The organism is Streptococcus sp. cx1 (assembly GCF_052384325.1).
Lineage (GTDB): Bacteria > Bacillota > Bacilli > Lactobacillales > Streptococcaceae > Streptococcus > Streptococcus salivarius_G.
The window spans coordinates 72,029-129,699 of record NZ_JBQSUN010000006.1 but is presented as its reverse complement, the minus strand read 5'-3'; the positions used below and the strand labels follow the sequence as shown (position 1 = coordinate 129,699).

The 57,671-nt window shown below is 41.3% G+C and carries 50 protein-coding genes and 2 tRNA genes (1 of these 52 cut by a window edge); 43 read left to right on the top strand and 9 right to left on the bottom strand.

The window, feature by feature from the left end; genetic code table 11:
• The 5 genes in view from ACT170_RS08960 to radC are tightly spaced (at most 49 nt apart) and all read left to right on the top strand, a layout consistent with a single transcriptional unit that may run on beyond the window.
• On the top strand, positions 1 to 505 hold the 3' portion of the coding sequence (locus ACT170_RS08960; protein ID WP_037611841.1) for an ABC transporter permease. It extends 305 nt beyond the left edge of the window; 505 of the gene's 810 nt are visible here — the last part of the coding sequence; its start codon lies beyond the left edge, outside the window; it ends in the stop codon at positions 503 to 505.
• A complete protein-coding gene (locus ACT170_RS08955) occupies positions 505 to 1,710 on the top strand; it encodes an ABC transporter ATP-binding protein (RefSeq protein WP_037611840.1) in 1,206 nt (401 codons plus the stop codon). The genes ACT170_RS08960 and ACT170_RS08955 overlap by 1 nt, the downstream gene beginning before the upstream one ends.
• Before the next feature lie 20 nt (positions 1,711 to 1,730).
• Positions 1,731 to 2,765, top strand: a complete 1,035-nt coding sequence (locus ACT170_RS08950) for a glycosyltransferase family 2 protein (RefSeq protein ID WP_037611839.1) — start codon at positions 1,731 to 1,733, stop codon at positions 2,763 to 2,765.
• Complete coding sequence (locus tag ACT170_RS08945) at positions 2,762 to 4,546, top strand: rhamnan synthesis F family protein (protein WP_037611837.1); 1,785 nt, start codon at positions 2,762 to 2,764, stop codon at positions 4,544 to 4,546. Before ACT170_RS08950 ends, ACT170_RS08945 begins: the two co-directional genes overlap by 4 nt.
• A gap of 49 nt (positions 4,547 to 4,595) precedes the next feature.
• Positions 4,596 to 5,282 (top strand): RadC family protein, encoded by a 687-nt coding sequence (radC, locus tag ACT170_RS08940; RefSeq protein WP_049545259.1) that lies wholly within the window; start codon positions 4,596 to 4,598, stop codon positions 5,280 to 5,282.
• A 57-nt stretch (positions 5,283 to 5,339) separates the two neighbouring features.
• On the opposite strand, the gene ACT170_RS08935 is transcribed toward radC, so the two are convergent.
• The 6 genes from ACT170_RS08935 to ACT170_RS08910 form a co-directional block, all read right to left on the bottom strand.
• A complete protein-coding gene (locus ACT170_RS08935) occupies positions 5,340 to 6,035 on the bottom strand; it encodes a gamma-glutamyl-gamma-aminobutyrate hydrolase family protein (protein ID WP_038676526.1) in 696 nt (231 codons plus the stop codon).
• A complete protein-coding gene (locus ACT170_RS08930) occupies positions 6,028 to 6,687 on the bottom strand; it encodes a redox-sensing transcriptional repressor Rex (protein WP_444818229.1) in 660 nt (219 codons plus the stop codon). The genes ACT170_RS08935 and ACT170_RS08930 overlap by 8 nt, the downstream gene beginning before the upstream one ends.
• Positions 6,688 to 6,828: 141 nt before the next feature.
• Positions 6,829 to 7,176, bottom strand: coding sequence for a DUF1831 domain-containing protein (locus tag ACT170_RS08925; RefSeq protein ID WP_002884733.1), 348 nt, complete (start codon positions 7,174 to 7,176; stop codon positions 6,829 to 6,831).
• A gap of 1 nt (position 7,177) precedes the next feature.
• Complete coding sequence (locus tag ACT170_RS08920) at positions 7,178 to 8,290, bottom strand: cysteine desulfurase family protein (RefSeq protein ID WP_211180694.1); 1,113 nt, start codon at positions 8,288 to 8,290, stop codon at positions 7,178 to 7,180.
• Between the two features lie 3 nt (positions 8,291 to 8,293).
• Entirely contained in the window at positions 8,294 to 9,265 is a 972-nt protein-coding gene (locus tag ACT170_RS08915; protein WP_444818228.1) for a ribose-phosphate diphosphokinase, read from the bottom strand.
• 274 nt (positions 9,266 to 9,539) lie between these two features.
• On the bottom strand, positions 9,540 to 10,115 hold the full coding sequence (locus tag ACT170_RS08910; RefSeq protein WP_002886838.1) for a CYTH domain-containing protein: 576 nt from the start codon (positions 10,113 to 10,115) through the stop codon (positions 9,540 to 9,542).
• Positions 10,116 to 10,210: 95 nt separating this feature from the next.
• Between ACT170_RS08910 and ACT170_RS08905 the strand changes: the two genes are divergently transcribed.
• The 10 genes from ACT170_RS08905 (at position 10,211) to ACT170_RS08860 (ending at position 22,438) form a co-directional block, all read left to right on the top strand.
• Positions 10,211 to 10,885 (top strand): GTP pyrophosphokinase, encoded by a 675-nt coding sequence (locus ACT170_RS08905; protein ID WP_049554140.1) that lies wholly within the window; start codon positions 10,211 to 10,213, stop codon positions 10,883 to 10,885.
• Positions 10,857 to 11,693: an NAD kinase gene (locus ACT170_RS08900; RefSeq protein ID WP_002884507.1), complete on the top strand. Its 837-nt coding sequence runs from the start codon at positions 10,857 to 10,859 to the stop codon at positions 11,691 to 11,693. Before ACT170_RS08905 ends, ACT170_RS08900 begins: the two co-directional genes overlap by 29 nt.
• Positions 11,690 to 12,586 (top strand): RluA family pseudouridine synthase, encoded by an 897-nt coding sequence (locus ACT170_RS08895; RefSeq protein WP_049554141.1) that lies wholly within the window; start codon positions 11,690 to 11,692, stop codon positions 12,584 to 12,586. The genes ACT170_RS08900 and ACT170_RS08895 overlap by 4 nt, the downstream gene beginning before the upstream one ends.
• A gap of 13 nt (positions 12,587 to 12,599) precedes the next feature.
• Positions 12,600 to 13,583 (top strand): phosphate acetyltransferase, encoded by a 984-nt coding sequence (gene pta, locus ACT170_RS08890; protein ID WP_070839647.1) that lies wholly within the window; start codon positions 12,600 to 12,602, stop codon positions 13,581 to 13,583.
• A gap of 236 nt (positions 13,584 to 13,819) precedes the next feature.
• Positions 13,820 to 15,790, top strand: a complete 1,971-nt coding sequence (locus ACT170_RS08885; RefSeq protein WP_444818227.1) for a peptide ABC transporter substrate-binding protein — start codon at positions 13,820 to 13,822, stop codon at positions 15,788 to 15,790.
• A gap of 180 nt (positions 15,791 to 15,970) precedes the next feature.
• A complete protein-coding gene (locus ACT170_RS08880; RefSeq protein WP_444818226.1) occupies positions 15,971 to 17,941 on the top strand; it encodes a peptide ABC transporter substrate-binding protein in 1,971 nt (656 codons plus the stop codon).
• A 60-nt stretch (positions 17,942 to 18,001) separates the two neighbouring features.
• Positions 18,002 to 19,495 carry an ABC transporter permease gene (locus ACT170_RS08875; RefSeq protein WP_444818225.1) on the top strand — a complete coding sequence of 498 codons (1,494 nt, stop codon included), beginning with the start codon at positions 18,002 to 18,004 and terminating at the stop codon, positions 19,493 to 19,495.
• Positions 19,495 to 20,421, top strand: coding sequence for an oligopeptide ABC transporter permease OppC (gene oppC, locus ACT170_RS08870; RefSeq protein WP_022496729.1), 927 nt, complete (start codon positions 19,495 to 19,497; stop codon positions 20,419 to 20,421). The genes ACT170_RS08875 and oppC overlap by 1 nt, the downstream gene beginning before the upstream one ends.
• 9 nt (positions 20,422 to 20,430) lie before the next feature.
• The gene (locus ACT170_RS08865) at positions 20,431 to 21,516 is read left to right on the top strand and encodes an ABC transporter ATP-binding protein (RefSeq protein ID WP_151404470.1); all 1,086 of its coding nucleotides are present in this window, start codon (positions 20,431 to 20,433) and stop codon (positions 21,514 to 21,516) included.
• Positions 21,509 to 22,438: an ATP-binding cassette domain-containing protein gene (locus tag ACT170_RS08860; protein WP_002886847.1), complete on the top strand. Its 930-nt coding sequence runs from the start codon at positions 21,509 to 21,511 to the stop codon at positions 22,436 to 22,438. The genes ACT170_RS08865 and ACT170_RS08860 overlap by 8 nt, the downstream gene beginning before the upstream one ends.
• A gap of 49 nt (positions 22,439 to 22,487) precedes the next feature.
• Here the strand turns inward: ACT170_RS08860 and ACT170_RS08855 are convergent, their stop codons facing one another.
• Genes ACT170_RS08855 through ACT170_RS08845 form a run of 3 tightly spaced genes read right to left on the bottom strand, consistent with a single transcriptional unit; the run spans position 22,488 to position 24,365 of the window.
• A complete protein-coding gene (locus tag ACT170_RS08855; RefSeq protein ID WP_444818224.1) occupies positions 22,488 to 23,273 on the bottom strand; it encodes an ABC transporter permease in 786 nt (261 codons plus the stop codon).
• Positions 23,274 to 23,284: 11 nt separating this feature from the next.
• Positions 23,285 to 23,983, bottom strand: coding sequence for an ABC transporter ATP-binding protein (locus ACT170_RS08850; protein WP_444818223.1), 699 nt, complete (start codon positions 23,981 to 23,983; stop codon positions 23,285 to 23,287).
• A gap of 4 nt (positions 23,984 to 23,987) precedes the next feature.
• Positions 23,988 to 24,365, bottom strand: a complete 378-nt coding sequence (locus ACT170_RS08845) for a GntR family transcriptional regulator (RefSeq protein ID WP_087010062.1) — start codon at positions 24,363 to 24,365, stop codon at positions 23,988 to 23,990.
• A gap of 180 nt (positions 24,366 to 24,545) precedes the next feature.
• On the opposite strand from ACT170_RS08845, the gene ACT170_RS08840 reads away from it, so the two are divergent.
• The 28 genes from ACT170_RS08840 to tnpA all read left to right on the top strand — a co-directional run bounded on the left by ACT170_RS08840 (position 24,546) and on the right by tnpA (position 57,547).
• Entirely contained in the window at positions 24,546 to 25,340 is a 795-nt protein-coding gene (locus tag ACT170_RS08840) for an HAD-IIB family hydrolase (protein WP_417164700.1), read from the top strand.
• The gene (locus tag ACT170_RS08835) at positions 25,333 to 26,151 is read left to right on the top strand and encodes a Cof-type HAD-IIB family hydrolase (protein WP_410532294.1); all 819 of its coding nucleotides are present in this window, start codon (positions 25,333 to 25,335) and stop codon (positions 26,149 to 26,151) included. The genes ACT170_RS08840 and ACT170_RS08835 overlap by 8 nt, the downstream gene beginning before the upstream one ends.
• 10 nt (positions 26,152 to 26,161) lie before the next feature.
• On the top strand, positions 26,162 to 27,535 hold the full coding sequence (gene ftsY, locus ACT170_RS08830; protein ID WP_371490409.1) for a signal recognition particle-docking protein FtsY: 1,374 nt from the start codon (positions 26,162 to 26,164) through the stop codon (positions 27,533 to 27,535).
• A gap of 233 nt (positions 27,536 to 27,768) precedes the next feature.
• Positions 27,769 to 28,398 carry a guanylate kinase gene (gmk, locus tag ACT170_RS08825; RefSeq protein ID WP_002884259.1) on the top strand — a complete coding sequence of 210 codons (630 nt, stop codon included), beginning with the start codon at positions 27,769 to 27,771 and terminating at the stop codon, positions 28,396 to 28,398.
• 21 nt (positions 28,399 to 28,419) lie between these two features.
• Complete coding sequence (gene rpoZ, locus ACT170_RS08820; protein WP_002886855.1) at positions 28,420 to 28,734, top strand: DNA-directed RNA polymerase subunit omega; 315 nt, start codon at positions 28,420 to 28,422, stop codon at positions 28,732 to 28,734.
• A 142-nt stretch (positions 28,735 to 28,876) separates the two neighbouring features.
• Positions 28,877 to 31,273: a primosomal protein N' gene (locus tag ACT170_RS08815; protein WP_444818222.1), complete on the top strand. Its 2,397-nt coding sequence runs from the start codon at positions 28,877 to 28,879 to the stop codon at positions 31,271 to 31,273.
• 17 nt (positions 31,274 to 31,290) lie between these two features.
• Positions 31,291 to 32,226, top strand: coding sequence for a methionyl-tRNA formyltransferase (gene fmt / locus ACT170_RS08810; protein ID WP_444818221.1), 936 nt, complete (start codon positions 31,291 to 31,293; stop codon positions 32,224 to 32,226).
• Positions 32,216 to 33,538 (top strand): 16S rRNA (cytosine(967)-C(5))-methyltransferase RsmB, encoded by a 1,323-nt coding sequence (gene rsmB, locus ACT170_RS08805; RefSeq protein WP_444818220.1) that lies wholly within the window; start codon positions 32,216 to 32,218, stop codon positions 33,536 to 33,538. The genes fmt and rsmB overlap by 11 nt, the downstream gene beginning before the upstream one ends.
• Positions 33,539 to 33,581: 43 nt before the next feature.
• Positions 33,582 to 34,319 (top strand): Stp1/IreP family PP2C-type Ser/Thr phosphatase, encoded by a 738-nt coding sequence (locus tag ACT170_RS08800; RefSeq protein WP_037604753.1) that lies wholly within the window; start codon positions 33,582 to 33,584, stop codon positions 34,317 to 34,319.
• A complete protein-coding gene (pknB, locus tag ACT170_RS08795; RefSeq protein ID WP_022496268.1) occupies positions 34,319 to 36,190 on the top strand; it encodes a Stk1 family PASTA domain-containing Ser/Thr kinase in 1,872 nt (623 codons plus the stop codon). Before ACT170_RS08800 ends, pknB begins: the two co-directional genes overlap by 1 nt.
• A 144-nt stretch (positions 36,191 to 36,334) precedes the next feature.
• A complete protein-coding gene (locus ACT170_RS08790) occupies positions 36,335 to 37,093 on the top strand; it encodes a potassium channel family protein (protein WP_049545271.1) in 759 nt (252 codons plus the stop codon).
• A 161-nt stretch (positions 37,094 to 37,254) separates the two neighbouring features.
• On the top strand, positions 37,255 to 37,953 hold the full coding sequence (liaF, locus tag ACT170_RS08785; protein WP_049545272.1) for a cell wall-active antibiotics response protein LiaF: 699 nt from the start codon (positions 37,255 to 37,257) through the stop codon (positions 37,951 to 37,953).
• On the top strand, positions 37,950 to 38,960 hold the full coding sequence (locus ACT170_RS08780; protein ID WP_013990239.1) for a sensor histidine kinase: 1,011 nt from the start codon (positions 37,950 to 37,952) through the stop codon (positions 38,958 to 38,960). The genes liaF and ACT170_RS08780 overlap by 4 nt, the downstream gene beginning before the upstream one ends.
• Positions 38,950 to 39,594, top strand: a complete 645-nt coding sequence (locus ACT170_RS08775) for a response regulator transcription factor (protein WP_002884791.1) — start codon at positions 38,950 to 38,952, stop codon at positions 39,592 to 39,594. Before ACT170_RS08780 ends, ACT170_RS08775 begins: the two co-directional genes overlap by 11 nt.
• Positions 39,595 to 39,896: 302 nt before the next feature.
• Positions 39,897 to 39,968: transfer RNA gene (locus ACT170_RS08770), tRNA-Gln, on the top strand.
• Positions 39,969 to 39,997: 29 nt separating this feature from the next.
• Positions 39,998 to 40,069, top strand: a tRNA-Glu gene (locus ACT170_RS08765).
• Between the two features lie 220 nt (positions 40,070 to 40,289).
• A complete protein-coding gene (rimM, locus tag ACT170_RS08760) occupies positions 40,290 to 40,808 on the top strand; it encodes a ribosome maturation factor RimM (protein ID WP_002884411.1) in 519 nt (172 codons plus the stop codon).
• A complete protein-coding gene (trmD, locus tag ACT170_RS08755) occupies positions 40,798 to 41,517 on the top strand; it encodes a tRNA (guanosine(37)-N1)-methyltransferase TrmD (RefSeq protein ID WP_002886864.1) in 720 nt (239 codons plus the stop codon). The genes rimM and trmD overlap by 11 nt, the downstream gene beginning before the upstream one ends.
• Before the next feature lies 1 nt (position 41,518).
• Entirely contained in the window at positions 41,519 to 42,517 is a 999-nt protein-coding gene (locus tag ACT170_RS08750) for an NAD(P)/FAD-dependent oxidoreductase (protein ID WP_444818219.1), read from the top strand.
• A gap of 82 nt (positions 42,518 to 42,599) precedes the next feature.
• Entirely contained in the window at positions 42,600 to 45,014 is a 2,415-nt protein-coding gene (locus ACT170_RS08745) for a DNA translocase FtsK (protein WP_444818218.1), read from the top strand.
• A 213-nt stretch (positions 45,015 to 45,227) separates the two neighbouring features.
• Complete coding sequence (gene pulA / locus ACT170_RS08740) at positions 45,228 to 47,423, top strand: type I pullulanase (protein WP_410536958.1); 2,196 nt, start codon at positions 45,228 to 45,230, stop codon at positions 47,421 to 47,423.
• 169 nt (positions 47,424 to 47,592) lie between these two features.
• The gene (gene glgB / locus ACT170_RS08735) at positions 47,593 to 49,473 is read left to right on the top strand and encodes a 1,4-alpha-glucan branching protein GlgB (protein WP_444818217.1); all 1,881 of its coding nucleotides are present in this window, start codon (positions 47,593 to 47,595) and stop codon (positions 49,471 to 49,473) included.
• 190 nt (positions 49,474 to 49,663) lie between these two features.
• Positions 49,664 to 50,806: a glucose-1-phosphate adenylyltransferase gene (locus ACT170_RS08730; RefSeq protein ID WP_414327663.1), complete on the top strand. Its 1,143-nt coding sequence runs from the start codon at positions 49,664 to 49,666 to the stop codon at positions 50,804 to 50,806.
• Positions 50,796 to 51,932: a glucose-1-phosphate adenylyltransferase subunit GlgD gene (gene glgD, locus ACT170_RS08725; protein WP_414327664.1), complete on the top strand. Its 1,137-nt coding sequence runs from the start codon at positions 50,796 to 50,798 to the stop codon at positions 51,930 to 51,932. The genes ACT170_RS08730 and glgD overlap by 11 nt, the downstream gene beginning before the upstream one ends.
• The gene (gene glgA, locus ACT170_RS08720; RefSeq protein WP_414327665.1) at positions 51,929 to 53,359 is read left to right on the top strand and encodes a glycogen synthase GlgA; all 1,431 of its coding nucleotides are present in this window, start codon (positions 51,929 to 51,931) and stop codon (positions 53,357 to 53,359) included. The genes glgD and glgA overlap by 4 nt, the downstream gene beginning before the upstream one ends.
• A gap of 344 nt (positions 53,360 to 53,703) precedes the next feature.
• Positions 53,704 to 56,109, top strand: a complete 2,406-nt coding sequence (locus ACT170_RS08715; RefSeq protein WP_444818216.1) for a glycogen/starch/alpha-glucan phosphorylase — start codon at positions 53,704 to 53,706, stop codon at positions 56,107 to 56,109.
• Between the two features lie 214 nt (positions 56,110 to 56,323).
• On the top strand, positions 56,324 to 56,884 hold the full coding sequence (locus ACT170_RS08710) for a GNAT family N-acetyltransferase (protein ID WP_444818215.1): 561 nt from the start codon (positions 56,324 to 56,326) through the stop codon (positions 56,882 to 56,884).
• 198 nt (positions 56,885 to 57,082) lie between these two features.
• Positions 57,083 to 57,547, top strand: coding sequence for an IS200/IS605 family transposase (gene tnpA / locus ACT170_RS08705; RefSeq protein ID WP_002883780.1), 465 nt, complete (start codon positions 57,083 to 57,085; stop codon positions 57,545 to 57,547).
• The last annotated feature ends 124 nt before the right edge of the window (positions 57,548 to 57,671 follow it).

The following is a 57,671-nucleotide window of genomic DNA, read 5'->3' as shown; positions in this document are numbered from 1 at the left end:
AGAGATTATCGTCATTTCATCTGTTGTTGGGGCTTCAATTAACTATATTATCAACCTACTTGTTGTCTTTGTTTTTGCCTTGGTAAACGGTGTTAATTTTTCAGTTGGATGGTTGACAGTTATTCCATTATTTGCGGAACTTTTCCTTTTCTCAGCTGGTATTGCCTTTGTCTTAGCAACGCTCTTTGTTAAGTACCGTGACATTGGTCCGATTTGGGAAGTAGTTATGCAAGCTGGTATGTATGCGACACCCATTATCTATTCATTGACATTTATTTTGCAACGTGGACAAGTTAAGATTGCAAAACTGATGATGTTGAATCCTTTAGCACAAATTATTCAGGACTTGCGACATTTTATTGTCTTCTCAGGTAGCTTACGTGGTTGGGATTTAATTGGACATAAGGCTATTGCTATCATTCCGTATTTCCTACCACTTGTTATCTTTGCTATTGGTTACTACATTTTCCATCATCAAGCTAAAAAATTCGCGGAGATTCTCTAATGACAGAAAAGAAAATTGCAGTTAAAGTGGACCATGTAAGTAAGTTTTTCAAATTACCGGTTGAGTCTACTCAAAGTCTTAGAACTGCCCTAGTAAATAGGTTTAAAGGAATCAAAGGCTATAAAGAACAACATGTCTTGAAAGACATTGACTTCGAAGTTGAGGAAGGTGATTTCTTCGGAATCGTGGGACGAAATGGTTCAGGGAAATCAACATTATTGAAGATTATTTCTCAAATTTATGTTCCTGAACAAGGGACGGTTACCGTAAATGGCAAAATGGTTTCATTTATTGAACTTGGTGTCGGTTTCAACCCTGAATTAACTGGACGTGAGAATGTTTATATGAACGGAGCCATGCTTGGCTTTACGACGGCAGAAGTTGATGCCATGTATGATGAGATTGTTGAGTTCGCAGAGCTTGAAGATTTCATGAACCAAAAACTCAAGAACTACTCGTCTGGTATGCAGGTCCGTTTGGCTTTCTCTGTGGCTATCAAGGCACAGGGTGATGTTCTTATCCTTGACGAGGTTCTTGCAGTAGGTGATGAAGCCTTCCAACGTAAGTGTAATGACTACTTTATGGAACGTAAGAAATCAGGGAAAACAACAATTCTTGTAACCCATGATATGGGAGCTGTTAAGAAGTACTGTAACAAGGCTATTTTGATTGAGGACGGATACATTAAAGCCAAAGGCGAGCCTAGAGACGTTGCCAATCAATATAGTTTTGACAATACAGAACAAGTAATCACTTCAGAACAATCAGGAATTGAAAGAAGTGGTTCAGTTGTGGAAAATCTGAAGTTATCACTATTGTCTTCTAAGAGAGCGACACCAAATGAACCAATTTCATTTGATTTGATGTATACTCTGCTAGAAGATGTGCCTACTTATATTGCTATCTCATTTACAGATATTGATCGTAATATTTGGATTTACAATGATAATACGATGGATAATTTAACAAGTGGCAAGGGTGATGTTAAAGTAAACTATCAGTGTTCACTGGCAGGGCTAAACGATATTAAGTTAAAACTCGAAATTACTGTAAGGGATGCGAATAACCAAGTTCTAGCCTTTCTTCCAGCTGATGAGATTCCAGTTATTGTTCTAAATAGGGATGATATTGATGAAGATGACGAGTCAGCTAAAGATTCTGCAACTGGTATTATTCAAAGAAATGGGAAGTGGAGTTTTTCTTAAGAGAAAAAAGGGAAGTTTGAATGAAAGTATCGATTATTTGTACCAATTATAATAAGGGGGATTGGGTACGAGAGGCTATAGATAGCTTTCTCAATCAGAAAACTAATTTTGATTTTGAGATTATTATCATTGATGATGCTTCAACAGATCATTCGTATGAGATTATTCAAGAGTATCAAAAAAAGTTTCCTGAAAAAGTTAGAACTTTTCGTAATGAAGTGAATCTTGGCATTACTAGAACATGGAAAAAAGTTTGCCAAGAAGCTAAGGGTCAATACATCGCGAGATGTGATAGTGATGATTTTTGGACGGACCCATTAAAACTTCAAAAGCAAGTTGATTTGCTAGATGCTTCAACGGATTCACTATGGTCAAATACCGAATTTGACATGGTAGACCTAGACGGAAATCTTATCCAAAAAGATGCCTTTGCTAATAAGGCACTTCCTTTGATTGATTCTTACGAAGAGATGCTTGTCATGAAAGGAATGACAATGGCTTCAACCTGGGTGGTTGATACCGCTCTTATGCAAGATGTATCTGCTCAAATTAGCGATACAGCTGCAGACGATACATTTGAGTTGCAACTTGAATTATTCAAACGCACTAAAATTTCTTTTTTGAGTGATTCCACTACTGTATATCGTATGAATTTGGGATCTGATTCAAAACCTATGACATTGGAGACTGCTGAAAGGCGGTTCACTGGTATCTTAGATTCTCAAATTAAATATCTCAACAAGTATCCAGATCAGGATATTCAAAGAATTTCACACTTGGCCCTCGTTAAGGATCGTGATTTGGATATCTTAGTTTTTAAAAAAGACCGTCAGATAGAAGACTTGAATTTGAAACTAAATCAGGTATCACAGATTTCTCATGACCAAAATGAGTATATTGAAGTCTTGAAGAAAGAAAATCAAGATTTTCAAAGTGAGTTGAATCGTATACAGAGTTTATATGATGACTTACAAATCCAATATAACAGTGTTGTTACTTCGAGAAGATGGACAATACCAACTAAAATTATTAATTTCTTTAGGAGAAGTAAATGAAACGTCTATTGCTTTATGTTCATTTCAATAAATATGATCATATTAGTCGACATGTATTTTATCAACTTGAACATATGAGACCCTTGTTTGATAAATTGGTTTTTATTTCAAATAGTCGTCTTAGTGAAAGTGAAGTACAAAAGCTTCGTGATAAACACTTGATTGATGATTTTATCCAACGTGAGAATAAGGGTTACGATTTTGCTGCTTGGCATGATGGTATGGAATTTGTTGGATTTGATAACTTGAAACAGTATGATTCTGTCACTGTTATGAATGATACCTGTTTTGGTCCTCTATGGGATATGGCACCAATCTATGATAAATATGAATCAAACCCAAATGTAGATTTTTGGGGTATGACTAATCATCAAGGAATCAAGGCTGGTGATATTTATATTCATGAACATTTGCAATCTTACTTTATTTCATTTAAAAAACGTTTAGTTGAATCTAGTGTTTTCCAAAAGTTCTGGAAGTCAGTTGAGAGTTTCGAAGATGTTCAAAAGGTAATCGATAATTATGAAACTCTTTATACCAAGAAGTTTATGGATGCTGGATTTAAGTATGAATCGATTCTTAATACGATTCCACTAAATGATAAGTTTTTCCATAGTAATTTTACAATTCATTATCCTCATGTTTTGCTTGATGCAGGGGTTCCATTTATTAAGGTTAAGACATTTGATTTAACCCAGCACCTTGCACCTTATTTGCTTAAGGAAATTGAGAATAGAACGGACTATCCGGTAGAATTCATTTTGTCACACATGTCGGATATGAGTTTACCGACTCCACCTTATTTACTTGATCGCAAAGTCATTGAGGAAAGCTCAGAGACATATTCAGACACTAAAAAAATTGCTGTACATCTTCACACCTACTATGTCGACTTACTCGAAGACTTTTTGAAGCAATTTGAGAATTTTCACTTTACTTATGACCTCTTCTTAACAACGGATTCTGAAGAGAAGAAGGAAGAGATTCAGTCTATCCTTGATAAGAATGGAAAAGTAGCTCGAATCTTTATTACTGGGAATCGTGGACGTGATGTTATTCCAATGCTTAAGTTGAAAGATGAACTTTCTGCTTATGATTATATTGGACATTTCCATACGAAAAAATCACCAGAATACCCTTATTGGGTTGGAGATTCATGGCGAAATGAACTTTTCTCAATGTTAATTCAACCTGCTGATAATATTATTGCAAATCTAGAACGTGATGATAGGTTAGGGCTTGTAATTGCTGATATTCCAACTTTCTTCCGTTATACTAAAATTGTGGATCCTTGGAATGAGAATCGTTTTGCCGAAGGAATGAATGATTTATGGGAGCGTATGAATCTTGGTCGAGAAATTGACTTTGATAAGATGAATACTTTTATCATGAGTTATGGAACATTTATTTGGTTTAAATATGATGCTTTGAAACCGTTGTTTGACCTTGATTTGCAAGATGAAGAAATCCCAGCAGAACCAATTCCTCAACATACCATTTTGCATTCAATTGAGCGTATTCTAGTTTACCTCGCATGGGCAAGACGTTATGATTATGCGATTGCAAAAAACGATATCTATATTACGCCTTTTGTAGATAATGTTGTGTTAAATATCCGACCTGATACTTTACCAAATACCTATATTAATTTTGATAATATCGGTGGTATAAAAGGTGCTCTCAAATATATTATTGTAGGTCCAGGAACTGCTGTGAAGTATATTTTGAGAAGAATAAAACGTAGATTTACATCCAAGAGTAGTAAAAATACTATGAAATAGTAATTATCCCCCTCCCACTTACGAATAGGTAAGTAGGAGGTTTTTTCTTATGTATAGTATTGTATCTGAGGAGTCGGGACTTTTGCCTCGTGAGCGACTCTTACAGAAGGGTGCAGAGGTTTTATCGGACCAGGAGTTGTTGGCGATAGTGCTGCGAACAGGGACCAAGTCTGAGTCGGTCTTATCTATGGCTAATCGTATTTTGAAAGGGATGACGAGTTTGGCGGATTTGTCTCGCTTGTCCCTGAATGAGCTTCAGGAGATTCCTGGTATTGGGCGTGTGAAGTCTATTGAGCTGAAGGCTATGGTGGAGTTGGCTAAGCGGATTGAGAAGGCTGAGTTGGCTCGTTCCGAGCAGATTATGTCCAGTCAGCAGGTGGCCCGTCGTATGATGTTGGATATTGGGGACAAGCCTCAGGAGCATCTGGTGGCTATCTATTTGGATACGCAGAATCGTATTATTCAGCAAAAGACGGTCTTTATTGGTGGTGTTCGACGTTCGATTGCCGAGCCACGTGAGATTTTGCATTATGCTTGTCATCTGATGGCAACGTCCTTGATTGTGGTTCACAATCATCCGTCAGGTGAGGCCTATCCGAGTCGCAATGATATTGATTTTACGCAAAAGATTAAGCGGTCTTGTGATGATTTGGGGATTTGTTTGCTTGATCATCTGATTGTTGGCAAATCGACCTATTATTCCTTTCGAGAGGAGAGGGAGGATTTTGAGCTTTAGATGGAGCCTATGTGATAAAGACAAGAGAAAAGCAACTGAGTGCAGTCTCAGTTGCTTTTAAAGTTCGTTAACGACGTATTCAAAGAGTTTGAGGTCTTCTTCACGTTTATCTAGGAGAAGCTCTGGGTGCCACTGTACACCAAGGAAGCGAAGGTCTGGTGTATTTGACTCAACGGCTTCGACAGTGTTGTCCTCAGGGTCACGCGCTATGACACGAAGGTCAGAGGCCAAGTGTTTGATACTTTGGTGGTGGAAGGAGTTGATAGAGGTTTCACGCCCGTAAATTTCTGCCAACTTACTGTCCTCTTCAACAATCATCTCATGGTAGAGGTAATCAGAAGGCTTGTCCTGCCAGTGATTCTCGATGTCTTGGTGGAGACTACCACCTAGTGCGACATTCATGAGTTGGGTACCACGACAGATTGAAAAGATAGGTTTCTTCTGCTTAGTGGCTTCCTCGATGAGCGCCATTTCAAAGATATCACGCTCAAGGAAGAAATCGTCTTCACTGGCATGGTTTTCTTCATTGTAGAATTTAGGGTCAACGTTTTGCCCACCGATAAGGATGAGCTTGTCAATCATGGAGATATAGGTCTTAGCTTCCGAAGGATCGGATACGGGTAGTAGGATTGCTAGGCCTCCGGCTCGTTGAACTCCTTCTACAAAGCCAGTTGGGGCGTAGGACCAGTTAATATCTTCATGGGCTGGATTAGGCCTTACATTGGCTGTGATTCCGATAATTGGTTTAGTCATTCTTTCTCCTTGATTTTTCTTCTTCTTTCATGAAATAGAGTAGGGTTTGTAGTTCGCTAGTCAGGTCTACGTACTGGACTACCACGTGGCGTGGGAGATTGAGATTGACCGGAGAGAAGCAGAGAATGCCTTCAATTCCGGCATCAACCAAAAGATCAGCCACCTCCTGGGCCTTAACTGATGGCACTGTCAGGATGGCTGTTTTGATATCTTCTTGAGCGATTTTCTCCTTGATTTGAGAGATACCATAGATAGGGATCTTATCTTCGGTTTGTGTCCCTACTAATTCATTATCATCTGTATCAAAAGCCATGACCAGCTGCATGCGGTTACGCTCTTGAAAACGGTAGTGGAGGAGGGCACGCCCGACATTACCAACACCTACGAGGAGTACCTTGGTAGTCGCATTGTCATTTAGGAGTTCAGCGAAAAATGTCATCAGCTTGTTTACGTCATAACCAAAACCACGGCGACCTAGCTCACCAAAATAGGAGAAGTCACGACGAACAGTAGCAGGGTCAATCCCAATCGCTTCAGCAATTTGTTTAGAGCTTGCTTTGTCGATATTTTCACGATGGAATCGTTTGAAAATACGATAGTAGAGAGAGAGACGTTTGGCAGTGGCGTTTGGGATGTTTTTCTCAAATGTCATTGATCGCTTTCCTTTCTTTAATTAGTATGATTCTCCTATATTTTAAGAAAAGTTTGTGAAGATTGCAACAAAATAGTGTAGATGAGGCGATATAAAAAACCTATCACATGGATAGGCTATTTCTATGTAGTAAGAAAAAATTTAGACTTCTTCTTGCTCGAAAACGTTACGATCAACCAAACTCTGCATCAAGAAGTAGAATTTCTCTTGCAAGATGTGGTGATCTTCATTTTTAAAGATATTAACGTTACGAAGGCCAGATTTGTCTGTGATAGACAATTTGAAGCCGGTCAAGTCTTTGTTAATAGTGATTTTGAGTGGGAAACCTTCGCCTGAGTTAGGCACTTTTTCGAGAAGGCGGTGCAACTCGTAGTTTCCGATTTTATTTTGCACAAAAGTCGTATCACGTAGAGTGAATTTTTTGACATTAGGACTGATGGTGTAACGGTACTTACAGTCAGTCAAATGAATGCTTTTTTCAAATGCCATGTTAGTCTCCTATGATTTGATTAAGTTTTTCTGCTAGGGCCTGGAGTTCTTCAGCGGTATTTTCCTCTGATAAACTAATGCGAATGGCTGTTTTTAGCTTGTCAGAATCCTTGCCATAGAGGGCCTGGATGACATGACTTGGATCAACAGTTCCAGCAGTACAAGCAGAACCTGTTGAGACAGCAAAGCCTGCTAGGTCTAACAAGGTTAAGAGAGGGCCGTTTTCCTTATCAGGAAAACTGATGTTGATGACGTGAGGTAGGCTAGGTCCTCCACCATTGATTTCATAAGGAATGGTAAGGGAATCTAGAAAGGCCTGACGAATCTTTTTAACATGCTGATAATTGTCTTGGTAGTGGTCGCTAGCTTGTTTGTAAGCAGCGGTCATACCTGCAATCCCGACCAAGTTTTCAGTACTAGCACGGCGTTTTTCTTCTTGCTCGCCACCATGGAGTAGGTTGTCAAAATGCAAATCGTTATGATAGAGCAAGCCGACACCTTTAGGTCCGTGGAATTTATGGGCACTAATAGAGAGAAAATCGGCTCCAAGTTCCTCTGGGTGAATAGGAAGCTTTCCTGCTACCTGAACGGCATCGACGTGGAAGGCAGCTTGGTGATTGGCAAGCAAGTCACCAATTTCCTTAATAGGAAGTAATTGGCCAGTCTCATTATTAGCATACATAACAGAAACCAGAATGGTATCGTCACGTAAGGCATCAGCGATTTGTTGGGCAGTAATGACTTGATTTTCTGGCTGAATATAGGTTACTTCAAAACCAAAACGCTCTTCCAAGTAGGCCATAGTGTGAAGGACAGAGTGGTGTTCAATAGCAGTTGTAATCAGGTGCTTACCTTTAGATTGATTGGCTAGGGCGTAACCTTTGATAGCTGTATTGTTTCCTTCAGTCCCTCCAGAAGTGAAAATAAGCTTACGAGCAGGGACTTCAAAGTGTTTGGCCATTTCTTCACGGGCTTCACGAAGTTCCTTAGAAGCCTGTCGACCGTAAGCATGGAGGCTGGATGGATTCCCAAAGGTTTCAGTCATGACATGTGTCATAGCTGAAATAGCAGCAGTATTTAAAGGAGTTGTTGCTGCGTTGTCCAAATAAACCATAGCTTAGTCCTCGTTTGCAGTGTAAGCAAAGAGTGGGCTAAGTGGTTGACGTTCGAAAATACGAGTAGTAGCGTTAGCGATTAGCTTACTTGCTGAAATGTATTTAACGTTTGTAGGAACTTTTTCTTTAGTTGCAACTGAATCTGTCACCAAGATTTCTTTAATTGGGGCAGCGTTGAGGACTTCAGCAGCACCTCCTGCAAAGAGACCGTGACTAGCTACTGCATAGATGTCTTTAACGCCACCACGTTCAAGGATTTTAGCAGCTTCAGCAAACGTTTTACCAGTGTTAAGGATATCATCAACCAAGATTGCTGTTTTTCCTTCAACCTCACCGATGATGTAGCCTTCTTCACGTTCTGAATCATCTTGGGCGTAGTCAATGATAGCGATTGGTGCATCAAGGTAGTCCGCCAAGCTACGAGCACGTTTAACACCCGAATTTTTAGGGCTAACAACGACAACATCACTTCCTGTGAATCTTTTTTTGTTGTAGTATTCAGCAAACAAAGGCATTGTGAAGAGGTTATCTACTGGGATATCGAAGAATCCTTGAACTTGGACAGCGTGAAGGTCAAGCGTCAAGAGACGATTGACACCAGCTTTAACTAGCATATTGGCAATCAATTTAGCAGTGATGGGTTCACGTGACGCAGCGATACGGTCTTGACGTGCATAACCAAAGTAAGGCATAACAACGTTGACAGAGTTAGCACTGGCACGTTTGCAGGCATCAATCATGATGAGCAATTCCCAAAGGTGGTCGTTAACAGGGTTGCTAGTAGATTGGATGATATAGATATCGTCCCCACGAACAGACTCTTCAATGTTGATCATGATTTCACCGTCAGAAAATTGACGTGAAGATACTTTACCAAGTGGCAATCCAGTAGCCTCAGCAATTTTTTCAGCAATTTCTGGGTTTGAGCTGAGCGAGAACAATTTCAATTGTGGGTTTGCTTTTTGATGTACCATGACGATGGTGACTCCTTTAAAAAAATAAGATGCTAAGCCCAGTTAGGGCTATTGTAATAAAACTACAGATAGTTCTATTTTAGCAAAAAGAAGCAGAAATTTCAGCCTTCAAAGTATTATATTAGTGAAAAATACCGAACCTTTGTTAGATAAAACGCCTTTGTATGCGTTTTTAGAGAAATCTATTACCCTCTGAAGTTCTAAATACTTGTGGCATTTGAAGCTACATGTGTTTAAAATAAAAAAAACAAGGAGCCAACTCCTTGTCTAAATTTTAGTCTTTGTCTCGTTTGAGGGTAGCTACAAAGCGTGCAACCTTACTCTTAGCATACTTAAAGTCAATATTATTTTCTTTAAGAAAGGCATCAAAGTCGTCTTTACCTTTCTCAGCATCCGAAACTTCTAGTTCAAGCTCGTAGTCTTTCTTGTCAGCATAGACATTGACATCAAGAGCCATGAGGCCGATGTTGGTCTGGTACTCGCGACGAGTTGTGGTCAAATGTCCGAGGATGGTTAGGTCCTCTAGTTTAACCCCACGTTCTAAAAGAATGGATTTGATTTGACAATCAGGAAAGTCCAGCGACTTAGTCAAAGCCTTAGCATCCGCACAATCCATGGTAACGTTGTACTCCATGTTCCCGACTTTTTCAGGGATTTTCAAGGTCAGCTCACCATGAGTGGGAAGTGTCCTAATACGCAAAGACAACTTTTTATTTCTCATGTCACTCTGAGGAGTGTCGATGTAGTAGTTTGTTTGCGTAACAGGTGTCACATGGGAGAAAAGCATCGCTAAACGATTGTACTCGTCTTTGGTGAGTAGAGTCTTGTACTCTATCTCTAAATGGTTCATGTGTGTCCTCCCTTGTGCTTTCAAATGTGGTATAATATAACAGATTGTATTTATTTTATAAAAAACTAAAGCTTTTGACAAGGAGGAGTCCTATCTTGACCATGGATTGGGAACAATTTCTAGACCCCTATATTCAGGCCGTAGGTGAGCTCAAAATCAAGCTCCGAGGCATTCGTAAACAATTTCGTAAGCAAAATCGTCACTCGCCCATTGAGTTTGTGACGGGACGTGTGAAGTCAGTGGCTTCCATTGAAGAGAAGATCGCCCTTCGTGGCCTTTCGATTGAAAATTTGGCTCAAGATATGCAGGATATCGCTGGTCTCCGAGTCATGGTCCAATTTGTCGATGATGTGGATGAGGTTTTGGCTTTGCTTCGTCATCGTAGTGATATGACTATTGTTTCAGAGCGAGACTATATCAGAAACCGTAAAAATTCGGGTTATCGCTCTTATCATGTTATTATCTCTTATCCCGTTGATACCATTGATGGTCGTAAGGAGATTCTTGCAGAGATTCAGATTAGGACTTTGGCCATGAACTTTTGGGCCACCATTGAACATTCCCTTAATTACAAGTATCAGGGAAACTTTCCAGAGGAAATTAAGCTTCGCTTGGAAACTACGGCCCGCATGGCTTATGAACTTGATGAAGAAATGCGTAAGATACGTGATGATATTAGAGAAGCCCAGTTGCTCTTTGATCCAATTAACAGAACTTTGAAGGATAGTGTAGGAAATAGTGATGACACAGATGAAGACCTCTTCGGATGAGATGAAGGTAGCTATTATTGCCAATGGCAAACCCCAAAGTAGGCGTGTGGCCTCAAAACTTTTTAATGCCTTTCGAGATGATCCAGATTTTTATTTGACCAAGAAAAATCCAGATGTGGTCATCTCAATTGGTGGTGATGGTATGTTGCTATCGGCCTTTCATATGTATGAAAAAGAGCTTGCGCGTGTGCGTTTTGTAGGGATTCACACGGGTCACTTAGGCTTTTATACGGATTATTTGGACAGTGAAGTGGATCAATTAATCGAGACGCTTCGAAAAGATAGTGGTGCTAAGATCTCTTACCCTCTTTTGAATGTCAAATTGACCCTGGCTGATGGGCGTTCTTTTACGTCGATTGCCCTCAATGAAGCAGCCATCAAGCGTAATGAGAAAACTATGGCGGCAGATGTTTGCCTTAATGATGTCTTGTTTGAGAGCTTCCGTGGTGATGGACTGTCGGTGTCAACGCCTACAGGATCAACGGCCTACAATAAATCTTTGGGTGGTGCGGTCCTTCATCCTACCATTGAAGCCTTGCAACTGACAGAGATTGCTAGTCTTAATAATCGTGTGTATCGTACCTTAGGTAGTCCCCTTATTGTGCCTAAGCATGAGAAGATTACGGTTTATCCTACCCGAATGGGAAGCTACACTCTATCCGTTGATAATAAAACCTATACCAACCGTAATGTGAAAAAGGTAGAATTCTCAATTGACCAACGTAAGATTTCCTTTGTGGCTAGTGCCAGTCATACAAGTTTCTGGGAACGTGTACGTGATTCCTTTATTGGAGACATGGAAGAATGAGATATGAGTTTACAGTAGGGCGTTCTTGTCGGGTCAAGACCTTTTTGAAGGAGCACGATATTTCTAAAGGGCTACTGGCCAAGATTAAGTTTGAAGGCGGTCATATCTGGGTTAATGGTGAGGAGCAGTTTGCGACTTATCCTGTCCATGAAGGAGATGTGGTTACTATTGAAATTCCTGATGAGGCGCCGCATGAGACCTTGAAACCCATTCCTTTTGACCTGGATATCGTCTATGAAGATGATAACTTCTTGGTCGTTAATAAACCTTATGGTTATGCCAGTATTCCAAGTGTTAACCATGACAATACCATGGCTAACTTTGTTAAATATCATTTTGTTAGCAATAATTATCCTAACCAGCGCGTGCATATCGTGACACGTCTGGATAAGGACACGTCTGGTCTCATGCTCTTTGCTAAGCATGGCTATGCCCACGCGCGTATGGATAAACAGTTGCAGCAGAAGTCTATTAAGAAGCATTACTATGCCTTGGTTGAAGGTGATACCAAACTTGAGGAGCAGGGCGAAATCATTGCACCGATTGCGCGTGATGTGGATTCAATTATTACACGTCGGGTTCATAAATCAGGGAAATATGCCCATACGAGCTATCGCTTGGTAGCTGATTATGGTCGAGTGAAGTTGGTGGATATCAATCTTCATACTGGACGTACGCACCAGATTCGTGTGCACTTTGCCCATCTAGGTTTGCCTCTTCTGGGAGATGACCTTTATGGTGGTTCTCTAGATTATGGTATTAAGCGCCAGGCCTTGCATTGTCATCGCCTTGCCTTTATCGATCCGTTTACCAAAAAAGAGATGGTCCATGCATCTTCCTTGACAGATGATTTTGAAACCGTTATCATGAACTTACAAACTAAAAAAGATTGATTGAGGATTTTTTATGCGTAGTCTATTTGGTGAACTTCGTGAACGTATTGCAGGGAAAGGTGTTAAAATTGTCTTCCCTGAGGGTAACGACGACCGTGTGGTTCGTGCTGCTGCCCGTTTGAAATTTGAAGGATTGGTGGATCCTATTATTTTGGGAGACCCAGCTGAGGTTCACAAAATCTTGAACGATCTTGGCTTTGCAGACTTTAACTATACGATTATTAATCCTGAAACCTATGAAGGTTTTGAGGAAATGAAGGAAAAATTTCTTGAAATCCGTAAAGGAAAAGCAACAGTCGAAGATGCAGAGAAATTGCTTCGTGATGTCAACTATTTCGGTGTTATGCTAGTTAAACTCGGTCTTGCTGATGGAATGGTTTCAGGTGCTATCCACTCAACAGCGGATACGGTACGTCCTGCCCTTCAAATTATCAAAACAAAACCAGGCATTTCACGTACATCAGGTGTTTTCCTTATGAACCGTGAAAATACCGATCATCGTTTGGTGTTTGCTGATTGTGCGATCAATATTGAGCCAAATTCTCAAGAATTGGCAGAAATTGCAATTAATACTGCTGAAACAGCTAAAGTTTTTGGTATTGATCCTAAAGTGGCCATGCTTAGCTTCTCAACAAAAGGTTCTGCTAAATCGCCAAAAGTTGACAGGGTAGTAGAGGCAACAAATATTGCTAAAGAAATGCGTCCTGACTTGGCTATTGATGGTGAGTTGCAGTTTGATGCAGCCTTTGTTCCAGCAACAGCTGCCATTAAGGCTCCAGATAGTAACGTAGCGGGACATGCTAATGTCTTTGTCTTCCCAGGTTTGCAAGCAGGTAACATTGGATATAAGATTGCCCAACGTTTGGGAATGTTCGAAGCCATCGGACCAATCTTGCAAGGTCTTAATAAACCTGTTAATGATCTTTCTCGTGGGGCTAGTGCTGAAGATATTTACAATTTGGCGATTATCACAGCTGCTCAAGCTCTTAATGGCTAATTTTCATTTAAAAACAGAGGTTTAACCAAGGTGTTAGACCTTTTTGTTTTATGCATGACGAGTGATTAAAAATAAATTGAATGAGGTGGCTAGAAACCTAGGGAATACAAGGGGCTATTGAGTTTATCGTGTTTTATCATGTGCAATACTTGTTCAAAATAGTCTGACAACGACTGTTATTCTTGATTATTTATGCTATAATGAAAAGGTAAAATTTTATTTTTTGGAGAAATCTTATGAAAAAAAGCAAATGGTTAGCCCTTGCGGGTGTAGCACTCCTCAGTGTAGGTGCCTTAGCGGCTTGTTCTTCTAAGTCAAGTACTAGTGGAACGACTTATGGTTATGTTTATAATTCAGATCCAGAATCATTGGATTACATCACTTCAAATACAGGACCTACTAAGACAGCTGTGACAAACGGTGTAGATGGTCTTATGGAAGCAGATAAATATGGAAATCTTGTCCCTTCAGTAGCTGAAGATTGGTCTGTCTCTCAAGATGGTCTGACTTATACTTATAAAATCCGTAAGGGAATTAAATGGTATACTTCTGATGGTGAAGAGTATGCTGATGTGACTGCTAAGGACTTTGTGACTGGTCTTAAGCATGCGGCTGATGGCAAGTCTGGAGCTCTTTACTTGGTGCAAGATTCTATTGCTGGCTTGTCTGACTACCTCTCTGGTGCCAATAAAGATTTCTCAAATGTAGGCGTTAAAGCAATCGACGATTATACATTGCAATACACCCTTAAAAAACCTGAGCCATACTGGAATTCTAAAACAACTTATGGCTTGCTCTTCCCAGTTAACGAAGACTTTCTTAAGAACAAAGGAAAAGATTTTGGTAAGTCAACAGACCCAACCTCTATCCTCTATAATGGTCCTTTCCTTCTCAAATCTTTGACAGCTAAATCATCTATTGAGTTGACTAAGAATGAAAATTATTGGGACAAGAAAAATGTACACTTTGATGCCATCAAATTGTCATATTATGACGGTTCGGATCAAGAGGCTCTAGAACGTGGTTTCACGGATGGTGCCTATAGTTTGGCTCGTGTCTACCCAACGAGTTCTAACTATGCTTCTGTAGAGAAGAAATATAAAGATAACATTTATTACACTGCAGCAGGTGCGTCTACATCAGCCATTGGTGTTAATATCGACCGCCAAAGCTATAAATTCTCAGCCAAGAAGACGGATGCTGAAAAGACATCAACTAAGAAGGCTCTTCTAAACAAAGACTTCCGTCAATCAATCAACTTCGCAATTGATCGTACGGCTTATCAATCACAAATGAATGGTAAAGATGGTGCAGCTCTAGCTCTACGTAACCTCTTTGTTCCTTCTGATTTTGTCAGTGCAGGTGATAAGACCTTTGGAGATCTTGTAACAGAGAAAATGTCCTCTTATGGTAATGAATGGTCAGGTGTAAACTTTACTGATGGTCAAGATGGCCTCTACAATGCTGAAAAAGCTAAGACTGAGTTTGCCAAAGCTAAGGAAGCTCTCCGAGCAGATGGTGTTCAATTCCCAATTCACTTGGACCTTCCAGTTGACCAAAGTTCTAAAATCCATGTTGCTCAGGCCCAATCTTTGAAACAAACCATTGAACAATCATTGGGTAGCGATAATGTGGTTATCGATGTTAACCAATTGTCATCTGATGATATGCAAAATGCGACTCTTAATGCAGCAAATGCAGCAGCAGAAGACTGGGATATTTCTAACGGTGTGGTTTGGGGTCCAGACTATCAAGATCCATCAACTTATCTTGATATCTTCAAAACAACATCAAGTGAAAATACCAAGTTTTTCATGGGTTATGATGATCCAAACAATGCTGCCGCAGCCCAAGTAGGTCTTAAAGACTATGATGCCTTGCTTGATTCAGCAGCTTCAGAAACAACAGACCTCAACGCTCGTTACGACCGTTATGCTCAAGCCCAAGCTTGGTTGGAAGATAGCTCTCTTGTCATTCCATTGACTGTTGGTAACGGTGCAGCACCAGTTATCTCACGCTTGACACCATTTACGGGTGCTAGCATGCAGGTGGGTGATAAGAACTCATCAGACTACTTCAAATACGTGAAACCACAAGAAAAAGTAGTTACTAAGAAAGAATACGAACAAAGTCGTGAAAAATGGCTTAAAGAAAAGAAAGCATCTAACGAAAAAGCTCAAAAAGATCTTGAGAAACACGTTAAATAATAATCTTGAGGAAAAGGCAGTTTGCCTTTTTCTTTTGTCAAAAAAGGGCTAATTCCTAGTGTTCATGAGGGGTATAATTGTGAGAAAGTCAGCATAAGACAAAATATTCTGAAAATTGCACTCATCTTATTTTTTATGGTATAATGTAGGCATATCAAAAAAGATTTTTGGAGAATGCTTATGAAAAAAAGTAAATGGTTGGCCCTTGCGGGTGTTTCCCTCCTAAGTGTTGGGGTTTTAGTGGCTTGTTCATCAAAATCAAACACTTCAAGCAATACTTATAACTATATTTATACTGCTGATCCTGAAACATTGGACTATCTTATTTCCAATAAAGGTTCAACGACTGATGCTGTGACAAATGGTGTCGATGGCCTTTTGGAAAACGATAAATATGGTAACTTGGTACCTTCTATTGCCAAGGACTGGACTGTTTCAGCTGATGGTTTGACTTATACTTACAAACTTCGTAAGGGAGTTAAATGGTACACTTCAGATGGTGAAGAGTATGCAGAAGTAACAGCTAAAGACTTCGTAACAGGTCTTAAGCATGCTGCTGATAAAAAGACAGAGTCAATTTACTTGGCAAAAGATTCTGTAGTAGGTCTTGCTGATTATTTCAATGGTACTGATAAAGACTTCTCTAAAGTTGGCGTTAAAGCTCTTGATGATTATACTCTTCAGTACACACTTAAACAACCAGAACCTTACTGGAATTCTAAGATGACTTATTCTCTCTTCTGGCCTGTAAATGAAGAGTTTCTTAAGTCAAAAGGGGATAGCTTTGGTAAATCAACAGATCCATCATCTATCCTTTATAATGGTCCATATATCCTTAAGTCATTGACAGCTAAATCATCTATCGAGTTGGCTAAAAATGAAAACTATTGGGATAAGAAAAATGTTCACTTTGACGGCGTTAAACTATCTTTCTACGATGCTTCAGACCAAGAATCGCTTGTCCGTAATTTCACTGACGGAGCTTATAGTCAAGCACGTCTATACCCAACAAGCTCAAACTTTGATTCAGTAGAAAAACAATATAAAGATAATATCTTCTATACACAACCTTCTGCAGATGTTCTTGGTGCTGGTGTTAATATTGACCGTCAGTCTTACAACCATACATCTAAGAAGACAGATGCTGAGAAGGACTCAACTAAGAAGGCTCTTCTTAACAAGGACTTCCGTCAATCAGTTAACTTCGCTATTGACCGTACAGCTTATTCAGCACAACTTAATGGTGAAAAAGGTGCAGCTCTTGCGATTCGTAACCTACTCGTAAAACCTGACTTCGTTTATGCTGGTGACAAGTCATTTGGCGATTTGGTAACTGAAAAGATGGCTTCATATGGTGACGAGTGGTCAGGTGTTAACTTTAAAGACAGTCAAGACGGTATCTTCAATGCTGATAAGGCTAAGGCTGAATTTAACAAAGCTAAGGAAGCTCTTCAAGGAGAAGGTGTTCAATTCCCAATTCACTTGGACCTTCCTGTTGACCAAGCAGCTAAACCAACGGTTGCACGTGCACAATCTTTGAAACAATCTGTTGAAAAGACACTCGGTAAAGAAAATGTCGTGGTAGATGTTCATCAAATGTCTCAAGATGATCTTCTTAACAGTACTTTGTATGCTTCTAACGCAGCAGCAGAAGACTGGGATATCAATATTTCAGTTGCTTGGGCGCCTGACTACGAAGACCCATCAACATTCCTTGATATCTTCAAGACAACAGCTAGTGAGAACACAAAAACTTACATGGGATTTGACGATCCTAATAATGCAGCAGCAGCTCAAGTAGGTCTTAAAGACTTTGATGCTTTGGTTGATAATGCAGCTAAGGAAACAAGCGACCTCAATGTACGTTATGAACGTTATGCTGAGGCACAAGCTTGGTTGGAAGATAGCTCACTCTTTATGCCACTTATGGTCAATAAGGGTGCTGCTCCAATGGTAGCTCGTTTGACACCATTCTCAGGTGCCTACTCTCAAGTAGGACCTAAGGGTTCTGACCGATACTTCAAGTATCTTGAACCTCAAAAAGATGTTGTCACTAAGAAAAACTATGATAAAGCTCGCGAAAGCTGGCTTAAAGAAAAGTCTAAGTCCAACGAAAAAGCTCAAAAAGACCTTGAGAAACACGTTAAATAAAAGGACGATGGAACTTTCTCATTAGATTGGGAAAGTTCTTTTGGAATTAAAGGAAGAGACATGAAAAAATATATTTTATTGAGAACCCTCCGTTCTCTATTGTCAATATTTGTCGTGACGGCCTTGACCTACACGATTATCTATACCATGGTGCCGAGGCGTCTGATTTTCAGACAGGACCCTAACTACAACAAGATTGCTAAGACAGCTGATTCTAAGGCTAACTATGAAAATACAATCTATGAACGTATGGGTTACATTGATTACTATGACACCAAGGAGTTGCAGGAGAAAGCTAGCTCCCTTGATAAGTCAGTAACCACTAAGCCAACAAAAGAAAATAAGGCTATCTACCAAAAATATGTGGATAGTTTAGGACGTGGCTGGCGTTTACATCAGTTCAAGCAAAGTAAACAATTCTATGCGACACGTGATGTGCCAGTACTTGAACGTGTGTTTGGCTTCTATACGCACCTCTTTGAATTTGACAATACTGGATGGGTTAAAGATAAAACAAATCCAAACTTAAAGCGTTATATCCGTATTGAAAATGACCCAGCTATCGGTTGGTCAGTTGTTGGTTCAGGGACTAAGCATAAATACTTGCTTTACTTTAACGGTCAGTTCCCATTTGTTCACCAAAACTTTGTTAAGATGAACCTTGGTACATCTTACCCAACTTATGCTGAGCAAGGTGTCCTTGATGTTATTACACAAGGTCAAGGACAAACACAAAGTTCTGAGGTCAACTTCCCTACTGGTAAGAAAGTATCTTCAGTAGATATCTACTCTCGTACTTATAAATCACCAAGTCAGGCTGATGCTAGGGATCGTTCTTACTATGGTGACGACCCTTACACAGCTACTAAGAGTCGCTACCAGTACCCATCAATGGTGACAAGTTCTGCCATTGCTGGTTTGATTGGTTTGGTCTTGTCTTATGCTTTGGCAATTCCATTGGGATCATACATGGCACGCTTTAAAAACACACTCTTTGATAGTGTGTCAACTGGTATCTTGACTTTCTTGCTTTCACTACCAACCATCGCCTTGGTTTATATCATTCGTTTGATTGGTTCTGAGATTGGTCTTCCAGATTCTTTCCCTATCTTGGGTGCGGGTGACTGGCGTTCATACGTCTTGCCATCTGTTATTCTCGGTCTTTTGTCTACACCAGGTCTTGCCATTTGGATTCGTCGTTACATGATTGACTTGCAGTCACAAGACTTCGTTCGTTTTGCACGTGCCAAAGGGTTGTCAGAACAAGAAATTTCGAATAAACACATTTTCAAAAATGCTATGGTTTCCTTGGTTTCAGGGATCCCAGCATCTATCGTTAGTGTTATCACAGGGGCAACCTTGACAGAAACAATCTTCGCCTATCCTGGTATGGGTAAAATGTTGATTGACTCAGTTCGTGCTTCAAATAACGCTATGGTTGTGGGTCTTGTATTTATTTTCACAGCCCTTACCATCTTCTCATTGCTTGTGGGTGATATCCTTATGACTATGATTGACCCACGTATCAAATTGACATCTAAAGGAGGTAAATAATGGCTTCAATTGATAAAAGTAAGTTCCAATTTGTAAAGCGCGATGATTTTGCCTCTGAAACAATTGATGCGCCGGCCTATTCATACTGGAAATCGGTGATGCGTCAGTTCTTCAAGAAAAAGTCAACAACTGTCATGTTGGGAATCTTGATTGCTATCATTTTGATGAGCTTTATCTACCCAATGTTTTCAAAATTTGACTTTAATGACGTGTCTAAGGTTAATGACTTTAGTGTACGTTATGTGCATCCAAATGCTCAATACTGGTTCGGTACGGACAGTAATGGTAAGTCTCTCTTTGACAGTGTTTGGTTTGGAGCTCGTAATTCTATCCTTATTGCTGTTATCGCTACCTTCATTAACGTTGTTATTGGTTTAGTCGTTGGTGCTGTTTGGGGGATTTCTAAGACCTTCGATATGATTATGATGGAAATCTACAACATCATCTCAAACATTCCTGCCCTCCTTGTCGTTATCGTCTTGACTTACTCATTGGGTGCTGGTTTCTGGAACATGATCTTTGCCATGACTGTCACAGGTTGGATTGGTATTGCCTATACTATCCGTATTCAAATCATGCGTTACCGTGATTTGGAGTACAACTTGGCTTCTCGTACTTTGGGAACACCAACTCCTAAGATTGTGGTTAAAAATATCATGCCACAACTTGTATCGGTTATCGTGACTATGGCTAGTCAGCTCTTGCCAGGATTTATCTCTTACGAAGCTTTCCTTTCTTACTTTGGTTTGGGGCTTCCCGTTACGACGCCTAGTCTTGGTCGTTTGATTTCAGACTATGCACAGAACGTTACAGTCAATGCTTATCTCTTCTGGATTCCATTGACTACCTTGATCCTCGTTTCCCTCTCTCTCTTTATTGTCGGTCAAAACTTGGCGGATGCCAGTGACCCACGTACGCATAGATAGGAGTCCAATATGACAGAAAATAAAAATGTAATATTATCGGCTCGCGATATCGTCGTGGAATTTGACGTTCGTGACCGTGTTTTGACAGCTATTCGAGGGGTTTCCCTTGATTTGGTTGAAGGTGAAGTTTTAGCCTTGGTTGGTGAGTCTGGTTCAGGTAAATCAGTTTTGACCAAGACTTTCACAGGGATGCTTGAAGAAAATGGTCGTGTTGCTAGCGGTTCTATTGATTATCGTGGCCAAGATTTGACCAAGCTTAAGAGCCACCAAGATTGGGCAGCAATTCGTGGAGCTAAGATTGCGACTATCTTCCAAGATCCTATGACCAGTCTTGACCCAATTAAGACTATCGGAAGCCAAATTGTTGAAGTCATTGTCAAACACCAAGGAAAATCAGCCAAAGAAGCTAAAAAAATGGCCATTGATTACATGGACAAGGTTGGTATTCCTGATGCTGAAAAACGTTTCAACGAATATCCTTTCCAATACTCTGGTGGAATGCGTCAACGTATCGTCATTGCCATAGCCTTGGCTTGTCGTCCCGATATCCTTATCTGTGACGAACCAACAACTGCTCTTGATGTGACCATTCAAGCTCAAATCATTGACCTCTTGAAATCACTCAAAGAGGAGTATGGTTTCTCAGTGATTTTCATTACCCATGACCTTGGTGTGGTAGCAAGTATCGCAGACAAGGTTGCTGTTATGTATGCTGGTGAAATCATTGAGTATGCAACTGTTGAGGAGATTTTCTATGAGCCTTGTCATCCATACACGTGGAGCTTGCTTTCAAGCTTGCCACAGTTGGCTGATGATAAGGGTGAGCTCTTCTCAATTCCAGGGACACCACCATCACTTTATACTCCGGTTGTTGGAGATGCCTTTGCCTTGCGTTCAGATTATGCCATGCAAATTGACTTCGAGGAAAAAGCACCGCAATTCCAAGTTTCAGATACTCACTGGGCTAAGACCTGGCTCTTACATGAGGATGCACCAAAAGTTGAAAAACCTGAGGTTATCCAAAATCTACATGAAAAAATCCGTGCTAATATGGGATTTGCACATTTAGGAGATGAGGAGGAAGGCAATGCCTGAGAAGTTAGTTGAAGTAAAAGATGTGGAGATTTCCTTCGGTGAAGGAAGCAAGAAATTTGTTGCTGTCCACAATGCTAATTTTTTCATCAACAAGGGTGAAACCTTTTCCCTCGTTGGTGAGTCTGGTAGTGGTAAAACGACTATCGGTCGCGCCATTATTGGTCTAAATGATACTAGTAATGGTGAGATTATTTTTGACGGTAAGAAAATCAATGGTCACCTATCTCATTCTGAGAAAAACGACCTTATCCGTCGAATCCAGATGATTTTCCAAGACCCTGCAGCGAGTTTGAATGAACGTGCAACGGTTGATTACATCTTGTCAGAAGGTTTGTATAACTTCCATCTCTATAAAGATGAGGAAGATCGTAAAGCTAAAATCAAGGAAATCATCAAAGAAGTGGGACTTCTTGAGGAACACTTGACACGTTACCCTCACGAATTTTCTGGGGGACAACGTCAACGTATTGGGATTGCGCGTTCCTTGGTTATGCAACCTGACTTGGTTATCGCTGATGAACCAATCTCAGCCCTTGACGTGTCAGTCCGTGCCCAAGTTTTGAACTTGCTTAAGAAATTCCAAAAAGAGTTGGGATTGACCTACCTCTTTATCGCTCACGACTTGTCAGTGGTCCGTTTCATTTCTGACCGTATCGCTGTTATTTACAAGGGGACTATCGTGGAAGTTGCTGAGACAGAAGAACTCTACAACAATCCTATCCACCCTTACACCAAGTCACTCTTGTCTGCTGTTCCTATTCCAGACCCAATCTTGGAACGTAAGAAAGTCTTGAAGGTTTATGATCCAAACCAACACGACTATTCTGTTGATAAACCAGAGATGGTTGAAGTACGTCCAGGACACTTCGTTTGGGGTAACAAAGCTGAAATTGAGACTTATCGTAAAGAACAAAGTAAATAAGTCTTTTCAATGCAAAAAAATCGTGTTCCACAAGGAACACGGTTTTTCTTTAGTCCAAGTTTAAGCGTTTGGTCATGATATAGTAGGTACCAAAGTAACTTGATGCGATAAGAATGAGAGACTGAACTAGACTAAAGATATATGACGAGTTATTAATTGCAGTATTTGTTGCATCTCCGGTCAAGGCTGCACCGAGTCCAAAGAAGAAACCAATAAAGAATAGGATAGCCTGAATGGCGAAATAGGCGACAAATCCCATAAGAACTTTGTTAGTGTTGAAGAGGTTTCCGATACTAATACAGAGGTAATAGAAAAGGATACCAGCAATCATTGACAAGATTGTAGAAGGGATGAAAAGGTAGAAAGCGCCTATTTCTTTTAGGATCTGGCCAAAGTAGCTGGTAGCTAGGAGGATATCTTTCATATCAAGGCAGAAAGCAGCTATAATTCCAATCGAAAGGAGTATAACGAGTGATGAAATGATATCTAAAATAAAGGCTACCAAGAGTTTAGACAAGATTAATTGGTGGGCAGAAACTGGGAGCGTATTGGTTAGGTAACCTTCTCTCCCAAAGACAGTCTTTGCAAAGCGTCTGACAATGAGGACTATTGTTGCTATATAAATGGCTCCCCATACAATAATGGTAGCAAAAACCATCAGTGTGAAGAAAGCAAAAAAGAGTAGACTAGGTTCTTGGTGGCTCTGTTCAGTTACAAAAATAAATTTTTGAAGCATTAAACCCAAGGGGATTGAGAGTAGGATGGCAATACCATAGATGCCGAGATACCATTTACGGACCGATTGTAATTCATACTTAACTAATTTCCAAAACATGCTCATACCTCCTAGTTGTGGAACATCTCTCTAAAGAGTTTGTCGATAGATTTGCCATGGGCTTGACGGATATTATCAGCATCCCCTTGAAGTTCAATCTGACCGTATTTTAAGAAGATAACTTCGTCTAGGACGGATTCAATATCTGCAATCAAATGGGTTGAAATGATAACAGAAGCATCTTCAGAGTATTGGTTGATGATGGTTTTAAGAATGTAGTCTCGTGACGCGGGATCGACTCCACCGATAGGTTCATCGAGGAGATAGAGTTTAGCTTCACGACTCATAACCAAAATCAACTGAACTTTTTCTTTGTTACCTTTTGAGAGGTCTTTAAGGCGCAAATCAGGCTGAAGCTTTAAATCCTGCAAGAGTTGCAAGGCAAGAGGATAACGGAAATCAGCATAGAAATCTTGGAAGAAGTCCAAGTAGTACTGTATTGTCTTACTTTCATCTAAATAGGTTGTGTCAGGCAAATAAGCCACTTGCGCCTTAGTGATAGGTGACGGCTGAAATCCATTAATGGTCACTAAACCTGAAGTCGGTTGGAGGATGCCATTCAAAATTTTGATTAGGGTTGTTTTACCACTACCGTTTGGTCCTAAGAGACCAATGATTTTACCAGAAGGGATGGACATGGTCACATCTCTAAGGGCTGGAATACCATTATAGGTCTTGGTGAGATTTGTTAGAGTTACAATATCAGTCATCGGTCTACAAGTCCTTTCCTGTTTGTTCGATGTAGTCAGTGATGATAGTCTTGATTTCAGGTGAGCTAAAACCAATGGCTGTCATCTCAGTGACAAAGTTTTTCATGAGACTTTGGGCAATCTCGTGTCGTTTTTGATCAATTAGTTTTTCATCTTCGGTAACAAAGCGGCCAGAGGTACGGGCAGAGTAGACCAACCCCTCTTTTTCAAGTTCTTGGAAGGCTCTTTGTACAGTGTTGGGATTGACCCCAGCTTCCTGAGCAAATTCTCTAACGGGTAGGAGTTGTTGTCCCATACTCAATTCCTTGGAAGCTATCTTCAGTTTGACGCGATAGGCGATTTGGAGATAAATTGGCGATTTTTCATCAAATGTCCAAGCCATAAGAGACTCCTTTCTAAAAGTATAATATATTATTTTTGTACTACCGTAATGATACAACTAAAATACTGAATTTGCAAGTAAAATGCCATATTTTCTCTAATTTCTTTGGCTTTTCCCAAACTTATATTCCTATTTTTGGTACAATAGGGGCAAGTATATTCGACCTGAAGGGAGATTATTTTGAAAATTTTAGCAACAGATATGGATGGTACTTTTCTAGACCATCTTGGTGCCTATGATAAGGCGCGTTTGGAAAACCTTTTGGATGCGTGTGAAGTTAAAGATTACGTTTTTACAGTAGCTTCTGGCCGAGCTCTCTTGGCCTTGGAGGAGCTTTTTGATGGGTTTGTGGACCGCATTGCGATTATTGCGGAGAATGGGGCCTTGGTTCAGTACAAGGGTGAAGTCCTGTTTGAGTCCAAGCTAGAACCTAAAGATTATTTAGAAATTGCAGACACAACTTTAGCCTTGCCAACTTGCGAGGGAATTCTCTTGTCGGGACGTCGCGGTGCCTATGCTCCAAACGATGCAGATCCAGCCTATCTTAAGGCCATGGAACGTTACTATGAAAATGTTATGGCAACGAACCTTGAAGCGGTTACAGATGATATTTTCAAGGTAACTGCTAAGTTCCAAGGGGATACCATTATGGAACGTGGTGACTACCTCAACACAATCTTTGAGGATATGACAGCTGTGACAACTGGCTTTGATTCTATGGATATTATCCTTAAAGGTGTGGACAAGGGCTTTGGTCTTTACCATCTTTGCCAAGAGTTGGGACGTCAGGCTTCAGATGTTGTAGCCTTTGGTGATAATCTCAATGATATGGAGATGTTGACCTTTGCAGGGCGTGCGGTTGCTACGGAAAATGCGCGCGATGAGATTAAGGCAGTAGCTGACGAAGTGATTGGTCACCATAAAGATGGTGCAGTCTTTGATTTCATGGAAGGATTGGTAGGTTCGGATGTCTGAGATTAAATTGTTGGCCTTGGACCTAGATGGGACCCTCTTTACTAAGGATAAGCAAGTAACAGCTGAAAATAGAGCTGCTCTGAAAGCAGCAGAAGCTAAGGGGGTTCATGTGGTCATTACGACTGGTCGTCCTCTGCCAGCTATTACTCATATCTTGGAAGATTTGGGCTTGTTGGATGATAAGCACTATAGTGTGACCTTCAATGGTGGCTTGGTTCAGCGTAATAATGGGGATATCCTCATAAAAAAAGAGATGAGTCGAGAAGATTTAAAGCAGATTTATGCTGTCTTTGAGCCCCTAGGCCTCCCGATGGATGTTATCAGTGATGGCATTGTCTATGGTGTGCCAAGTAAAGGCAATCATTCTCTCTATCGTCAGGCTAACCCTACCTTGACCTTCGTTGATGTGGAGAGTATTGATGACATTCCTGAAAATATCGTCTATAATAAAGTAGTTACGGTCTGTGAGGAAGCGTTTTTGGATGCTCAAATTCAAAAAATACCTGACCATTTATACCAAGCGTTTGAGGTCTTTAAGTCTCGTGAAATTATCCTAGAGGTCATGCCTAAAGGTGTTCATAAGGCTGTAGGTTTAAGACTCTTGACTGATTACCTTGCTCTGAATAAAAGTCAGGTTATGGCTATGGGAGATGAGGAAAATGACTTGACCATGTTGGAGTGGGCTGGTCTAGGTGTGGCTATGGCAAATGCTGTTCCTAAGGTTAAGGCTGTTGCCAAGGCAGTAACGACAAAAACTAATGAGGAATCTGGAGTGGCTGAGGCCATCCACAAATATATTCTAGAGAAATAAGGAGAACCAAATGGGTCTATTTGATCGATTATTTGGACAAGAGGAAAACCAGTCACAGGAGACTGTAGCAAATCAGGAAATTTCAGAAACTGAGGCCCTTGATAATCAAGACTTGTCAACAAGTGAAGGGCCAAGTGAAAGTCAAACAGAACAGCTCAGTGAGTCAGAGACTCAAGTAGAAGAGATTTCGTCTACAGAATCTGTTGAAGAAAGCGAAGTAGCGTCTGATGAAGACCATTCTGTTGATAATCAGGCATCAAGTGAATCAGAGGGTGTATCAGAGTCAGAAGAAAGCCAAGTCGCTGTGGATAACCACTTCGCAGATGTCATGGCTGATTACTATGCTAAAAAGGCTCAGGTAGCTGCTGCTGCAGAAAAAGGTGAAACGGTTACTTTTGAGGCTGTTCAAACTCGTAAAGTTGAGGAAAAACCTGAAGAAGTTCAGGCTTCAAAAACTGAAACGGAACAAGAAAAGTACAACCGTACCCTCAAGAAGACGCGTACAGGTTTTGCTGCCCGTTTGAATGAATTCTTTGCGAATTTCCGTCGAGTTGATGAGGAGTTCTTCGAAGAATTAGAGGAAATGCTGATTCTTTCCGATGTAGGTGTTAATGTTGCCACGCAATTAACGGAAGACTTGCGCTATGAAGCCCGCCTCGAAAATGTCAAAAAGACTGAAGATTTGCAACGCTTGATTATCGAAAAACTTGTGGATATCTACGAGAAGGATGATGTCTACAAGGAGCAGATTAATTTCCAAGATGGTTTGACAGTCATGCTTTTCGTTGGTGTCAACGGGGTTGGTAAGACAACGTCTATCGGTAAGTTGGCGCATAAATACAAACAAGAAGGCAAAAAAGTCATGCTGGTAGCTGCCGATACCTTCCGTGCAGGAGCGGTTGCTCAGTTGGTTGAGTGGGGACGTCGTGTTGATGTGCCGGTAGTGACTGGTGCAGAGAAGGCTGACCCAGCTTCAGTGGTTTATGATGGTATGGAAAAGGCCCTTGCTGAGAGAGTTGACGTCCTTATGATTGATACGGCGGGTCGTCTGCAAAATAAAGACAATCTTATGGCAGAGCTTGAAAAGATTGGTCGTATTATCAAGCGTGTGGTTCCAGAAGCACCTCATGAAACCCTTTTGGCCTTGGATGCCTCAACTGGTCAAAATGCGCTTAGCCAGGCCAAGGAATTTTCAAAAATCACACCTCTTACAGGTCTTGTCTTAACTAAGTTGGATGGTAGTGCCAAGGGTGGTGTAGTTCTGGCCATTCGTCAAGAGTTGGATATTCCAGTTAAATTAATTGGTTTTGGTGAGAAAATTGATGATATTGGTGAGTTCCATTCAGAAGAATTCATGCAAGGTCTCCTGACTGGTTTGGTTTAAAAGAGTGTTTAAAAAGAGTGAGTACTGGGAAAAGGGATTCACTCTTTTTAATGGTGTCCTCACCTTGAAAAAAGTCACTTTTATTGGTAAAATGGTAAGGAAAAACGCATGCTTTGAAAAGTGAGCTGTAACTTAATCACTGAACAACCCCTAAGCCATAAAAAGAGAGGATTGCTTTCTCTTTTTTAAGGTGAGTCATAAGAAGATTTTTAATCTTAGTTTAAGGAGAAGACATGTCTGAACGTGGACTTTTGATTGTTTTTTCAGGGCCTTCTGGTGTCGGAAAAGGAACTGTTCGTCAGGAGATTTTTTCAACACCTGACCACAAATTTGAATACTCAGTATCAATGACCACGCGTGCTCAACGTCCTGGTGAAGTTGATGGGAAGGATTATTTCTTCCGTTCGCGTGAGGAATTTGAAGAACTTATTCGTAATGGTCAAATGTTGGAATATGCTGAGTATGTAGGTAACTACTACGGAACACCTTTGACTTATGTCAATGAAACCTTGGATAAAGGTATTGATGTTTTCCTTGAAATCGAAGTTCAAGGGGCCCTTCAGGTTAAGAAAAAGGTTCCAGATGCTGTCTTCATCTTTTTGACGCCACCAGATTTGAACGAGCTTCAAGAACGTTTGGTTGGTCGTGGAACAGATTCTGAGGAAGTTATTGCTCAACGAATCGAGCGTGCGCGTGAAGAAATTGCTCTTATGAGCGAATACGATTATGCCATTGTTAATGACGAAGTGCCTTTGGCTGCTGAACGTGTCAAACGTGTTATTGAAGCAGAACACTTCCGTGTTGACCGTGTGATTGGCCGCTATCGTAATATGATTTCAGAAAAGAAATTATCAGATAAATAAATTAGAAATAGGTATAGAATTATGATGTTGAAACCCTCTATTGACAAACTTTTGGATAAAGTGCCTTCAAAATATTCATTGGTTATTTTGCAAGCGAAACGTGCCCATGAATTGGCTGCTGGTGCTGAACCAACTCAAGAGTTTACGTCAGTAAAACCAACCCTTCAAGCCCTTGAAGAAATTGAATCTGGTAATGTGACTATTCACCCAGATCCAGAATCTAAACGTGAATTGGCACGTTTGAAAGTGATCCAAGCACGTCTTGCTGCTGAGGAAGAAGAACGTAAAATCAAAGAACAAATTGCTAAAGAAAAAGAAGAAGGCGATAAAATCTAAAATCAAAGTCATGCTTTGGTTTATGAGGAGAGGGGAGCTGAGGCATAGTGTCTCAGCTTCCTTCTTTATGATGATAATCAAGAGCTCAGCTTTTCTTGAGCTTGTATGATACTGGTCTTAAGGAAGTGACAGGAGGAAATTTATGGTTTTAGTAGCACAAATTATTGTAGACGTTCCTCTGATGCAGACGGACAGACCTTATAGTTATCTTATCCCTGAAGCTATGCAAGATCAAATTGCCCTTGGTATGCGAGTGCATGTACCTTTCGGTAAAGGAAATCGTCTATTGCAAGGCTTTGTTATTGGCTTCGAGGAGCAGGAGGATTTAAGAGACTTTCCTGAATTAAAACCTATTGCTGAGCTTTTAGATTATGAGCCAGTCCTTAATCAGGATCAACTGGATTTGGCTAATCAGATGCGACATACGGTCTTTTCCTATAAGATTTCCATCTTGAAGTCAATGCTACCTGGTCTCCTTAATTCTCAGTACGATAAGGTTATCATGGCGACTGATAAACTGGATGAAGAGGATAAAAAGATTTTTCTTCAGGGGCAGGATCATGTTCTTTTCTCGCAGTTGTCAGAGGAGCAGCGTCAAGCCATTCCTCGTCTGGTCCAGTCTGGGCGTGTAACGGTTGATTACCTTGCTAAGGATAAGCAGAACATTAAGACTGAGAAGCACTATAGTGTTCAAAAGGGCATTCTCGAGACTTTGGATATTTCGCAACGGGCCAAGAAACGATTGGAGTTGCGGGACTTCTTGCTCGAGAAGAGTGAGCCAGGGAAGGTGGCAGACCTCCACAAGCTTTTTTCACGAGATGTGGTTAAGTTTTTCATTGAAGCTGGTGCCTTGGTCATCACTGAAGTTGAGGTCAATCGTGCCGACAGTTACTTTGAAAAGGTAGAGAAGACGGATTTTCTTGAGCTTAATGTTCAACAGGCGCATGCGGTTGAAGAAATGACGCGCCAAATCGGCCAAGGTGGCAAACCATTCTTATTGGAAGGGGTAACGGGATCAGGTAAGACAGAGGTCTATCTGCATCTTATCGAGAGGACCTTGGCTATGGGGAAAACGGCTATTGTCTTGGTACCAGAGATTTCCCTGACGCCCCAAATGACCAATCGTTTCATTTCACGGTTTGGTGACTTGGTGGCCATCATGCATTCAGGCTTGTCAGACGGTGAGAAATTTGACGAGTGGCGAAAGGTTAGGTCAGGCCAGGCCAAGGTTGTGGTAGGAGCGCGTTCGGCTGTCTTTGCTCCCTTGGACAATATCGGCGCGATCATTATCGATGAGGAACATGAGGCTACTTATAAGCAGGAGTCTAATCCTCGCTACCATGCTAGAGATGTGGCCTTGCTTAGGGCTAAGAGTCACGGAGCCGTGCTTGTCCTTGGTTCAGCAACACCATCTATTGAGACACGCGCGAGAGCTCAGAAAGGGGTTTACCATTTTCTTGAGTTGACTCAGAGGGCAAATCCTAATGCCAAAATTCCTCAGGTGGAAGTGGTGGACTTTAAGGACTTTGTGGGCCGTCAAGAGGCGAGTGATTTTACGCCACCTCTCTTAGAGAAAATCCGAGAACGTTTGGCACGTAAGGAACAAGTTGTGCTAATGTTGAACCGTCGTGGCTATTCCTCTTTTGTCATGTGTCGTGACTGTGGCTATGTGGATGATTGTCCCAACTGTGATATTTCATTGACCTTGCACATGGATACTAAGACCATGAATTGCCACTATTGTGATTTTCAAAAAGCAATACCACATGTCTGCCCTAACTGTCAGAGCCGTCAGATTCGCTATTATGGGACTGGGACACAGAAGGCTTATGACCAATTGACGGAACTTTTGCCAGAAGCCAAAGTGATTCGTATGGATGTTGATACGACACGTAAGAAAGGGGCTCACGAGAAACTCTTGGAGGCCTTTGGAAGTGGTAAGGCCGACATTTTGCTTGGAACTCAGATGATTGCCAAGGGCTTGGATTTTCCAAATGTTACCTTGGTAGGGGTCTTGAATGCAGATACGTCGCTAAATTTACCAGATTTTCGTTCAGCTGAGCGTACCTTCCAACTGTTGACTCAGGTGGCTGGTCGTGCTGGTCGTGCTGACAAGGAAGGGGAAGTTATTATTCAAACCTATAATCCTAGTCATTATGCCATTCGGTTTGCACAGCAACAGGATTATGAAGGTTTCTACGCCTATGAAATGGGGATTCGACGTCAGTTGGCCTATCCGCCTTATTTCTATACGGTAGGAATTACGCTTTCTCACAAGGATGAAGAGTTTGTAGTTCGCAAGAGCTATGAGGTTATGGCTTATTTAAGAGAGCACCTGTCAGACAAGGTGACCTTCCTAGGGCCTACGCCTAAGCCAATTGCCCGAACACATAACCTTTATCACTATCAGATTATTATCAAATACCGTTTTGAGGATAACTTGGAAGAAACGCTTAATAGGGTCCTTGACATGACTCAGGAGCCTGAGAACAAGGACCTGCGTTTGATTATTGATCACGAACCTCAGAATTTTACCTAATCTAGAAAAGGAAGAATATGACAAAATTAGTATTTATGGGAACGCCTGCCTTTTCAGCGACAGTGCTGGAAGGACTTTTGACCGATGAGCGTTATGATATTGTCGCTGTGGTGACGCAACCAGACCGAGCTGTCGGCCGTAAAAAAGAAATTCGCATGACACCGGTCAAGGAAGTTGCCTTGGCGCATGACTTGCCAATTTATCAACCTGAAAAGTTGTCAGGTTCTGAGGAAATGGCACAACTTATGGCGCTTGGTGCTGATGGTATTGTTACTGCGGCTTATGGACAATTCTTGCCAAGTAAGTTGCTTGATAGCATGGATTTTGCAGTGAATGTCCACGCTTCACTCCTGCCAAAATACCGTGGTGGGGCACCTATCCATTATGCCATTATCAATGGTGATGCAGAAGCGGGTGTGACGATTATGGAAATGGTTAAGGAAATGGATGCTGGTGACATGGTTAGCCAAAAGGCCTTGCCAATTCTTGACGAGGATAATGTTGGTACCATGTTTGAAAAATTGGCAGTCTTGGGTCGTGACCTCTTGCTTGAAACCTTGCCTGCCTATATCGCTGGAGAAATCAAACCTGTTCCTCAAGATGCCAGTCAGGTAACATTTTCGCCAAATATTAGCCCAGAAGAGGAGCGTCTTGATTGGAATAAGCCGGCTCGTGACATCTTCAATCAAATCCGTGGTATGTACCCATGGCCTGTGGCCCATACCTTGCTTGATGGCAAACGTTTCAAAATTTATGAGGCGGACTTGGCAGAAGGTCAAGGACAGGCTGGTCATATTATTGAAAAAACCAAGAAGAGTTTGGTAGTTGCGACTGGCCAAGGAGCTATTTCGCTTAAGACAGTTCAGCCTGCAGGAAAACCTCGTATGGCTATTGCTGATTTCCTTAATGGGGTCGGACGCAATCTTGAAGTAGGTGATGTATTTGGCCAATGATTGGAAAAAAACAGCTCGTGGACAGGCACTCGAAGTCTTAGAAGAAGTCTTCCAGGAAGGGGCCTACTCAAATATTGCTCTCAATGCACATCTGAGCAAGTCGCAGCTAACAGATAAGGACAAGGCCTTGGTGACGGAAATTGTCTATGGGACCGTGGCTCGTAAGATTACTTTGGAGTGGATTCTAGCCCATGTCATTGAGGACCGTGATAAGCTTGAACCTTGGGTATATGACTTATTACTTTTGAGCCTTTATCAGTTGGCCTATTTAGATAAGATTCCAGCCCATGCGGTGGTTAATGATGCCGTTTCTATTGCCAAAAATCGTGGCAATAAAAAGGGTGCTGAGAAGCTGGTAAATGCGGTTCTTCGTAAACTATCTAGCCAGCCTTTGCCAGATCCAAGCCAGATTAAACGTGTCAATAAACGTTATTCCGTTCAGTATTCTCTACCTGTATGGTTGGTTAAAAAACTTATCGACCAGTACGGGGAAGACCGTGCCCTTGCTATTTTCCAAAGTCTCTTTGTGAGAAATAAGGCTAGTGTCCGTGTAACGGATGCGTCACGTTTGGAAGAGATAGCGGAGACCACTGGGGCTGATCGTTCAGTCCTATCACCAGTCGGGCTTGTTAAGTCTTCAGGTTACTTTGCTGGGACAGAGTATTTTAAAGAGGGCTTATTGACCATTCAGGATGAGACTAGTCAACTGGTTGCACCAACTTTAGGGATTCAAGGCGAGGAAGAAATCCTGGATGCCTGTGCGGCACCTGGTGGTAAGACGGTTCATATGGCCTCTTATTTGACGAGTGGACATGTGACGGCGCTTGACCTCTATGATCATAAGCTTGCCCTTATTGAAGAAAATGCCCAACGTCTTGGCCTAGCTGATAAGGTTAAGACACAGAAACTGGATGCTAGTCAGGTACATCAAGTCTTTCCGGCTGATAGTTTTGACAAGATTTTAGTGGATGCTCCTTGTTCAGGGATTGGGCTCATTCGTCGGAAACCTGACATCAAATATAACAAGGATCTCCAAGACTTTGAGTCCCTTAAGGCTGTGCAGTTGGATATCCTATCCAGCGTTTGTCAAACCCTACGAAAAGGTGGTATAATAACATATAGTACTTGCACCATCATAGCAGAAGAAAATCAAGAGGTGATTCAAGCCTTTCTTGAGAGCCATCCTGATTTTGAGCAAGTTGCCTTAGACCATCCATGTAAAGACATCGTGGTCAATGGCTGTTTGGCAATTACCCCCGAACAGTATCTAACTGATGGTTTTTTCATCGCACAGTTGCGTAAAAAAGCTTAGGGTTACAGAGGAGGAAATGCTGACGCAAGTCAGAAAGAAAACTATGGAAATATCATTATTAACGGACATTGGCCAAAAACGGTCAAACAACCAAGATTTTGTTAATAAATTTGTCAACCAAGCTGGTGTTACCCTTGTCGTTGTTGCAGACGGAATGGGTGGACACCGTGCTGGAAATATTGCCAGTGAGATGTCAGTAACTGACCTTGGTCGTGACTGGATTAACACTGATTTTCGTGAGTTGAGTCAAATTCGTGATTGGATGATTGCTGCTATTGATGCAGAAAATCGTAAAATCTATGAGCTTGGCCAAAACGAAGAATATAAGGGAATGGGAACAACTATCGAGGTTCTTGCCTTTGTTGATAATGCTGTGATTTTCGCCCATGTCGGGGATTCACGTATTGCCCTTATCCGTAATGGTGAGTATAAGCAATTGACGAACGACCACTCTTTGGTCAATGCTCTTATCAAGGCTGGTCAGTTGACTGAAGAAGAAGCAGCGGTTCACCCACAACGTAATATCATTACGCAATCTATTGGGCAAGCTGCTCCGATTGAGGCTGACCTTGGTGTCCAACAATTGGAACCAGGAGACTATATTTTGGCTAATTCAGATGGTTTGACCAATATGATTTCAGTTGAACAGATTGTTCATATTGTCAACAGCCCTGGTTTCGTCGAAGAAAAAACGAGTCGTTTGGTAGCTGCAGCCAATGAGGCTGGTGGTCATGATAATATTACCGTTGCTCTCATCAAAATAGAAAGTGAGGAAGGATAATGATCCAAGTTGGCAAATTGTTTGCTGGACGTTATCGAATCCTTAAGTCTATCGGGCGTGGTGGTATGGCGGATGTTTATCTGGCTAACGACCTGATTCTGGATAATGAAAGAGTAGCTATTAAGGTGCTACGTACCAATTATCAAACGGATCAGGTGGCTGTGGCGCGTTTCCAGCGTGAAGCGCGTGCCATGGCAGAACTCAGTCATCCTAATATCGTTGCTATCCGAGATATTGGCGAAGAAGACGGCCAGCAGTTTTTGGTGATGGAGTATGTAGATGGTTCGGACTTGAAGAAATATATTCAAGACCATGCGCCACTTTCTAACCAAGATGTTGTGCGTATCATGGGGGAGGTTCTTTCCGCCATGACTCTTGCCCATCAAAAGGGCATTATCCACCGTGACCTTAAGCCACAAAACGTTCTTTTAACTAAGGACGGTACAGCCAAGGTTACAGACTTCGGAATTGCGGTTGCCTTTGCAGAGACTAGTCTAACTCAAACTAACTCTATGTTGGGGTCTGTCCACTACCTCTCACCAGAGCAGGCTCGTGGATCGAAAGCAACTATCCAAAGCGACATCTATGCTATGGGTATTATGCTTTTTGAAATGTTAACAGGTCATATTCCTTACGATGGCGATAGTGCGGTAACCATTGCACTCCAACATTTCCAAAAGCCACTCCCATCGATTTTGGCAGAGAACCGTAACGTTCCCCAAGCCTTGGAAAACGTGGTTATTCGAGCAACAGCCAAAAAACTAGAAAATCGTTATAATAGTACTTTGGAAATGAGCCGTGACTTGGTAACGAGTTTGCATCCTAGTCATCGACGCGATGCCAAGGTAGTCTTTGATGATATGACGGATACCAAGACCTTGCCAAAGGTTGATCCAGTTCCATCAGCAAGCCTTGAGAAAAAGGCCGTTGCTGCTGAGCCATCAGAGCCTACACCTGCTCCAAGTAAACAACCGAGGAAGAAAACGACACCAGCTAAGAAGAAAAAGAAGAATTTCTTCTCAACTTTACTCAAGGTTTTCCTAGGACTTGTCTTTATTGGTATTATCATCTTTGCCTATTTGGTATTTACCAATCCTGATAATGTCCAGGTGCCTAATGTGGTCGGCCAAGAGTTGTCCACAGCTCAGACTAAAATTGAGGGTGCTGGATTTAAGGTAGGAGAAGTTAAAGAAGTGGAAGATGACTCTGTTGATACAGGCAAGGTCATCAAGACTGATCCTACAGCTGGAACTACACGAAAAGAAGGATCAAGCATTGATGTCTATGTTTCTTCTGGTGGTAAAGGTTTCGCTTTGAAAGACTACAAAGGTAAAAATTATAAGGATGCCATTGAGGACTTAACTTCGAATTATGGCGTTTCTGAGGACCAAATTGATATTCAGCATGTCGAAGACGACAGTGCTGAAGAGGGAGAAATCCTATCTCAAAGTCCAGGGAAAAACAAGTCTTTCAATCCTAAGGATAGTAAGGCTAAGATTAAGTTCCGTGTGGCAACTCCTAAGACCGTCACCATGCCTGATGTGACTGGTTTAACGGTTTCAACAGCGGTTCAAACCTTGAATCGTAAGAGTATCTCAAGTAGTAGCATCGAGTACCACGACTATAATACTGGTGCCAAGTTAGATAAGGATAAGGTTCCTAGCAGTACAGAGGTCCTTTATCAAGATCCACAAGCTGGTACAAGTGTTGATGGTACAGTGATTCTCTATGTTTCAGTTGCAACAGCAAGTTCAAGTCTACAGTCAAGCTCAAGTAGTACGACACATTCGTCATCAACGAGCTCAAGTACTGACAGTACAACTTCAAGCACTGAAACCTCGACAGAGGCTACTCACACAGAACTACAATAGATTAAAAAACTTAGACATAATGAAGAGAGGTTATTTAAGCTCTCTTTTTTGCTACCTAGAGATCTTGTCGATAGCCTAAAAAGCCTGCTTGCCAGAGGTCAGAGATTCTTTTATAATGAAGACATCACATATAGGAGAGACGCTATGAGAAACCGTAGAAAACTGAGAAGGTATATCATTACTTACGATATTGTCATAACAGTCCTGGCCCTGATTTCCATTGGCTTGGTTATCTTTGATTTAGTTGGCTTAATTTCAATTGGAAGGCGACCTTTTAGAGTGATAGATCAGTCTATAACGCTCATATTTGCCATTGATTATGCGATTCGTTTCTCCTTAGCACCTCGTAAGCGAATCTTTGTTAAAACACATGTGTTGGACTTGTTGGCTATTATTCCCTATAATGAAGTCTTTACCTTCCTCCGTTTTTCAAGAGTGGGACGCTTTGCCAGGTTGGCCAAACTCTCACGTTTAATTGGTTTGAGTAGCAAGCTCAAGCATATTTCCAATCGTATCAATCGCAGAAATGGCTTTTATTTTCTACTTTCGGTTAATAGTATTATCATTCTTATCAGTAGTGCTGTTATTGCCCGAGTAGAACACCATAATTTTATAGATGCTATTTGGTGGTCTGTAGCAACGGTGACTACGGTTGGTTATGGAGATATCGTCCCTAAAACGCTTGTAGGTAAGGCAGTCGCTGTAATTCTCATGTTTAGTGGGATTGCCACTCTAGGGTTGTTAACTAGCTCTCTTAATAATATTTTTGTGCGGTCAGGTCGTCAGACTGAACGAAAATTAGCTGAGCTTAAGAAAGAATTAGCAGAGCAGCGTGTCATACTGGAGGAAATCAGAAGTACAGTACTAATGATAAAAAGCAAAATGGACGATACTGACGATTAAGATTTTGAATGAAAGACTGTGTTTCCTGTAATGGAGGCACTTTTTTGCTTTCTTCTGCCCCTTTTCTATCTTGGTTACTCAGTGCTCAAACTGGGTCTTTTTGTCAATTGCCTTAAAATTTGATAGAATGAAGCCTGTATACTTTTATTTGAGAGGTCCTTATGACCAAATTTAATTTTTTCTTAGTGGTGGAAGCCCTGCTTTTGACTCTGGGCCTGATTACCATTTTTAATAATGATATTACCAGTTTTATTTTCATACTGGTTTTAACCTTGTTAGCGGTTCGCTTTTTTAATAAGGAATCCAAAAGTGATTTTGTCTTGACCATCTGTTTGATCTCACTTTTTCTGGTTTCCATGTGGAATATCTATGTGGTGCTTGCGATTTTGGTGGGTGTGGCCTATGTTATGATTAACCATTTTTCACAGGTCAAGAAAAAGAATCGCTACGCTCTTATTCAATTCAAGGAAGACGACTTGGATCCTCAGGCTGTGCGAAATCAGTGGATTGGAACTCGGATGGAACCTGTCAGTGATCGTTATGACTTTGATGATATCAATATCATCCGTTTCTTTGGGACAGATGTGATTGATTTGACCCAGGTTATCGTCTCGGGGCGAGATAATGTCGTGATTTTGCAGAAACTCTATGGACCGACGACTATCTTGGTACCAATTGATGTTTCCGTCAAACTCAACATATCGGCAATTTATAGCTCTGTCACCTTCTTTAATGAAGATGAATACGACCTCCGTTATGAAAGCTTGACCTTGCAGGGGGCAGAGTATGAGCATGCCCATCGGACGGTTAAATTGATTCTCAATGTGGGAGCTGGACCAGTGGAGGTACGTCGCAAATGAAGAAACAGTACCTATTTTTAATCCTGATTTATTCGGTTGTTGTTTTGGTTGGTGTTACCCTTGTAGTGATGGATAGCTTTAACCTCAACTTTTCACTGGTTTTCGGCAATCTGTCTCAGGCCTTCCACTTCCTTTTTAACATGGTTTTTGTGGTTCTGAGTTTGCTTATTTTGCTTTATATTCTCTGGGCCATTGCCAATGATAACAGTATGCGTTCAGTCAATCAGGATTTGCGACGTATTATCAATAATCAACCAGTCAAACGTCAGGGAGATATTGAGTTAGACAAGAATATGATGCGCTTATCTCATAAGATGCGTAAATTGACTAAGGACTTGCAGAAAACTGAGAATGCCCAAGCTCTACAAAGCCGTGATATTATCAAGAAGGAGCGCGGACGTATTGCTCGTGACCTTCACGATACCGTTAGTCAGGAGCTTTTTGCGGCTAGTATGATCCTATCTGGAGTCTCTCAGATGGCGGACCAACTAAGTAAAGAAGATTTGCATAATCAGATCCAGGCGGTTGAGGCTATGCTTACAGACGCTCAAAATGATATGCGTGTCTTGCTTTTGCATCTTCGTCCGACAGAGCTTGAGAACAAGACCTTGCAAGAAGGCTTGCAGATGATTCTTAAGGAATTAACCGATAAATCCAATATCCATGTCGTCTACAAGGATATGGTTAAGAAAGTGCCCAAGCGTATTGAAAATAATCTCTTTAGGATTGCCCAAGAGTTTATCTCTAATACCCTTAAGCATGCCAAGGCTAGCCAGATAGAGGTTTATCTCTATCAAAATAGTCAGGAAATTCAATTGAAAATGTTGGATAATGGTGTTGGTTATGACTTAAATGCGTCGACTGACGAGATGAGTTATGGCTTGAAAAATATCCAAGAGCGTGTCGATGAAATGGCAGGAACTGTGCAGTTCCTATCAGCTAAAGGTAAGGGGACGTCTATTGATGTCCGTGTGCCGATATTAAGAGGAGAAGACAATGTCGAATAAGATTAATGTGATTTTGGTCGATGACCATGAGATGGTCCGTTTGGGACTTAAGAGTTTCTTGAATCTCCAAGGAGATGTAGAAGTCGTTGGAGAGGCAGGGAATGGTCGAGAGGGTGTTGATCTTGCCTTGGAACTGCGACCAGATGTCGTCGTTATGGACCTTGTTATGCCTGAATTAGATGGTGTTCAAGCGACTTTGGAATTGCTCAAAGAATGGCCTGAAGCCAAGATTTTGGTTTTGACTAGCTATTTGGACAATGAAAAAATTTATCCAGTCATTGAAGCTGGAGCCAAAGGCTATATGCTTAAAACCAGCAGTGCGGCAGAGATTCTCAATAGTATCCGTAAGGTTTACCGTGGTGAAGAAGCTATCGAAACTGAGGTGGACAATAAGATTAAATACCATGATAGCCATCCGGACCTACACGATGACTTGACGGCACGTGAACGTGATATCTTGGCCCTTTTGGCTAAGGGGTATGACAATCAAACCATTGCTAATGAGCTATTTATTTCGTTGAAAACCGTTAAAACTCACGTGTCTAATATCCTTGGAAAACTCAATGTTGATGACCGTACTCAGGCTGTTGTTTATGCCTTTAGACATCATTTGGTTTCGCAGGATGATGAATAAAGCTATCAACTAAGCTTGTTATCTAGGGGCTAGAGAGGGTTATCATAACTCTTAACCCTAAGTCGGATTTTATGAGTCAAATTCTTTGACTTTATTTCTAGCAAAACATATAATTAAACCATCCTAAAACTTTTCTTTTTTCATATGAGGTTGAAGCGACCTCATATCATCTATCTAAGTTCGCTTAGATGATGAAATCTCCTAACTCCTAGCAATCGGTATTTCCGGTTGCTTTTTTTGAAAAAAAGTTTAAAAAAGTGTTGACAGCCTACTAGTTTTTCTGTAGAATAATAAGAGTCTTTTGGGGTATAGCCAAGCGGTAAGGCAAGGGACTTTGACTCCCTCATGCGTTGGTTCGAATCCAGCTACCCCAGTTCTACCTGAGGGTAGAGACACAGATTATGGTCCGTTGGTCAAGGGGTTAAGACACCGCCTTTTCACGGCGGTAACACGGGTTCGAATCCCGTACGGACTATAAGTACCAGCTAGAGAAAGCTGGTTTTTTTGTGTCCTTTTTGATAAAATAGAGGGGTTGACTGGCCTAGGTCAGACATTTTATACCACTTTAAAATCATAAATAACGAGACCTCGACCCGAAGAAAAACCTTTGTTTTGTGATGGCTGTCAGATGATGATAAGCCCTTGGTCGAGTTGTGGTTTTATTTGAATAAGTAAACAGATAATAAGGAAATGCAATGACATACTATAACGTTGGAAAGATTGTAAATACACAGGGCTTGCAGGGGGAACTTCGTGTTTTGTCTGTAACAGATTTTGCGGATGAGCGTTTTAAGAAGAAGAGTGTCCTAGCCCTTTTTGATGACAAAGATAATTACATCATGGATGTCGAGATTGCGAGTCACCGTAAGCATAAGAACTTTGATATCGTTAAGTTTAAAGGACTTTACCATATCAATGATGTAGAGAAGTATAAGGGCTGTAGTCTTAAGATTGCTGAGGAAAATCTAACAGACCTTGATGACGGGGAATTTTACTATCATGAGATCATTGGCCTTGATGTTTATGAAGGCGACACTTTGATCGGTCAGGTCAAAGAGATTCTCCAACCGGGAGCTAATGATGTTTGGGTAGTGAAACGTAAAGGCAAGAAAGACTTGCTCTTGCCATATATCCCACCTGTAGTTCTTGATGTTGATGTTGCAGCTGGTCGTATTGAGGTTGAGCTCATGGAAGGATTGGACGATGAAGATTGATATCTTGACCCTATTTCCAGATATGTTTGCTCCCTTAGAGCATTCCATTGTTGGTAAGGCAAAGGATAAGGGGCTTCTAGAAATCAACTATCACAATTTCCGTGAAAATGCGGAGAAGGCTCGTCATGTAGATGACGAACCTTACGGTGGTGGACAAGGCATGTTGCTTCGTGCCCAGCCAATTTTTGATACCTTTGACAAGCTAAATGTCACTAAGCCTCGCGTTATTCTCCTAGATCCTGCGGGGCGTACCTTTGATCAGGCCTATGCAGAAGAATTGGCGCAAGAAGAGGAATTGGTCTTTATCTGTGGCCATTATGAGGGCTATGATGAGCGCATCAAAACTTTGGTGACAGACGAGATTTCCTTGGGAGACTTTGTCCTAACTGGGGGAGAGTTAGCTGCTATGACTATTGTAGATGCTACCGTCCGTTTGATTCCTGAGGTTTTAGGTAAGGAAGCTAGTCATAAGGATGATAGTTTCTCATCAGGGCTTTTGGAGTTTCCACAATACACTCGCCCAGCTGAATTTCGTGGCATGAAGGTGCCAGATGTGCTCTTGTCAGGCCACCATGTCAATATTCGACGTTGGCGTATGGAGCAGAGTTTGCGTAAGACCTGGGAGCGTCGGCCAGACCTCTTGGAAAACTATGATTTTACGGATGAAGAACGTCAGATTTTAGAAGAGATAAAAGCAGAAGGAAAATAAAATGTCAGAAGAAAAGATTTATGATATTACCATTATTGGTGGTGGACCAGTAGGACTTTGGGCTGCCTTTTATGCCGGTCTACGTGGCATGACTGTTAATATTATTGAGAGTCTGTCAGAGCTTGGTGGACAGCCTGCCATTCTCTACCCTGAGAAAAAAATCTACGATATTCCAGCCTTTCCTCAAACAACAGGTGCGGAATTGACAGAAAACCTCTTGACTCAGCTTAAGCGTTTTGAAGATCGTGTCAGCATTCATTTGAAAGAGGAAGTTCAAACCTTTGAAAAGACAGATGGCATCTTCACAATTGCTACTAGCAAGGGTCAACACTTGTCTAAGGCTATCGTCATTGCCTGTGGAAATGGTGCCTTCGCCCCACGTCCTTTAGGTGTGGACAATGAAGAAGATTATGCGGATAATAACTTGTTCTATAATGTGCATAGCCTGGACCAGTTTGCTGGCAAGAAAGTTGTGATTGCTGGTGGTGGGGATTCAGCTGTTGACTGGGCCAATCACTTGGATGGTATTGCTGAGAGTGTGACTTTGATTCACCGTCGTGATGCCTTTCGTGCCCATGAGCATAGTGTAGAGCTTCTTCATCAATCGTCAGTTAATGTGATGACACCTTACGTACCCCTTGAAATCAAGGGTGAAAATGGTTTTGCCCAAAGTTTGACCGTTCAAAAAGTGAAGTCAGATGAAGTTGTGGAATTGCCGCTTGATGCCCTTATTGTTAGCTTTGGCTTCTCAACCAACAATAAAAACCTCCGTAACTGGAATGTTGACTTCAAACGCTCTAGCGTTACGGTTAATGCTCAGTTTGAAACTTCACAAGAGGGTGTTTATGCTATTGGTGATGCAGCAGAATATGAAGGTAAGATTGACTTGATTGCTGTGGGAATGGGTGAAGCCCCTATCGCTATCAACCAAGCTATTCAATATATTGATCCAGATGGTAAGAATCGTCCGGTTCACTCAACATCGTTAATTGAAGAATAATGTCAAAAGAAGACTTTGTCTTCAAACTAAGGAGAGACTTGTCTCTCTTTTTTCATGTCTAAAAACGTGGTATAATACACCTATGGCTACAACGAAAAAAACGAAAAAAGGGGCGGCTTCTAAGAATGGTAAGAAGCGTCTTACAAAAGCAGAATTAGACAGACAGAAGGCGATTAAGCGAATGCTATGGACCTTCTTTTTTGCCTTTGTCTTAATTTTCCCAGTCTTTCGATTGGGTTTCTTTGGGGTTACCCTCTATAATCTCTTTCGAGTATTTGTGGGGAGTATGGCTTATCCTTTAATTTTTGCTATCTATGTTTATCTCTTTGGCTTTAAATGGTTACGTAAACATAGTAACTACGTAACAGGATTTTGGATGGTCTTCGCGGGTCTCTTGTTGGAGTTTCACGCCTATCTCTTTAGTCTAGAACGCATGAGTGGTCTGGATATTTTCCCTGGTACCAAGGACTTGCTTTTTGGGGAACTGGTCAGTGTGCAAGTAGCTCGTTTTGCGGGTGGTGGTATGTTGGGGGCTCTCCTATACCAACCGATTTCCTTCCTCTTTTCAAATATCGGTAGCTTCATGATTGGGGTATTGATTATTCTCTTGGGTGCTTTCATTCTTAGCCCTTGGGATGTCTTGGATATCATGGAGTATACTAAGGAAGCATGGCAGAAAGGGGCTGAGAAGCGTTTGGAACGGACGGCTCAACGTCAGGAAAAGAAGGCAGAACGTCAGGCTCAGAAAGAACGTGAGGCGGAAGAACGTGCCGAAGCCGAGCGTCTGGCTGATTTAACTGTTGACGAGGAGACAGGAGAAATCTTAGATGATGCCGCAGAGGAGTTACCACAAGAAACTGAGATTTTTGCACTTGAACCTGAAATCAGTGATTATGCCTCTGAGGACTACTATGATAATCTCCCTCCAGAGGATTATGAGGATTTCCAAGAAGATTATGCACCTTATCCAGAGGATCTGCCAAGAGAGGAGTTTCCCCCATCTATGGTGGTTGAGGGAGATGATGCTCCTGTCGAGGTTGATTTCACACCGAAGGAACTCCTGCAGTATAAATTACCTCATATAGATCTCTTTGCACCTGATAAGCCTAAGAGTCAATCTAAAGAGAAGAACATCGTTCGTAAGAATATTCGAATCTTAGAAGATACCTTCAAGAGTTTCAATATTGATGTCAAGGTTGAGCGAGCTGAAATTGGACCGTCAGTGACCAAGTATGAGGTCAAGCCTGCTGTTGGGGTCCGGGTCAATCGCATTTCAAATCTAGCTGATGACTTGGCTCTGGCTCTAGCTGCGAAAGATGTCCGTATTGAGGCACCTATTCCTGGAAAATCTTTGGTTGGTATCGAAGTGCCTAACTCAGAGATTGCGACGGTTTCTTTCCGTGAACTTTGGGAACAGTCCAAGACGGATCCTAATAAGCTCTTGGAAGTTCCTCTTGGTAAGGCGGTTGATGGTTCGGCTCGTAGCTTTGATTTGGGACGGATGCCTCACTTGCTAGTCGCTGGATCTACGGGTTCTGGTAAATCGGTTGCGGTTAACGGTATCATCTCTAGTATTCTTATGAAGGCTCGTCCTGACCAGGTGAAGTTCCTCATGGTCGATCCGAAGATGGTTGAACTTTCGGTTTACAATGATATTCCTCATCTCCTTATCCCTGTAGTGACCAACCCACGTAAGGCCGCCAAGGCTCTTCAAAAAGTGGTAGATGAGATGGAAAATCGTTACGAACTCTTTAGTAAGTTTGGCGTGCGTAACATTGCTGGCTACAATGCCAAGGTGGAAGATTGGAATGCCCCTTCGCAAGAAAAACAGATTCCCTTGCCTTTAATTGTGGTTATCGTTGATGAGTTGGCTGACTTGATGATGGTAGCTAGTAAGGAAGTGGAAGATGCTATTATTCGTTTGGGACAAAAAGCGCGTGCTGCGGGAATTCACATGATTCTCGCCACTCAACGTCCGTCGGTTGATGTGATCTCCGGTTTGATTAAGGCCAATGTGCCATCTCGTGTGGCCTTCGCCGTGTCTTCGGGAACAGATAGTCGTACCATTTTAGATGAAAATGGGGCAGAAAAGCTACTCGGACGTGGGGATATGCTTTTCAAACCGATTGATGAGAACCACCCTGTTCGTCTACAAGGTTCCTTCATCTCTGATGATGACGTGGAACGTATTGTGACCTTTATCAAGGATCAGGCTTCAGCTGACTATGATGAGAGCTTTGATCCTGGTGAAGTTTCTGAAAATGATTTTGGTGGAGGTTCCTCTGCCAATGGTGGTAGCTCAGAAGGTGACCCACTCTTTGAAGAGGCCAAGGCTTTGGTCCTTGAAACACAAAAAGCTAGTGCTTCCATGATTCAACGCCGTCTGTCAGTTGGTTTCAACCGTGCCACTCGTTTGATGGAAGAATTGGAAGAAGCAGGTGTTATCGGACCAGCTGAAGGTACCAAACCACGTAAGGTTTTGATGACTCAAGAATAATGGACTGGAAAGAGTCTCAAGCCTAGTTCTAAAGGAATTAAAATCGACAAAAGAAATGAGAAAAATGAGTGTTTTGCCATTTATTTTCTCATTCTTTTTTTATGTTCAAAATAGACCAAAAAATTGCAAAATATTCCATAAGAACGCTTACAAAACGAACATTTTTTGCTATAATAGGAGAAAAAGTGAGTAACAAAAACTAAGGAGTAAAAAATGGACAATTTATTAACCGTTCATTTTCATAGTATGCATGGCGACTATTCCAGATACAGTATGTGGAAGTGGCTAGATGGTTATTGGGGCGAAGAAGCCCATTTTTCACGTGAGGATGATTTTGGTCTTGTTGGTCAGGTTACTTCTCCCTCCAATCGTTTTATTGATTCTGTCAATCTTTTGGTCAAAACGGAAGACTGGTCGAGGCAAACACATGATTACCGTGTCCGACGCTTCCTAGGGGATGCTCCCAATGCTATTTGGATAGTTGAAGGTGATCCAACTGTTTATTATTCTAAACAGGCAGCCTTGACTAGCCATAGTTTCGAAGGTCGCGACCAGCATGCCTTTGATATGGCTCTCCGAAGACAGGAATTTGACCAGAAGTGGGGCTTTCAAGGTTGGTTAGGTCATAAGTATGAAAAAGGGGCCACAGAGTTTCGCCTTTGGTCACCTCTAGCTCGTCGTGTGCAGCTCTTACTTTTTAAAAAGGGCAGTAAAAATCCTAAGATCATTAAGATGAGCCGAGGAACCAGTGTCAATAAAGACCGTCATGAGATGAATACTCACGGTGTTTGGAGTGCCACTGTTAAAAAGGATTTGGATGGGGTAGCCTACCAGTTTCGTGTGTATCATGAGGAAAGTTTTTATCAGGATACGAGAGACCCCTACAGTATCGCCCTTAGCTTAGATAATAAAAAAAGTTTGGTGGTCAATCCACAGCGACTTGTTCCAAGAGGGTATGAAAAGGTTACCAAGCAAAAAGCGAGCTGGCGTAAGGCAAATGCTTGCTCATCCGTTATCTGTGAGATGCACCTCCGTGACTTCTCAATCTCAGAGACATCTGGTGTTAAGAAGTCCTATAGAGGAACCTATCTAGGTGCTTGTCAGAAAGGGACTAGAAATGCCCATGGAGATTTGACTGGTTTTGATTACCTCAAACGTATGGGCTACAACTATGTCCAACTGCAACCAGTCTTTGATCACCATAAAACCTATGATAAAGGTGGGAAGCTTCTCTACAACTGGGGGTACGATCCTGAAAATTACAATGTTCCGGATCGTCAGTTTGCTGCTGATCAAAAGAATCCCGTGGCACCAATTTTAGAGCTTAAGAAAATGATTCAGGCCTACCATGAAGCAGGAATAGGGGTTATCATGGATGTGGTTTATAACCATACTTACTCATCTTACAGCTCTCCTTTCCAACTATCTGTGCCGGCTTATTACTACCGTATGCATGACAATGGGTCTTTCCAAGATGGATCAGGCTGTGGAAATGAGACAGCCAGTGAAAAGGAAATGTACCGTAAGTATATGATTGATTCCTTAACCTATTGGGCAGAAGAATTTGGAGTGGATGGTTTTCGTTTTGACCTTATGGGCTTACATGATGTTGCTACGATGAATGCCATTCGTTCGGCCATGGATGATATTGATCCTAGGATCCTTCTTTATGGTGAAGGATGGGATATGGGAATTGGACTTCCTGTAGACCAAAAGGGCAAGAAGGATAATGCAGCCTTGATGCCTAGAATCGGATTTTTCAATGACAATGCGCGTGACGCGGTCAAGGGGGCAGAGGTCTATGGGTACATCAATAACGGCTATGTGTCTGGAGCCCCATTGGAAGACCAGATTGCCAAGAGTCTGCTTGGTAGCCGTGGTTTTGTAAACTACCTCATGCCAGGTCAGGTCCTCAACTATATCGAAGCGCACGACAACTACAATTTGAATGACCTTATGCATCATTTGCATCCACATGATTCGCCAGAAGATATTGAAAAACGTATTTACTTGGCAAATGCTCTTAATCTAAGTATGCAAGGGATGTGTTTCATGCAGTTGGGACAAGAATTCCAGCGTAGTAAGATGGTTGCAACAGGTGAAGATGGAAATTACACGGAAGCGGATGTTAAGCGTGCCATGAATAGCTACAATGCCCCTGATGCTGTTAATCAGGTGGATTGGAATCAAGTGACTCTTAAGAAAGACTTGGTTGCTAAAGTTGCCAAATTAATTGAGCGTAAGCAAACCGTACCAGAATTGTCATATCGTTCATATGCAGATATTTACGATAATCTTTATGTCGCAAAAGCGGAGTACGATTCAGGTATTGTTGAATTGCACATTTCTGGAAAATTACGTAAGACTTTTGTGTTCAATAATATGAAAAAAGATTTGGAGATTTACTGACAAGGCAGTAAAAAAATGCTATAATATAGGAAACGCTTACACAAGTAGTTTTATTCACTTGTGAGCCCTATCAATCTTAAGGGTTTTCTAGTGTATTTACATATATTTCAATGTTTTAATTTCTTGATAGTTAGATTTATCAAGACTAGTTTAAGGAAGGAGTGATTGTATGAATCTCGATGAAGCCATGTACACGTTTGGAACAGGTGAGAACTTCCACCTTCAGAATTATCTGGGTGTGCATGAATTGGAGGGTGAAGAAGGATTTGTCTTCCGTGTGTGGGCCCCTCATGCTGAGCAGATTCAGGTAATCGGAGATTTCACAGGTTGGTTTGATGAACCTCTGGATATGACTAAAAACCATATCGGCGTTTGGGAGGCTACTTCAGCTCTCCCTGAAGAAGGACAGATTTATAAGTTCTTGGTAAAACGTAAGGGTGGTCAAGTAGTTGAAAAGATGGATCCTTTTGCGACTTACTTAGAGCCTCGTCCAGGAACAGGAGCCGTCATTCGTAAGAAGAAAGCTAAGAAGTGGAAAGATGGCCTTTGGATGGGGCGTCGCAAACGCTTTGGTTTCCAAAAGCGTCCGGTAAATATCTATGAAGTTCATGCATCGTCTTGGAAACTAAAAGAGGATGGTCAGCCTTATACTTTCAAGGAATTGAAAGAGGAGTTGATACCATATTTAGTTAAGATGAACTATACCCACGTGGAATTTATGCCACTCATGGCTCATCCGTTAGGGATGAGTTGGGGTTACCAACTCATGGGTTACTTTGCTTTTGAGCATACTTATGGTACACCAGAAGAGTTTCAAGATTTTGTTGAAGCATGTCACCAGAATAATATAGGTGTCTTGGTAGACTGGGTTCCAGGTCACTATACACAGAATGACGATGCTTTAGCCTACTTCGATGGCACACCAACCTTTGAATATCAAGATCACGATCGAGCTCATAATTATCGTTGGGGTGCCTTGAACTTTGACTTAGGAAAAAATCAAGTACAGTCTTTCCTTATTTCAAGTGCTCTTTACTGGATTGAAAATTATCATATCGATGGTATCCGAGTGGATGCAGTATCTAACATGCTCTACTTGGACTATGATGAGGGTCCATGGATGCCAAACAAGGATGGTGGGAACCGTAACTTGGAAGGTTATGGCTTCCTTCAAAAACTCAATCGTGAGATTAAAAAACGCTATCCAGACGTCATGATGGTTGCGGAAGAATCAACTGCAGCAACACCAATTACACAACCGATTGAAGAGGGTGGTCTAGGTTTCGACTTCAAATGGAATATGGGTTGGATGAACGATATCCTCAAATTCTACGAAGAAGATCCAGTTTACCGTCAGTACGATTTCAATCTGATGACTTTCAGTTTCATGTATTGCTTCAATGAAAACTATGTTCTACCATTCTCACATGATGAGGTGGTACATGGTAAGAAGAGTATGATGCATAAGATGTGGGGTGACCGCTACAATCAGTTTGCTGGTCTTCGTAACCTCTATACTTATCAACTCTGTCACCCAGGTAAGAAATTGCTCTTCATGGGATCTGAATTTGGTCAATTCTTAGAGTGGAAATTTGATTACCAACTGGAGTGGGGAAATCTTGAAGATGAGATGAACCAGAAGATGCAGGCCTTTACTAGCCATATGAATGCTTTCTATAAGGACCACAAGTCTCTCTGGCAGATTGATGATTCCTACGATGGTATTGAGATTATTGATGCGGATAACCGAGCTGAAAGTGTTCTTTCCTTCATTCGTAAGGATGACAAAGGCGATAAGGGTGACTTCCTCGTCTGTGTCTTCAACCTAGCTCCAGTGGAACGACAAAACTTCACTATAGGATTGCCAGTAGCTGGTATCTACCAAGAAGTCCTTAACACTGAGATGGAAGAATTCGGTGGTGTCTGGAAGGAAGGAAATCCTGATACCCGTACCCAAAAAGCGAAGTGGAAGGACTATGAAAATACTCTTAGCTTCACATTGCCAGCTCTTGGAGCAAGTATCTGGCGTGTTAAACGTCGCTTGAAATAAAGGGTTGACTTAAACGTGTACACGATTTGTTTTTCAGAGGTGATAGCAAGGAAGTCGCGGTTGAAAGAAGCATTCTGACGCCCAAACTATTGCCACACTGAGAAACTTACTTTAATTGTCATAATCAGTTTCGACTGATTGTCTCACATTCTTTTGAGGATGGAACTAAAAATCATGAGGGGGACTATTCATGAAAAATGAAATGTTGGCTTTGATCCTTGCTGGTGGGCAAGGAACTCGTCTTGGAAAATTGACCCAAAGTATTGCCAAACCAGCTGTTCAGTTCGGTGGACGCTACCGTATCATTGACTTTGGTTTGTCAAACTGTGCCAATTCAGGAATTAACAATGTAGGTGTCATTACACAGTATCAACCACTTGCTTTGAACAATCATATCGGTAATGGTTCAAGTTGGGGATTGGATGGTGTTAACTCTGGTGTATCAATTCTTCAACCTTACTCAGCTAGCGAAGGTAATCGTTGGTTTGAAGGTACCAGCCACGCTATTTATCAAAACATTGAGTATATCGATAGCATCAATCCTGAATATGTTTTGATTTTGTCTGGTGACCATATTTACAAGATGGACTATGATGATATGCTCCAATCTCACAAAGATAACAACGCAAGTCTTACTGTCGCCGTTCTTGATGTGCCACTTAAAGAAGCTAGCCGTTTTGGTATCATGAACACTGATGCTAATAACCGTATTGTTGAGTTCGAAGAAAAACCTGAAAATCCTAAATCAACGAAAGCATCAATGGGTATTTACATCTTTGATTGGAAACGCCTTCGCAATATGTTAGTTTCAGCTGAAAAGAGCTCAGTTGATATGTCAGACTTTGGTAAGAACGTTATCCCAAATTATCTTGAAACAGGTGAAAGCGTCTTTGCTTATGAATTTGAAGGCTATTGGAAAGACGTAGGTACTATCGAATCCCTTTGGGAAGCAAATATGGAGTACATTTCTCCTGATAATGCCTTGGATAGTCGTAACCGTCAATGGAAAATTTACTCACGTAACGTGATTGCTCCACCAAACTTCCTTGGTGAACATGCTCATGTTGAAGATTCACTCGTTGTTGATGGCTGTTTGGTTGATGGAACTGTTAAACATTCTGTGCTTTCAACAAGTGCACAAATTCGTGAAGGTGCAGTCGTTGAAGATTCAGTGATTATGAGTGGTGCAATTATTGGTAAAGGTGCAAAAATTAAACGTGCTATTATCGGTGAAGGTGCACACGTCTCCGCAGGTGTGGAAATTGACGGTACAGAAGAAGTGCAAGTCGTAGGATACAATGAAGTAGTGGGGGTACCAAAAGATGAAGATTGATAAATATTCTGCAATTCTAGGAAATACCGTAGGATTCCATGACATGGATGGCTTGACTGAGCACCGTCCTATTGCCAGCCTACCATTTGGCGGAAAATATCGCCTCATCGACTTCCCTTTGTCTAACTTGGCTAATGCTGGTATCCGTAGCGTCTTTGGAATCTTCCAAAACGAAAACATCGGTTCTGTCTTCGACCATATTCGTTCAGGTCGTGAGTGGGGCTTGTCTACTCTTCTCAGCCACTACTATCTTGGTATTTACAATACTCCAGTTGAGAGTTCAACTGTTAATGAAGAATACTATCGCCAAATTTTGACTTACCTTAAACGTTCAGGTTCAGACCAGACTGTAGCTCTTAACAGTGATATTTTGGTCAACATTGATCTTAATCAGGTTTTCCACCTCCACAATACAACAAAACAAAAAGTTACTGTGGTCTACAAAAAACTTCCTAAAGAACTCATTTCAGATGTAAACAGCGTTTTGAACATTGATGACTCTGACAAAGTGCTTAGCCATGAGCTCTTCCAGGGTGGAGATAAAGAAGTTTACAATATGTCTACAGATATCTTTGTTGTGGATACACCATTCTTGATTGAAAAATTGGAAGAAGAAGCAGCTAAAGAAGAACCACGTAAGCTTCGTTATGTACTTCGTGATTTGGCAGTTGCTGAAAATGCTTTTGCTTACGAGTACACTGGTTACCTTTCAAATATCCACTCAGTGAAAGCGTACTTTGATGCTAACTTGGATATGTTGGAATCACAAAAATTCTATTCACTTTTTGCACCAAACCAAAAAGTTTATACAAAAGTTAAAAATGAAGAGCCGACATACTATTCAGACTCTTCTGAAGTTAAGCTTTCACAATTTGCATCTGGTTCGATTGTACGAGGTAAAGTTGAGAACTCAGTAATTTCACGTAATGTTGACTTGTCTGAAGGTTCTAGTGTGAGCCATTCAATTCTCTTCCCACGTGTTAATGTTGCCAAAGGCGCAACAGTTGAATATGCTATTGTGGATAAAGGTGTTGAAATCGCTGAAGGTGTTACGATTCGCGGTACAGAAAACAACCCAGTTGTCATCAAAAAAGGTAGCGTTGTAACAGAGGATATTGTACGATGAAAATTTTATTTGTAGCAGCAGAGGGTGCACCTTTCGCTAAGACTGGCGGTTTGGGTGACGTTATCGGTGCTCTTCCTAAATCTCTAGTCAAAAATGGTCACGAAGTTGCCGTAATTCTCCCATATTATGATGTGGTTTCGGCTAAATTTGGCGATCAGGTTGAAGACCTTGGCTTCTTCTATACAAATGTTGGTTGGCGTCGTCAATATGTCGGCATCAAGAAAATTGTCCGTGATGGTGTGACCTTCTTCTTCATTGATAATGAGCAGTATTTCAACCGCGGTACGGTATACGGTGAGTGGGATGATGGTGAGCGTTTTGGCTTCTTCCAAATGGCTGCCCTTGAGTTGATGGAAAAAGTGGACTTTATTCCAGATATTCTCCATGTTCATGACTACCACACAGCCATGATTCCATTCCTTCTTAAGGAAAAATACCATTGGATTCAAGCTTACCAAGGTATTAGAACAGTCTTCACTATCCATAATATTGAGTTCCAAGGTCAATTTGACAGTGGTATGCTTTGGGAAATCTTCGGTGTTGGTTACGAGCGTTATGCAGACGGTACGCTCCGTTGGAATGACTGCCTCAACTGGATGAAAGCAGGTGTTCTTTACGCAGATCGTGTAACAACAGTTTCTCCATCTTATGCTGGTGAAATTCAAACACCTGAATTTGGTAAAGGTCTTGATCAAATCATGCGCATGGAATCTGGTAAGTTGTCTGGTATTGTTAATGGTATCGATACGGACCTCCTTGATCCAGAAACAGATGCTCACATTCCTTATCATTTCTCAGTGGATGATTTGTCAGGTAAAGCCAAAGACAAGGCAGCTCTTCAAGAGCGTGTTGGTCTCCCAGTTCGTGAAGATGTTCCATTGATTGGTATTGTGTCACGTTTGACTGACCAAAAAGGTTTCGATTTGGTGGTTAACGAACTTCACAATATCTTGCAACATGATGTTCAGATTGTTCTTTTGGGTACTGGCTACAGTGACTATGAGAATTCTTTCTCTTGGTTTGGCCATGCTTATCCAGAGAAAATGTCTGCCAACATTACCTTCAACCTAGAGTTGGCTCAACAAATTTATGCTGGTTGTGACATTTTCCTAATGCCTTCAGCCTTTGAACCATGCGGGCTCTCACAAATGATGTCTATGCGCTATGGTACCTTGCCAGTGGTTAGCGAGGTTGGTGGTCTTCGTGATACTGTTGAACCATACAACCCTGTGACAGGCTCAGGTACAGGATTCTCATTTGGTAACTTCTCAGGTTACTGGATGGTTCAAACCCTTGAAAAAGCTCTCGATGTTTACGAAAATAATGCTGATGCTTGGAAACAACTCCAGCACAATGCTATGACACGTGACTTCTCATGGGATACAGCAAGTTTGGCATATGTTGATTTGTACAAACAATTAGTATAATTGCAAAGATAACTTTTCTCGCAAGGGAAAAGTTATCTTCGTGTAAAGCATTTGAAAACGCTTCTATATGATCTTGACAAAAGTCAGGATAGCATTTCTCAATCTTGCTGATAAAGCAATGAAAGAGAAGATATCTAAAAATCTGAATAGAAGACTAACTCTAATCGTGTTTAATAAACCTGACTGTTTTGACAGTTTTGTAAATAAAGATTTTGAAATATCTGTTTCGAATCTTGATTGGCAAGGTTTGGAAGTTTGAGGAAAATTTCCAATTCCCTCTTATCTGAATAAATCCCTCTGTAAGAAGTGTATTGAAGATAAGGAAGTAGTAAGAAAGGATTTCTATGCAAGTCGAAAATTTAACAAAAGAACAATTTATCCGTGATTTTAAAGACACGCTCCATCAAGAGCAGTTGATTAAAGTTGCTAAGGCCACACCAACTGAAATTTTTACAGCTCTGGCTGGTGTAATCCGTAAGTATTACACTAACACCTGGATTACACGTAACCATGCACTTTCAGACAATCAAGAAAAGATTGCTTACTACTTCTCAATCGAATTCCTCCCAGGTCGTATGTTGGAAACTAACCTCCTCAACCTTGGTATTCTTGACCTTGTTAAAGAAGGTTTCGCAGAACTTGATATCGATTTCCGCGAAGTGGTAGAATCTGAGCATGATATGGCACTTGGTAACGGTGGTCTTGGTCGTTTGGCTGCTGCCTTCATGGATTCGCTTGCAACTACTGGTTATCCAGGTTTTGGTAATGGTCTTCGTTACCGTTATGGACTGTTCAAACAACGTATTGTTGATGGTTATCAAGTTGAATTGCCAGATGGATGGTTTGGTTCAACAGGAAATGTTTGGGAAACACGTAAAGACCATGATATTGTCTATGTAAAACTCTTTGGTGATGTTGTCCTTGAAAGTGACGAAGATGGTCGTTTTGTTCCAACTTATAAGAATGCTCAAGTTCTTCGTGCTGTGCCTTACGATGTGCCACAAATCGGTTATCAAAATGGTGTGATTAACAACCTTCGTCTTTGGGATGTAGAAATTCCTGAAGAATACGAATTGGATTACACAACTTTGGAAGCTCGCCGTCGTGTGAAAGATATTACAGCCATTCTTTATCCAGATGATTCAACAATTGAAGGTAAAGAATTGCGTTTGGTTCAAGAGTACTTTATGACAAGCGCGGGTCTTCAAACAATCATTAAGTCTTACCTTAAGATGGGCTTGCCATTGAAAGATATCCACGAAAAGGTATCTGTTCACATCAATGATACTCACCCTGCGGTTGCACCAGCTGAATTCATGCGTCTTCTCCTTGATGAATACGGTCTTTCATGGGAAGATGCTTGGAATGCGACGTTTAAGACAATGAGCTACACTAACCACACAATCCTTCAAGAAGCTCTTGAAAAGTGGGATCAACAGCTCTTCAAACGTGTTCTTCCACGTGTTTACCAAATCATCTTGGAAATCGATAACCGTTATGTAGCTGCAATGGCTGGACGTGGTGTTGCTGCAGATGTTATCGAACGCACTCGTATCGTGAAGGATAACCAAGTGCATATGGCTAACTTGGCGATTATTGGTGGTCACTCAGTCAACGGGGTTGCCAAACTCCACACAGAACTTCTTAAAGAAGATACCCTTCACGACTTCTATACTATTTATCCTGAAAAATTCAACAACAAGACAAATGGTATCGTTCAACGTCGTTGGACACAAATTGCAGCGCCAGAACTTTCAGCAGCAATTGATGACGTGATTGGTAACGGTTGGCGTAACGACATCCATGAGCTTGAAAACCTTACAACTTACTTGGATGACAAGAAAGTCTTGAACCAGTTCTATCAAGTTAAGAAGACTGCTAAACAACGTTTGGCAGACTATATCAAGGAAACAACAGGCGTTGAAGTGTCTACAGATGCTATCTTTGACGTGCAGGTTAAACGTCTTCACGCATACAAACGTCAATTGCTTAACCTCCTTCACATTATCAAACTTTATTGGGACCTTAAAGATAATCCAGATAAAGACATGGTACCTCGTGTATTCATCTTTGGTGCCAAAGCTGCGCCTGGTTATCACTTCGCTAAATCAGTTATTAAACTCATCAACGAAGTTGCCAATCTTGTTAACAATGATGAAAGACTTCAAGGAAAACTTAAAGTTGTCTTCCTAGAAAACTACCGTGTCAGTCTTGCGGAACTTATCATTCCAGCAGCTGATGTCTCTGAGCAAATCTCATTGGCTTCTAAAGAAGCATCTGGTACATCAAACATGAAATTCATGATGACTGGTGCTATTACCTTGGCAACACTTGACGGTGCCAACATTGAAATCAAGGACGAAGTAGGCGATGAGAATGTTGTCATCTTCGGTATGGACAAGGATGAAGTTTATGAACACTATGCACGTCACGATTACTACTCTCGAGCAGTTTATGAGAATAACCAAGTCGTTCGTCGTGTCGTTGATACCTTTGTTAACGGTACGATTCCAAATGCTCAAGCTGAAGGTACTGAAATCTATGAAGCCCTCATCACCCACAACGATGAGTACTTCCTCTTGGAAGACTTCGTCGCTTATGTAGAAGCTCAAGAGAAAATCGATGCGCTTTATCGTGATCATGACAAGTGGGCACGTATGAGCTTGGCAAATATTGCTAAATCTCATAAGTTCACTTCAGATGATACGATTACAGAGTATGCTAAAGAAATTTGGGAATTGAAAAAATAAGCGTTAGCTCATGAGTCACAAAAAAAGATAACGGCTAGAAATGGTCGTTGTCTTTTTATTTTTTTAGAAGAGGGGTGTCATAGACAGCCCAAAAGCATTTATAAATGGCAGGAGAAGTTTATCTGTAGATCTATCTTAGCTCTTGAAACTTGCACTTGCTTATTAAGGTGTTATAATAACCTATAGGTATAAGCATCAAAAAGGGGGAAAATACATGGCTTTACGCAGCCAATTAATTACTAAGGAGTTTCCAGAATTAGATAGGGTAGAGCGCTTAAATAACGAGGCCTTCCCAGAAGAAGAACGTATTCCATTAAGTGAGTTTTTACAATTGGATGGTCGTGATGATTATCATTTCTTTGCCTTTTATGACGAGGATGATTTTGTTGGATTTGCCTCAGTTCTCTACAATGCCAAAGTTTTTTATGTGAGTTTCTTTGCCATCGTTCCTCAAATGCGGAGTCATGGCTACGGAAGTGAGATTATTGATAAACTGGTGGACTTTTATGGACCATCTCGGTCTATGGTCTTGGAAGTAGAGCGCTTGGATGAACCAAATGACAATCCTGAGCAACGTGAGGCACGTTGGGATTTCTATAAGCGTAATGGGTTCAAGACTTCCAATGCTTTCTTGGAATATGAAGGTTTGAGTTTTGAGATTCTCTATCGTGGAGATCACTTTGACGAAGAAGCCTACAGAGAGATATTCCGCAAACTTCAGGAAAATGCTTATTTTGACTTCAGTATTAAACATCGTCGCTTGAGTGAATTATAAACAATCAAACCAAACAGGTCTTAGTCGACCTGTTTTTCATTATGTGACTTTAAGTCCGTTTCGCTCCGAAGGTGCGAAACAAATAAACCACCCGCTATGCGGGTGCGCATCGAAGGTTAAACCGTCATAACAAAAACACTCCAAACGAGTTACAATATGGGTGTTCAAGCCAATTGTAAAACGAAAGGAGTTAAGACTATGGCGCAAAAAGCTCACAGTTTATCACATACAAAATGGATGTGTAAGTACCACATTGTATTTACACCTAAGTATAGACGAAAAATAATCTATAATCAATATAGGAGTAGTCTGGGAGAGATTTTTCATAGACTATGCCAATATAAAGGCGTTGAAATAATAGAAGGCCACTTAATGCCAGATCATGTTCACATGCTAGTAAGTATACCACCACGAATGAGTGTAGCTAGTTTTATGGGATATTTAAAAGGTAAAAGTGCCTTAATGATGTTTGATAAACACGCCAATTTAAAATATAAATTTGGGAACAGACATTTTTGGGCAGAAGGATATTATGTAAGTACGGTAGGACTAAATGAAGCCACAATTAAGAAATATATCCAGGAACAAGAGAAGCATGATATCGCTTTGGACAAATTAAGCGTTAAAGAATATGAAAATCCCTTTAGGGATAATGGTAAGTAATGCGAATGCCTCTTTGAGAGGCTTGTGACGAGTCAAAAGCAATAAGGCTTGAACAAAGTGAAAGCCAGCGTCTTTAGGCGCTGGCTGGTAATATGGGCTTATAGCCCATGATCAAACCACCCGT

Bases quoted from the DNA above. Each gene is read 5' to 3' on its own strand.
- glgA (WP_414327665.1), top strand. From the start codon at position 51,929: ATGAAAATTTTATTTGTAGCAGCAGAGGGTGCACCTTTCGCTAAGACT.
- oppC (WP_022496729.1), top strand. From the start codon at position 19,495: ATGGCTTCAATTGATAAAAGTAAGTTCCAATTTGTAAAGCGCGATGAT.
- ACT170_RS08945 (WP_037611837.1), top strand. From the start codon at position 2,762: ATGAAACGTCTATTGCTTTATGTTCATTTCAATAAATATGATCATATT.
- trmD (WP_002886864.1), top strand. From the start codon at position 40,798: ATGAAGATTGATATCTTGACCCTATTTCCAGATATGTTTGCTCCCTTA.
- liaF (WP_049545272.1), top strand. From the start codon at position 37,255: ATGACCAAATTTAATTTTTTCTTAGTGGTGGAAGCCCTGCTTTTGACT.
- ACT170_RS08875 (WP_444818225.1), top strand. From the start codon at position 18,002: ATGAAAAAATATATTTTATTGAGAACCCTCCGTTCTCTATTGTCAATA.
- ACT170_RS08800 (WP_037604753.1), top strand. From the start codon at position 33,582: ATGGAAATATCATTATTAACGGACATTGGCCAAAAACGGTCAAACAAC.
- ACT170_RS08845 (WP_087010062.1), bottom strand. From the start codon at position 24,365: ATGGCTTGGACATTTGATGAAAAATCGCCAATTTATCTCCAAATCGCC.
- fmt (WP_444818221.1), top strand. From the start codon at position 31,291: ATGACAAAATTAGTATTTATGGGAACGCCTGCCTTTTCAGCGACAGTG.
- ACT170_RS08750 (WP_444818219.1), top strand. From the start codon at position 41,519: ATGTCAGAAGAAAAGATTTATGATATTACCATTATTGGTGGTGGACCA.
- ACT170_RS08835 (WP_410532294.1), top strand. From the start codon at position 25,333: ATGTCTGAGATTAAATTGTTGGCCTTGGACCTAGATGGGACCCTCTTT.
- pta (WP_070839647.1), top strand. From the start codon at position 12,600: ATGCGTAGTCTATTTGGTGAACTTCGTGAACGTATTGCAGGGAAAGGT.
- radC (WP_049545259.1), top strand. From the start codon at position 4,596: ATGTATAGTATTGTATCTGAGGAGTCGGGACTTTTGCCTCGTGAGCGA.
- ACT170_RS08745 (WP_444818218.1), top strand. From the start codon at position 42,600: ATGGCTACAACGAAAAAAACGAAAAAAGGGGCGGCTTCTAAGAATGGT.
- tnpA (WP_002883780.1), top strand. From the start codon at position 57,083: ATGGCGCAAAAAGCTCACAGTTTATCACATACAAAATGGATGTGTAAG.
- ACT170_RS08895 (WP_049554141.1), top strand. From the start codon at position 11,690: ATGAGATATGAGTTTACAGTAGGGCGTTCTTGTCGGGTCAAGACCTTT.
- ACT170_RS08865 (WP_151404470.1), top strand. From the start codon at position 20,431: ATGACAGAAAATAAAAATGTAATATTATCGGCTCGCGATATCGTCGTG.
- ACT170_RS08815 (WP_444818222.1), top strand. From the start codon at position 28,877: ATGGTTTTAGTAGCACAAATTATTGTAGACGTTCCTCTGATGCAGACG.
- rimM (WP_002884411.1), top strand. From the start codon at position 40,290: ATGACATACTATAACGTTGGAAAGATTGTAAATACACAGGGCTTGCAG.
- ACT170_RS08775 (WP_002884791.1), top strand. From the start codon at position 38,950: ATGTCGAATAAGATTAATGTGATTTTGGTCGATGACCATGAGATGGTC.
- ACT170_RS08930 (WP_444818229.1), bottom strand. From the start codon at position 6,687: ATGACATTTGAGAAAAACATCCCAAACGCCACTGCCAAACGTCTCTCT.
- ACT170_RS08715 (WP_444818216.1), top strand. From the start codon at position 53,704: ATGCAAGTCGAAAATTTAACAAAAGAACAATTTATCCGTGATTTTAAA.
- pulA (WP_410536958.1), top strand. From the start codon at position 45,228: ATGGACAATTTATTAACCGTTCATTTTCATAGTATGCATGGCGACTAT.
- ACT170_RS08920 (WP_211180694.1), bottom strand. From the start codon at position 8,290: ATGGTTTATTTGGACAACGCAGCAACAACTCCTTTAAATACTGCTGCT.
- ACT170_RS08850 (WP_444818223.1), bottom strand. From the start codon at position 23,983: ATGACTGATATTGTAACTCTAACAAATCTCACCAAGACCTATAATGGT.
- ACT170_RS08885 (WP_444818227.1), top strand. From the start codon at position 13,820: ATGAAAAAAAGCAAATGGTTAGCCCTTGCGGGTGTAGCACTCCTCAGT.
- glgB (WP_444818217.1), top strand. From the start codon at position 47,593: ATGAATCTCGATGAAGCCATGTACACGTTTGGAACAGGTGAGAACTTC.
- ACT170_RS08860 (WP_002886847.1), top strand. From the start codon at position 21,509: ATGCCTGAGAAGTTAGTTGAAGTAAAAGATGTGGAGATTTCCTTCGGT.
- ACT170_RS08710 (WP_444818215.1), top strand. From the start codon at position 56,324: ATGGCTTTACGCAGCCAATTAATTACTAAGGAGTTTCCAGAATTAGAT.
- ACT170_RS08730 (WP_414327663.1), top strand. From the start codon at position 49,664: ATGAAAAATGAAATGTTGGCTTTGATCCTTGCTGGTGGGCAAGGAACT.
- ACT170_RS08935 (WP_038676526.1), bottom strand. From the start codon at position 6,035: ATGACTAAACCAATTATCGGAATCACAGCCAATGTAAGGCCTAATCCA.
- glgD (WP_414327664.1), top strand. From the start codon at position 50,796: ATGAAGATTGATAAATATTCTGCAATTCTAGGAAATACCGTAGGATTC.
- ACT170_RS08880 (WP_444818226.1), top strand. From the start codon at position 15,971: ATGAAAAAAAGTAAATGGTTGGCCCTTGCGGGTGTTTCCCTCCTAAGT.
- ACT170_RS08955 (WP_037611840.1), top strand. From the start codon at position 505: ATGACAGAAAAGAAAATTGCAGTTAAAGTGGACCATGTAAGTAAGTTT.
- ACT170_RS08910 (WP_002886838.1), bottom strand. From the start codon at position 10,115: ATGAACCATTTAGAGATAGAGTACAAGACTCTACTCACCAAAGACGAG.
- ACT170_RS08915 (WP_444818228.1), bottom strand. From the start codon at position 9,265: ATGGTACATCAAAAAGCAAACCCACAATTGAAATTGTTCTCGCTCAGC.
- gmk (WP_002884259.1), top strand. From the start codon at position 27,769: ATGTCTGAACGTGGACTTTTGATTGTTTTTTCAGGGCCTTCTGGTGTC.
- pknB (WP_022496268.1), top strand. From the start codon at position 34,319: ATGATCCAAGTTGGCAAATTGTTTGCTGGACGTTATCGAATCCTTAAG.
- ACT170_RS08950 (WP_037611839.1), top strand. From the start codon at position 1,731: ATGAAAGTATCGATTATTTGTACCAATTATAATAAGGGGGATTGGGTA.
- ACT170_RS08790 (WP_049545271.1), top strand. From the start codon at position 36,335: ATGAGAAACCGTAGAAAACTGAGAAGGTATATCATTACTTACGATATT.
- ACT170_RS08900 (WP_002884507.1), top strand. From the start codon at position 10,857: ATGACACAGATGAAGACCTCTTCGGATGAGATGAAGGTAGCTATTATT.
- ACT170_RS08925 (WP_002884733.1), bottom strand. From the start codon at position 7,176: ATGGCATTTGAAAAAAGCATTCATTTGACTGACTGTAAGTACCGTTAC.
- ftsY (WP_371490409.1), top strand. From the start codon at position 26,162: ATGGGTCTATTTGATCGATTATTTGGACAAGAGGAAAACCAGTCACAG.
- ACT170_RS08855 (WP_444818224.1), bottom strand. From the start codon at position 23,273: ATGTTTTGGAAATTAGTTAAGTATGAATTACAATCGGTCCGTAAATGG.
- ACT170_RS08780 (WP_013990239.1), top strand. From the start codon at position 37,950: ATGAAGAAACAGTACCTATTTTTAATCCTGATTTATTCGGTTGTTGTT.
- rpoZ (WP_002886855.1), top strand. From the start codon at position 28,420: ATGATGTTGAAACCCTCTATTGACAAACTTTTGGATAAAGTGCCTTCA.